General features: G+C 44.4%; 50 protein-coding genes and 1 CRISPR repeat array (2 of these 51 cut by a window edge). Of the genes, 24 read left to right on the top strand and 26 right to left on the bottom strand.

Annotation, left to right across the window (positions count from 1 at the left end; translation table 11 throughout):
* Both pgi and tal read right to left on the bottom strand, forming a co-directional pair.
* Positions 1-334, bottom strand: partial view of a glucose-6-phosphate isomerase gene (gene pgi / locus ACTD55_RS11930; RefSeq protein ID WP_438864557.1) — the 5' end (the start) only. 1298 nt of this gene lie to the left of the window's left edge; the window shows 334 of its 1632 coding nt (coding positions 1-334); its start codon is at positions 332-334; its stop codon lies beyond the left edge, outside the window.
* 142 nt (positions 335-476) lie between these two features.
* A complete protein-coding gene (gene tal, locus ACTD55_RS11925; RefSeq protein WP_438864556.1) occupies positions 477-1430 on the bottom strand; it encodes a transaldolase in 954 nt (317 codons plus the stop codon).
* Between the two features lie 145 nt (positions 1431-1575).
* Between tal and ACTD55_RS11920 the strand changes: the two genes are divergently transcribed.
* On the top strand, positions 1576-2097 hold the full coding sequence (locus tag ACTD55_RS11920; RefSeq protein WP_438864555.1) for an O-acetyl-ADP-ribose deacetylase: 522 nt from the start codon (positions 1576-1578) through the stop codon (positions 2095-2097).
* An 86-nt stretch (positions 2098-2183) separates the two neighbouring features.
* Positions 2184-2960 carry a peroxide stress protein YaaA gene (gene yaaA / locus ACTD55_RS11915; protein ID WP_438864554.1) on the top strand — a complete coding sequence of 259 codons (777 nt, stop codon included), beginning with the start codon at positions 2184-2186 and terminating at the stop codon, positions 2958-2960.
* 42 nt (positions 2961-3002) lie between these two features.
* On the opposite strand, the gene ACTD55_RS11910 is transcribed toward yaaA, so the two are convergent.
* Genes ACTD55_RS11910 through ACTD55_RS11895 form a run of 4 tightly spaced genes read right to left on the bottom strand, consistent with a single transcriptional unit; the run spans position 3003 to position 5548 of the window.
* Positions 3003-3428, bottom strand: coding sequence for a DUF4426 domain-containing protein (locus ACTD55_RS11910; protein ID WP_438864553.1), 426 nt, complete (start codon positions 3426-3428; stop codon positions 3003-3005).
* Between the two features lie 27 nt (positions 3429-3455).
* Entirely contained in the window at positions 3456-4007 is a 552-nt protein-coding gene (locus tag ACTD55_RS11905; protein ID WP_438864552.1) for a YggT family protein, read from the bottom strand.
* A 24-nt stretch (positions 4008-4031) separates the two neighbouring features.
* Positions 4032-4850 (bottom strand): pyrroline-5-carboxylate reductase, encoded by an 819-nt coding sequence (gene proC, locus ACTD55_RS11900; protein ID WP_438864551.1) that lies wholly within the window; start codon positions 4848-4850, stop codon positions 4032-4034.
* 14 nt (positions 4851-4864) lie between these two features.
* On the bottom strand, positions 4865-5548 hold the full coding sequence (locus tag ACTD55_RS11895; protein ID WP_438864550.1) for a YggS family pyridoxal phosphate-dependent enzyme: 684 nt from the start codon (positions 5546-5548) through the stop codon (positions 4865-4867).
* A gap of 50 nt (positions 5549-5598) precedes the next feature.
* Here ACTD55_RS11895 and ACTD55_RS11890 point away from each other — a divergent pair, with 50 nt between their 5' ends.
* Genes ACTD55_RS11890 through ACTD55_RS11880 form a run of 3 tightly spaced genes read left to right on the top strand, consistent with a single transcriptional unit; the run spans position 5599 to position 8087 of the window.
* Entirely contained in the window at positions 5599-6636 is a 1038-nt protein-coding gene (locus ACTD55_RS11890; protein WP_438864549.1) for a type IV pilus twitching motility protein PilT, read from the top strand.
* A gap of 11 nt (positions 6637-6647) precedes the next feature.
* Entirely contained in the window at positions 6648-7760 is a 1113-nt protein-coding gene (locus tag ACTD55_RS11885; RefSeq protein WP_438864548.1) for a PilT/PilU family type 4a pilus ATPase, read from the top strand.
* 18 nt (positions 7761-7778) lie between these two features.
* Positions 7779-8087, top strand: a complete 309-nt coding sequence (locus tag ACTD55_RS11880) for a putative signal transducing protein (protein WP_438864547.1) — start codon at positions 7779-7781, stop codon at positions 8085-8087.
* Here the strand turns inward: ACTD55_RS11880 and iadA are convergent.
* From iadA to ACTD55_RS11865, 3 genes are all read right to left on the bottom strand, one after another.
* A complete protein-coding gene (iadA, locus tag ACTD55_RS11875; RefSeq protein ID WP_438864546.1) occupies positions 8084-9256 on the bottom strand; it encodes a beta-aspartyl-peptidase in 1173 nt (390 codons plus the stop codon). The two genes, ACTD55_RS11880 and iadA, sit on opposite strands and share 4 nt — an antisense overlap.
* Positions 9256-10752 carry a putative basic amino acid antiporter YfcC gene (gene yfcC, locus ACTD55_RS11870; protein ID WP_438864545.1) on the bottom strand — a complete coding sequence of 499 codons (1497 nt, stop codon included), beginning with the start codon at positions 10750-10752 and terminating at the stop codon, positions 9256-9258. Before yfcC ends, iadA begins: the two co-directional genes overlap by 1 nt.
* A gap of 94 nt (positions 10753-10846) precedes the next feature.
* Positions 10847-13765, bottom strand: a complete 2919-nt coding sequence (locus ACTD55_RS11865) for a TonB-dependent receptor domain-containing protein (RefSeq protein ID WP_438864544.1) — start codon at positions 13763-13765, stop codon at positions 10847-10849.
* A gap of 380 nt (positions 13766-14145) precedes the next feature.
* Here ACTD55_RS11865 and ACTD55_RS11860 point away from each other — a divergent pair, with 380 nt between their 5' ends.
* Positions 14146-15924 (top strand): cyanophycinase, encoded by a 1779-nt coding sequence (locus ACTD55_RS11860; protein WP_438864543.1) that lies wholly within the window; start codon positions 14146-14148, stop codon positions 15922-15924.
* A 57-nt stretch (positions 15925-15981) separates the two neighbouring features.
* Positions 15982-16257, top strand: a complete 276-nt coding sequence (locus tag ACTD55_RS11855; protein ID WP_438864542.1) for a hypothetical protein — start codon at positions 15982-15984, stop codon at positions 16255-16257.
* Here the strand turns inward: ACTD55_RS11855 and ACTD55_RS11850 are convergent.
* Positions 16254-17117, bottom strand: a complete 864-nt coding sequence (locus ACTD55_RS11850; RefSeq protein WP_438864541.1) for a peptidylprolyl isomerase — start codon at positions 17115-17117, stop codon at positions 16254-16256. The two genes, ACTD55_RS11855 and ACTD55_RS11850, sit on opposite strands and share 4 nt — an antisense overlap.
* 79 nt (positions 17118-17196) lie before the next feature.
* Here ACTD55_RS11850 and ACTD55_RS11845 point away from each other — a divergent pair, with 79 nt between their 5' ends.
* Entirely contained in the window at positions 17197-18261 is a 1065-nt protein-coding gene (locus ACTD55_RS11845) for an energy transducer TonB (protein WP_438864540.1), read from the top strand.
* Positions 18262-18271: 10 nt separating this feature from the next.
* Here the strand turns inward: ACTD55_RS11845 and ACTD55_RS11840 are convergent, their stop codons facing one another.
* The 4 genes from ACTD55_RS11840 to srmB form a co-directional block, all read right to left on the bottom strand.
* A complete protein-coding gene (locus tag ACTD55_RS11840) occupies positions 18272-20005 on the bottom strand; it encodes a GGDEF domain-containing protein (protein WP_438864539.1) in 1734 nt (577 codons plus the stop codon).
* A 19-nt stretch (positions 20006-20024) separates the two neighbouring features.
* A complete protein-coding gene (locus tag ACTD55_RS11835) occupies positions 20025-20204 on the bottom strand; it encodes a hypothetical protein (RefSeq protein ID WP_438864538.1) in 180 nt (59 codons plus the stop codon).
* An 18-nt stretch (positions 20205-20222) separates the two neighbouring features.
* Positions 20223-21026: an SAM-dependent methyltransferase gene (locus ACTD55_RS11830; protein WP_438864537.1), complete on the bottom strand. Its 804-nt coding sequence runs from the start codon at positions 21024-21026 to the stop codon at positions 20223-20225.
* A gap of 148 nt (positions 21027-21174) precedes the next feature.
* Positions 21175-22467: an ATP-dependent RNA helicase SrmB gene (gene srmB, locus ACTD55_RS11825; RefSeq protein ID WP_438864536.1), complete on the bottom strand. Its 1293-nt coding sequence runs from the start codon at positions 22465-22467 to the stop codon at positions 21175-21177.
* Positions 22468-22643: 176 nt separating this feature from the next.
* Between srmB and ACTD55_RS11820 the strand changes: the two genes are divergently transcribed.
* From ACTD55_RS11820 to ACTD55_RS11765, 12 genes are all read left to right on the top strand, one after another.
* Complete coding sequence (locus tag ACTD55_RS11820) at positions 22644-23513, top strand: WYL domain-containing protein (RefSeq protein ID WP_438864535.1); 870 nt, start codon at positions 22644-22646, stop codon at positions 23511-23513.
* 523 nt (positions 23514-24036) lie between these two features.
* On the top strand, positions 24037-26790 hold the full coding sequence (gene cas3 / locus ACTD55_RS11815) for a CRISPR-associated helicase Cas3' (protein ID WP_438864534.1): 2754 nt from the start codon (positions 24037-24039) through the stop codon (positions 26788-26790).
* Complete coding sequence (casA, locus tag ACTD55_RS11810) at positions 26787-28427, top strand: type I-E CRISPR-associated protein Cse1/CasA (RefSeq protein WP_438864533.1); 1641 nt, start codon at positions 26787-26789, stop codon at positions 28425-28427. The genes cas3 and casA overlap by 4 nt, the downstream gene beginning before the upstream one ends.
* Positions 28427-29002 (top strand): type I-E CRISPR-associated protein Cse2/CasB, encoded by a 576-nt coding sequence (gene casB, locus ACTD55_RS11805; RefSeq protein ID WP_438864532.1) that lies wholly within the window; start codon positions 28427-28429, stop codon positions 29000-29002. Before casA ends, casB begins: the two co-directional genes overlap by 1 nt.
* A 34-nt stretch (positions 29003-29036) precedes the next feature.
* Positions 29037-30077 carry a type I-E CRISPR-associated protein Cas7/Cse4/CasC gene (gene cas7e / locus ACTD55_RS11800; protein ID WP_438864531.1) on the top strand — a complete coding sequence of 347 codons (1041 nt, stop codon included), beginning with the start codon at positions 29037-29039 and terminating at the stop codon, positions 30075-30077.
* Positions 30078-30087: 10 nt separating this feature from the next.
* Complete coding sequence (gene cas5e, locus ACTD55_RS11795) at positions 30088-30819, top strand: type I-E CRISPR-associated protein Cas5/CasD (protein ID WP_438864530.1); 732 nt, start codon at positions 30088-30090, stop codon at positions 30817-30819.
* Positions 30820-30821: 2 nt separating this feature from the next.
* A complete protein-coding gene (cas6e, locus tag ACTD55_RS11790) occupies positions 30822-31496 on the top strand; it encodes a type I-E CRISPR-associated protein Cas6/Cse3/CasE (protein WP_438864529.1) in 675 nt (224 codons plus the stop codon).
* Between the two features lie 65 nt (positions 31497-31561).
* Positions 31562-31837: a type II toxin-antitoxin system Phd/YefM family antitoxin gene (locus ACTD55_RS11785; RefSeq protein ID WP_438864528.1), complete on the top strand. Its 276-nt coding sequence runs from the start codon at positions 31562-31564 to the stop codon at positions 31835-31837.
* Positions 31834-32160 carry a type II toxin-antitoxin system RelE/ParE family toxin gene (locus tag ACTD55_RS11780; RefSeq protein WP_438864527.1) on the top strand — a complete coding sequence of 109 codons (327 nt, stop codon included), beginning with the start codon at positions 31834-31836 and terminating at the stop codon, positions 32158-32160. Before ACTD55_RS11785 ends, ACTD55_RS11780 begins: the two co-directional genes overlap by 4 nt.
* Before the next feature lie 16 nt (positions 32161-32176).
* Positions 32177-33094, top strand: a complete 918-nt coding sequence (cas1e, locus tag ACTD55_RS11775) for a type I-E CRISPR-associated endonuclease Cas1e (RefSeq protein ID WP_438864526.1) — start codon at positions 32177-32179, stop codon at positions 33092-33094.
* Entirely contained in the window at positions 33095-33388 is a 294-nt protein-coding gene (cas2e, locus tag ACTD55_RS11770; RefSeq protein WP_438864525.1) for a type I-E CRISPR-associated endoribonuclease Cas2e, read from the top strand. It begins immediately after the preceding gene.
* Positions 33389-33483: 95 nt separating this feature from the next.
* Positions 33484-37112: direct repeats of the CRISPR family, unit length 29 nt; unit sequence GTGTTCCCCGTACTCACGGGGATGAACCG.
* A 259-nt stretch (positions 37113-37371) separates the two neighbouring features.
* Positions 37372-40260, top strand: a complete 2889-nt coding sequence (locus ACTD55_RS11765) for a TonB-dependent receptor (protein ID WP_438864524.1) — start codon at positions 37372-37374, stop codon at positions 40258-40260.
* Positions 40261-40329: 69 nt separating this feature from the next.
* Here the strand turns inward: ACTD55_RS11765 and ACTD55_RS11760 are convergent, their stop codons facing one another.
* Entirely contained in the window at positions 40330-41049 is a 720-nt protein-coding gene (locus ACTD55_RS11760) for a GntR family transcriptional regulator (protein ID WP_438864523.1), read from the bottom strand.
* Positions 41050-41265: 216 nt separating this feature from the next.
* On the opposite strand from ACTD55_RS11760, the gene ACTD55_RS11755 reads away from it, so the two are divergent.
* The 3 genes from ACTD55_RS11755 to ACTD55_RS11745 are packed head-to-tail and all read left to right on the top strand — an operon-like array spanning position 41266 to position 45021.
* Positions 41266-43338 carry a right-handed parallel beta-helix repeat-containing protein gene (locus tag ACTD55_RS11755; protein WP_438864522.1) on the top strand — a complete coding sequence of 691 codons (2073 nt, stop codon included), beginning with the start codon at positions 41266-41268 and terminating at the stop codon, positions 43336-43338.
* Complete coding sequence (locus tag ACTD55_RS11750) at positions 43338-44015, top strand: sulfotransferase family 2 domain-containing protein (protein WP_438864521.1); 678 nt, start codon at positions 43338-43340, stop codon at positions 44013-44015. Before ACTD55_RS11755 ends, ACTD55_RS11750 begins: the two co-directional genes overlap by 1 nt.
* Positions 44016-44037: 22 nt before the next feature.
* A complete protein-coding gene (locus ACTD55_RS11745) occupies positions 44038-45021 on the top strand; it encodes an acyltransferase family protein (protein ID WP_438864520.1) in 984 nt (327 codons plus the stop codon).
* On the opposite strand, the gene ACTD55_RS11740 is transcribed toward ACTD55_RS11745, so the two are convergent.
* Genes ACTD55_RS11740 through ACTD55_RS11695 form a run of 10 tightly spaced genes read right to left on the bottom strand, consistent with a single transcriptional unit; the run spans position 45018 to position 56518 of the window.
* On the bottom strand, positions 45018-46166 hold the full coding sequence (locus ACTD55_RS11740) for a hypothetical protein (protein ID WP_438864519.1): 1149 nt from the start codon (positions 46164-46166) through the stop codon (positions 45018-45020). The two genes, ACTD55_RS11745 and ACTD55_RS11740, sit on opposite strands and share 4 nt — an antisense overlap.
* Positions 46163-47389 (bottom strand): glycosyltransferase, encoded by a 1227-nt coding sequence (locus ACTD55_RS11735; RefSeq protein ID WP_438864518.1) that lies wholly within the window; start codon positions 47387-47389, stop codon positions 46163-46165. Before ACTD55_RS11735 ends, ACTD55_RS11740 begins: the two co-directional genes overlap by 4 nt.
* Positions 47386-49041, bottom strand: a complete 1656-nt coding sequence (locus tag ACTD55_RS11730) for a hypothetical protein (protein WP_438864517.1) — start codon at positions 49039-49041, stop codon at positions 47386-47388. Before ACTD55_RS11730 ends, ACTD55_RS11735 begins: the two co-directional genes overlap by 4 nt.
* A complete protein-coding gene (locus tag ACTD55_RS11725) occupies positions 49034-49876 on the bottom strand; it encodes a sulfotransferase family 2 domain-containing protein (RefSeq protein ID WP_438864516.1) in 843 nt (280 codons plus the stop codon). The genes ACTD55_RS11730 and ACTD55_RS11725 overlap by 8 nt, the downstream gene beginning before the upstream one ends.
* Before the next feature lie 23 nt (positions 49877-49899).
* Positions 49900-50637: a sulfotransferase family 2 domain-containing protein gene (locus ACTD55_RS11720; RefSeq protein ID WP_438864515.1), complete on the bottom strand. Its 738-nt coding sequence runs from the start codon at positions 50635-50637 to the stop codon at positions 49900-49902.
* On the bottom strand, positions 50634-52166 hold the full coding sequence (locus ACTD55_RS11715; protein WP_438864514.1) for an oligosaccharide flippase family protein: 1533 nt from the start codon (positions 52164-52166) through the stop codon (positions 50634-50636). Before ACTD55_RS11715 ends, ACTD55_RS11720 begins: the two co-directional genes overlap by 4 nt.
* The gene (locus ACTD55_RS11710; protein WP_438864513.1) at positions 52163-53479 is read right to left on the bottom strand and encodes an O-antigen ligase family protein; all 1317 of its coding nucleotides are present in this window, start codon (positions 53477-53479) and stop codon (positions 52163-52165) included. The genes ACTD55_RS11715 and ACTD55_RS11710 overlap by 4 nt, the downstream gene beginning before the upstream one ends.
* Entirely contained in the window at positions 53479-54618 is a 1140-nt protein-coding gene (locus tag ACTD55_RS11705; protein ID WP_438864512.1) for a glycosyltransferase, read from the bottom strand. Before ACTD55_RS11705 ends, ACTD55_RS11710 begins: the two co-directional genes overlap by 1 nt.
* A gap of 2 nt (positions 54619-54620) precedes the next feature.
* On the bottom strand, positions 54621-55706 hold the full coding sequence (locus tag ACTD55_RS11700) for a glycosyltransferase (RefSeq protein ID WP_438864511.1): 1086 nt from the start codon (positions 55704-55706) through the stop codon (positions 54621-54623).
* Between the two features lie 23 nt (positions 55707-55729).
* Positions 55730-56518, bottom strand: coding sequence for a WecB/TagA/CpsF family glycosyltransferase (locus tag ACTD55_RS11695; protein ID WP_438864510.1), 789 nt, complete (start codon positions 56516-56518; stop codon positions 55730-55732).
* A gap of 443 nt (positions 56519-56961) precedes the next feature.
* On the opposite strand from ACTD55_RS11695, the gene ACTD55_RS11690 reads away from it, so the two are divergent.
* Positions 56962-57372 (top strand): 3-phosphoshikimate 1-carboxyvinyltransferase, encoded by a 411-nt coding sequence (locus tag ACTD55_RS11690; protein WP_438864509.1) that lies wholly within the window; start codon positions 56962-56964, stop codon positions 57370-57372.
* Here the strand turns inward: ACTD55_RS11690 and ACTD55_RS11685 are convergent.
* Positions 57356-57671 carry the end of a GumC family protein gene (locus tag ACTD55_RS11685; RefSeq protein WP_438864508.1) on the bottom strand. The gene runs 2042 nt beyond the window's last position, so 316 of the gene's 2358 nt are visible here — the last part of the coding sequence; its start codon lies off the right edge, out of view — the gene reads right to left on this strand; it ends in the stop codon at positions 57356-57358. The two genes, ACTD55_RS11690 and ACTD55_RS11685, sit on opposite strands and share 17 nt — an antisense overlap.

Here is a 57671-nt window from a genome sequence, read left to right as displayed (position 1 = left end):
CTTTACCATCTACTAATACAGGCTGGTCAGAAAAGTTACGTAATGCCGTATGCAGTACCGCTCGTTGTTCGGTGGCGTTGATAATCTCACCGGCAAACATGGCATCGCGCTTGGCTTCAACATTTTGTTGTTTGGCTAAATCAAACAAACCTTGTAAAACCGCATCATTAATCCGGTTTTTAGAGTAATCCAGAAAAATACCACAACTTTCAATACTGAACTTTTCTGCCCGCTTCGGATCGGCTGCGAACCAGTCACGCATATGTTGAGATTGAAGGGAATCAGCCAGCTTCTGTAAATTGTGCCAAGCTGGTGTAGCAGAAAGTAATGTCATAGTGAGTTCCTGAATTAGAAATTAAAAAGGGCAATGCTATGCCCTATATTTTATCAAATTATATCGGATTGTTGACGCTTCATTTGCATCTCTCACAAATAGAGAATCATGAAGGTGAACAATCCTTTATATTAATGGTCAATTACAGCAGGTTTTTTAACCGAGTTTCCAGTTTTACCTGATCGGCAGCGAAATTACGGATCCCTTCAGATAATTTTTCGGTCGCCATCGCGTCTTCGTTCATCTGCCAGCGGAATGCTTGCTCGGTTAATTTTGCACCAGGAGTTTTAGTGGCACCTTTGTCAACCAGTTTGGCTACCACTGGAGCGTCGCTGTTGGCCAGCTCTTCCAGTAGGCTTGGGCCGATAGTTAAACGATCACACCCGGCAAGTTCAATGATTTCCCCGGTATTACGGAAGCTTGCGCCCATGACCACCGTGTCATAGCCATGATCTTTATAATATTGATAAATTTCAGTTACTGAAATGACGCCCGGATCATCGCTGGCAGTGTAATCGGTTTTACCGGTACTGGCTTTGTACCAATCCAGAATACGGCCCACAAAAGGAGAAATCAGATAAGCACCCGCTTCAGCACAGGCAACGGCCTGAGCGAAACCGAATAACAACGTCAGGTTACAGTTAATTCCTTCTTTTTCCAGCACTTCAGCGGCTTTAATGCCTTCCCAAGTCGAGGCAATTTTAATCAGGATGCGGTCTTTACTCACACCCGCTTGTTGATATAACTCAATCAAGCGGTGGGCTTTTTTAATGGTCGCTTCGGTGTCAAAAGATAAACGGGCATCCACTTCAGTAGAAATGCGTCCTGGGACAATTTTGACTATCTCGGCACCAATTGCCACGGCCAGTTTGTCACCTGCATCAATTAATTGCTGTTCGGGATCGCTGGATTGTTCTTTTGCCCATGCTACGGCTTGGTCAATTAGCGGTTGATATTGCTCCATTTCGGAGGCTTTAAGTAAAAGAGATGGATTGGTGGTCGCATCGACGGGTTGGTATTTCTTGATTGCTTCAATATCACCGGTATCTGCTACAACAGTCGTGAGGGCTTTTAAACTCTCTAATTGGTTTGCCATTGATTTGTTCCTATTAATGTTGAAAACATTGGGGTAATTTATCGTACTTTGATAACAGTCACCATGCTGATTCATCTCTATATTATTACTAAATTCGTTCATGTAGCACAGAACTAGTTATCTATAAGACATAACAGGAAATTTTATGAGCGCCAAACTGACTTTACTACAGGGTGATATTTGTCAGCTTCAGGTGGATGCTATCGTCAATGCTGCTAATACCTCTTTATTGGGAGGCGGCGGTGTGGATGGTGCTATTCACAGCGCTGCCGGTGCGCAATTGCTAGACGAGTGCCGGCAGTTAAACGGCTGTGAAACCGGTCAGGCCAAGTTAACCAAAGGCTATTTATTACCGGCGAGTTATATTATCCATACTGTCGGGCCGGTTTATCAGGATGGACAGCATGGTGAACCGGAACTTTTGGCGAGTTGCTATCGTAATAGTATTGCACTGGCGGAACAGCATCACATCCGTTCATTAGCTTTTCCCGCTATTAGTTGTGGGGTTTATGGTTATCCGTTAGATCAGGCATGCAAGATCGCGGTTAACGCCATTACTGAAGCCTGTGCTAGCCATAGCAGCATACGTAAAGTGATATTGTGCGCTTATGACAACAACGTTCATCAGCACTGGCTAAGCGCGTTACAAGCCAGTCAGCATCATTAGTGGATTGGCCGTGTCAGTGTTAATTCAACGCGTGGATTGGTATGATCAGGCTTTAACCTAAATCTCATCTAATAAAGGTCACATACATGCTTGTTGTGGTATCACCTGCCAAAAATCTAGACTATGAATCTCCACCTACTACCGATAACTATACCCAGCCTGACATGCTGGAACAGTCACAAATACTCATTGATAAATGTAAAAAACTGTCAGTTCAAGAGATTGCCAGTATGATGAGTATCAGTGACAAGCTGGCTAGCTTAAACGCTGCCCGCTTTGGGTCATGGCAGCAACCTTTTACCCCAGATAATGCCAAACAGGCCGTATTGGCTTTTAATGGTGACGTATATGCCGGATTAGAGGCCAGTAGCTTTAGTGAAGCAGATTTTGACTTTGCCCAGCAACATCTGCGTATTTTGTCCGGTTTATATGGACTATTAAAACCACTGGATTTGATGCAACCCTATCGATTGGAAATGGGCAAAAAGCTCACGACTCGTCGCGGTAAAGATCTTTATCAGTTTTGGGGAACGAGAATCACCGAAAAACTGAATGAGGTACTCAAGCAGCAACATTCTGATGTATTGGTTAACTTGGCATCGAACGAATATTTTAAATCAGTAAAAAAAGACCAGTTACAAGGTCGAATTATCACCCCTGTGTTTAAAGATCAGAAAAACGGGCAATACAAAGTCATTAGTTTTTACGCCAAAAAAGCCCGAGGTATGATGGCGCGTTACATTATTCAGAATAAACTTACCCAGGTAAGTGAATTAAAGGAATTTGATGCGCAAGGTTATACATATAACGATCAGCAATCATCTGCCACGGAACTGGTTTTTTGTCGTAAAGAACAGGCCTGATTGATTTGCTTCCCCTGCACAGTTGTTCAGGGGAAACCTACTTTATTCTACATAAAGCTTCTGTTTAAAGGCGAGGGTCTGGCTGTCATTGCCGTGACGAATCGTAATTTCAAAACGCCACAGTTCATCGTTATCAAGGGTGAACTGCGCCAGATAGTAAATTGCTTGTTGCTCTTTGACTTCCTGAAAGTCCAGTTGGCGAACTTGCCCCAGTAAATTTTTGGCGGTACCGGTAATCACCACCGATTGAGCTTCCTTGGTTTGGCTGTCTAATACCGAAATATTAACCAGAGATTGATATTTACTGCGTTGTAAACCATAGGCTTTGGATATTTCAGGTGTAATAAAGGTACTGGGCAGCACAATATAGTGCACATCCCAGTTATCCAAGGTTTTAAACTGTTCTGCATGAACAACAGAGCAAGCCAGCAATAGCAATGTTAGAAGTGATTTAATGCCTCTTGTCATAACGGGGCTCCTGTCAGTCTGGAATCATTATAAGCGTAGTATGCTAGCAAACAGATCGCCCATGAGGATTTGGATAAATTGCAGGGCAATGATTAAAAATAATACCGATAGATCCAAACCTCCAATTGGAGGAATAATTCTTCTTATCGGAGCTAACATCGGTTCGGTAAGTTGGCTTAATAAGGCCTCGAACGGATTATAACCTTGGCTGACCCAACTCAGAATTGCACGGATAATCACAATATAAAATACCAGTTGAAAAGCTTGTTGCAGCGTAACTATTACTGCGCCAATGGCAATCCCGATAAGGTTAATCGCACCCGCACCCGCCACCAGTTCAATTAAGGTGATTTTTAATCCTGATACCACTAACGCCAGCACAATAGAGGCGGTATCGATATTGCCTAATGAGGGGAGTATTTTCCGCATTGGACCAATTAACGGATGGGTCGCCTTGACCACAAACTGGCTAAAGGGATTATAAAAATCTGCCCGTGCCAATTGTAGCCAAACGCGCAACAGCACAACCATTAAATACAAATTAAAGATGGTATCAATTAAAAAATGAGTGGCACTCATTGGTCTATTCCTAATACGAGATAATTAAAATAAATCAGACATTTGTTTAGCACGAGTCACAGCTGCTTGCATCGCTTTGCTGACCACACCAGCAAGATCACTGTTTTCAAAACTGGCAATAGCTTCAGCTGTTGTGCCGTTCTTAGACGTAACTTGGGCGCGCAACTCACTTAATTCAAGTTGAGGATTGTGACAAACCATTTCAGCGGTGCCTAACATAGCTTGTTGCACTAGCAAGCGACTGGCATCTTTATCAAATCCCATGCGCATGGCCTCTTCTTGCATGGATTGTAAAAACAAAAAGAAATACGCCGGGCTTGAACCTGCTGCCGCAATCACTCCGTCAATCATCGATTCATCTTCAACCCATAAAATTTCACCCACTTGCTTTAATAAATCACCGGCATATTGGCGATCATCAGCTTTGATGGCGCTATCAGCATATAGACCAGTCATGCCTTTAGCCAGTGAGCTGGGCGTATTAGGCATAGTGCGAACCAATTTATAGTTACCACCGAGCATTTGTTGTAAACGTTGTTGTTGGATGCCGGCAGCAATGGAAATAAATAGTTTATTGGACAAGTCGGTTTGTTGAAGATGCTCACAAACTTTCTCCATTAATTGCGGTTTAACTGCCAACACGACGACATCGGATTGCTGCACCGCTTGTAGATTATCGGTGGTGGTTTGAATTCCAAAGTCGGCGGATAACGCGTCTAATTTAGGCGTTGATGGATTGCTGGCGGTGATCATTTGGGCCGGATAGCCACTGGATACCATACCACTGATGATGCTGCGACTCATGTTACCTGCGCCAATAAAGGCAATAGTTCTGTGTTGCATAAAAATCTTGTTTCCTAATCTCTAGTTCCAAAAATAGCCGTGCCTAAGCGTATCATAGTTGCGCCAGATTTGATGGCTAGTTGCCAATCTCCGGACATGCCCATCGATAAAGTATCAACCGACGCATATTGTTGCTGGAGTTGAATGAATAAGTCGTACATTTGGCTAAATTCGGCTTGCTGCAAATGCGGGTCATCGGTTGCTGAACCAATACTCATTAGGCCCCGCAAGGTTAAATGTGGCAACGAGTCGACTGTTTTAGCCAACGCAAACAATTCATCTCGATGGATACCTGATTTATTGTCTTCATCACTGATATTAATCTGCAAACAAATATTTAACGCTGGCAGCGCTGGATCACGCTGTTCATTTAAACGTCGTGCTATTTTTTCACGATCCAGACTTTGTACCCAATCAAATGTTTCGCTAATCAGGCGTGTTTTATTCGATTGAATAGGGCCGATAAAATGCCATTCAATATCGGTCAAATCAGTTAGTTCAGCTTTTTTAGTGGCTGCTTCCTGAGCATAATTTTCCCCAAAAGCCCGTTGTCCCGCTTGGTACGCATCGCGAATAGCTTGTGCAGAATGTTTTTTACTCACCGCTAGTAAGTTTACTTTCTGTTCACTCGCGGATTGAGTGCAGTAGTTATGTATGGCTTGATATACGGATTGAAGCTGTTCTGCTATTGTTTTCATAATGTTTTTGCGGTTGTATAGAATTTGAATTGGATCTTATTGGAGTGGCTATGGATATTACCGAACTTTTGGCTTTTAGTGTCAAAAATAACGCCTCGGATTTGCACCTTTCGGCAGGACTACCGCCCATTATTCGGGTAGATGGTGAAATGCGTCGTTTGAATATCGAACCGCTGGATCATAAACAAGTACATGCGCTGGTGTACGAAATTATGAATGACCAGCAACGCAAAGAATATGAAGAAAATCTGGAAACGGATTTTTCTTTTGAAGTAAAAGATCTGTCCCGTTTTAGGGTTAATGCTTTTGTACAAAATCGTGGTGCTGCGGCAGTATTGCGGACTATCCCTAGTAAAGTACTCACGCTAGATGAGCTTGGTGCTCCACAAATATTTAAAGATATTATTAATCAACCAACCGGAATCGTATTAGTGACCGGCGCGACAGGGTCGGGTAAAAGTACCACCTTGGCGGCAATGGTTGACCATATTAATGCGCATAAACGTGAACATATTCTGACCATTGAAGACCCCATCGAATTCGTACATGAAAATAAATTAAGTCTGATTAATCAGCGGGAAGTACACCGCGATACCCATAGTTTCAATAATGCTTTGCGCAGCGCTTTACGGGAAGATCCGGATGTGATTCTGGTGGGCGAACTACGGGATTTAGAAACCATTCGATTGGCAATTTCAGCGGCTGAAACGGGCCATTTGGTGTTTGGTACCTTGCATACTAACTCTGCCCCTAAAACCATTGATCGGATCATCGATGTGTTCCCGGCAGAAGAAAAATCTATGGTGCGTTCGATGTTATCCGAATCCTTGCGGGCGGTTATTTCGCAAACCTTGCTGAAAAAAATCGGCGGAGGACGAGTTGCCGCCCATGAAATTATGATTGGCATTCCGGCTATTCGTAACTTGATCCGGGAAGATAAAGTGCCGCAAATGTATTCGGTAATCCAAACCGGTCAAGCACATGGTATGCAAACCATGGATCAGTGTTTACAGCGCTTAGTCGGCTCTGGTCAAATTAGTGCTCAGGATGCGGCGGCTAAATCGATTGATAAACAACCTAAATTTTAGGAGTTAATAAAGTGGACTTAACCCCTTTTTTGCAGCAAATGGCCGAAACCAATGCCTCAGATTTGTTTATCACGGTCGGTTTTCCGGTGAGTGCCAAAATTAATGGCCAGATGACACCGATTACCCAGCAAGTGTTGAGTGTTGAACAAGCGCAAGCCTTATGCGATAGCGCCATGAACGAAAAGCAGCAAACCGAGTTTGCCGAGACTAAAGAATGTAATTTCGCCATCGCCCGCGAGGGGATAGGTCGTTTTCGGGTCAGTGCGTTTTGGCAACGGGATCTGCCCGGTATGGTTATTCGCCGCATTGTGACGCAAATTCCCAAGGCTGACGATTTGGGATTACCGGAAATTCTAAAAGATATTATTATGGCCAAACGCGGGTTGGTGCTGTTTGTGGGGGCCACTGGCACCGGTAAATCCACCTCCTTGGCCGCGTTAATGGGGCATCGCAATCAGAATTCCCGTGGGCATATTCTGACTATCGAAGATCCTATCGAATTTGTGCATGAACATGCCAATTGTGTGGTCACTCAACGTGAAGTGGGGATCGATACCCAGTCGTTTGACGATGCACTAAAAAGTTCGCTACGTCAGGCCCCGGACGTGATCCTGATTGGTGAAATCCGCTCGATGGAAATCATGGAATATGCTATGTCTTTTGCCGACACCGGTCATTTATGTGTGGCTACTTTGCACGCTAATAATGCTAATCAGGCGATTGAACGGATTATGCATTTAGCGCCCAAAGATCAGCATGACAAATTACGTTTTGATTTAAGTTTGAATATGCGTGCCATTGTGGCACAGCAGTTGGTGCCGACCAAAGACGGTAAAGGTCGTGTAGCAGCGATAGAAGTATTGTTAAATTCACCTTTTGTACGGGACTTGATTCAGCGTAATGAAATTGGTGGCTTAAAAGAAGCCATGCAAAAAGGCAAAGAGCAAGGCATGCAAACCTTTGATATGGCGTTATACGATTTGTATAAACAAGGTGTGATAAACCTTGATGACGCATTGCACTGTGCAGACTCACCCAATGATTTACGTTTGATGATTAAGTTGGACACCGGTGAAGGCTCCAGTATGGGATCGCTCAGCGGTGTGTCAATTGATAGTGATTAACGGCTAAGGACGTTGACTATGCTCAAATTATTTAGCAGTGAAGATCGTTTTATGGTTTGGCATATCAAAGAGTTATTAGATCAAAAAGGGATTCCTTGCTGTATCAAAAATGAATTCGCTATAGGTGCCGCAGGGGATCTATCCCCGTTTGATTGCTGGCCAGAAGTATGGATCACCGATGAAGAATGGATGACACAAGCACAAAATATAGTGCAGGCAATACAGAATAAAGGCGAGGGGCAGTGTGACTGGATCTGCCCCGAGTGTAATGAGGTTAACACCGCCAGTTTTGATATTTGCTGGCGATGTCAACATCAGCGAACCTAATCAAACGTACCTTTGCACACAGGCATTCCCTGTTCAACTAACAGCTTGCCTTTACCATAAACAGATTCAATATTGAGATTACTGGCGTTCACAATTAGCAAATCAGCGTCCGTACCGGGGCATACTCGTCCTTTTTGAGTTAAGCCTAAAATGTTTGCTGGGCTAAGTGTGGCAGCGCTTAATGCATCGGATAAACTGACGTTATATTGTGTCACCGCCTGTTTTACTGCCTCATACAAACTGGCCACTTTTCCTACTTCTAATCCGGTTAAATGTCCTTCTGAATCGAATACGGGTAAGCTGGCATTGCCATCGGAACTCATGGTTAATTGTGCGATATCTACTCCGGCTTGCAACGCTTTGGCTAACGCTAATGCGGCCGGGATTTCGCCTTCAGCTAAATATTGTTCGTTGGTGGATGTGGTAAAATCAATTACACCTCCTTGTTTACACCAGCTAATCCCCGCATCTAACAATGATTGATTCCGGTTTATATGGGTGGGATAAAATTGATGGGCAGGAATATCCGTTTGTTCAATCACTTGTTGTAACATAGTTAATTGTGATTCACCTTCACCAACGTGGATACTTACAATTCCTTTTTTCCCGGATAACATGCCCGCTACTCTGGCTTGTGACGCAATACGGGCTAACTCATGGATAGTGGGTTGTGACGAGCGGTGATCGGCAATAGCGACTTCACCCACGCCAATCATTTTGTCGATAAAAATAATATCTTGCTCAACACTACCGGTTATTGTTTTAACTGGAACCTGATAAGAACCCGAGTAGCAATATACCGATAAACCTTCATTTTCCAAGCCATGGGCTTTGGCAAGCAAATCTGGCAAGGTACGAGTCACAGAATCGGTGCCTAACGCACCAATTACGGTTGTTACACCGGCAGCTGTGGCATCGGTCAGTGTCATTTGTGGCGTCCGGGTATGAAAGCCACCTTCTCCTCCGCCCCCACTGATATGCACCAGACTATCGACCAAGCCTGGAAACAATAATTTTCCGCGACCGTTAATGCGCGTCAGCATAGGTGTCTCAATACTTAGTTCTGGTTCGATGGCTGCGATTTGATTGCCGCAAATTAGAACATCTTGGGTTCCAAGGTATTCCGGAGCGTATACCTCTATTTGTTCAATTAAGATAAGTTGATTCATTAATAATTCACCATAACTGCGATAACCACTGCGGCGGAGGAAATAGCAAACAAAGCCAGCATAGGTTTATAGATAAATTTGGCCCAGATAACCCATTCGATTCTCGCCACGCCCAGACAACCAATGAGTGAGGCTGAAGTGGGAATGATGATGTTGGTCAAGCCGTCACCCAGCTGGAATGCTAATACGGCCGTTTGTCGTGATACGCCAACCAAGTCGGATAAAGGTGCCATCAGCGGCATAGTTAAGGCTGCCTGACCCGATCCAGAGGCGATAAAAAAATTAAAAATAGATTGAAATAACAACATAAAAAACGCCGACAATGCTGCTGGTAAATGGGCCATGCCGTCACCTGCATAGTGCAGTAAGGTATTGAGTACCGATGGGGTGGTGGCGTCATCACCACCTAGAATTAACACAATTCCCTTCGCCATGCCGACAATTAACGCTGCTGGCAACAAATCTTTAGCGCCTTGCTGAAAGGCTGATGACGCTTGATTCATGGTCATTCGTTTGCCGATATTGGCAATGACCGCAACCGCCACTCCCATGGCAAAAAATTGGCTGGCAATTTCCGGGATATAATACTGCTGGAACGTTACCCCCCAAACAACCCAGATAATACCGCTGACCAATGTTAGTAGAATCAGCTTATCGGTAATTGTTAAATCAGTTTTAATTTCCTGACTGTGTTGACGACGAAAATATTCATCAGCGTCATAACTGGCACTGGATTCAGGTGCTGACTTGACGACAGAGGCATAGCGTAAAGTGAAAATCATACCGAGTGTGGTAAATAGTAGCCAAAGACCGATACGATACATGCTGCCAGACATTAACGGCACATCTGCAATTCCTTGTGCGATAGCCACACTAAAAGGATTCATCCACGACGTAGCAAATCCGATTTGTGTCGCGATATAAGTGATTAGTACTGATGTTATTGCGTTATAGCCAAGGGCAATAATGAGGGGGGTTAAAACGATACAAAAGGCAATTGATTCTTCACCCATTCCAAATACTGCGCCCCCAAAGGAGAACAATAAAAACATCAGTGGAAGAATGAATTTGTCCGTGTGTTGAAACCGGCTGATAAGTGCCATGATCCCGTTATTTACTGCACCGGAATGCATAATAATGCCAAAGGATCCGCCCACTATCAGAATGAACGCGATGACGCCGACGGCAGACCCCCATTTGTCACCCGATACCAATCCTTCAAATGCATAATTTAAAAAACCATTCCCGCCTTGGTCTGCAAATAGCACCGCACCTTGTTGTTGTTTATCACTTAACTGGAAACTGTCTGGATCAATTTCCTGTCGAGGGTGAGGTTGTCCTTCAATAAGGTGTGTCACTTCATGTGTTGTAAAATAACCTGCCGGAATGACATGACTTAACAGACTGGCAAGAGCCACGACAAAAAACAGAATGACAAACGCATCGGGCATTCTGGTCGCTAATGACGTCCGTTCTTTGGCTTGCGTATTTTGCATAATTTATTAACCGTATTTTGGTACACAAGAAACCTGTACCGAGTCAGAAAGTGCAGCGCCATAGCCCTGGTTATCAGGTCTATGGCGCTTGAAGTCAGAATGTGTAGGTTACTGACAAATTATAAGTGGTGCCATACGCGTTATGATTAAGGGCATCAAAGCCACGCGCCGACCCATATGCAACGGGAGCTTGGCGATCGAACAAATTATCTATGGTTAAACGTAAGACTGCTTTGTCAAAATAGTAACCAGCGCTAGCGGTGACAGTCGTCCAGGAACTGACTTGGCGATTACCGTCCATGTCTAGTTCGCCCAGACTTTCCAGCTCATCGAGTTCCCGACCACGCAAACGTTCAATATCGTCAGCATAAGAAGATGTGTAGTAGGCACTTAATCCCAAGTACCAGTCTTTACTATCCCAATACATACTCGCACTGGCAATATCTTTCGGATAACGCCAGGTGCCTGCTAACTGTTCAATTTGATCAGAACCGGGTTTATTGCGCTCAAAGCTGATGTAATGAGTACCATCAATTTTGAAGGTTAAATCACCCGACGCAAACTCAAACATATGATCGGCTTTTAAATCTATACCACTAATGGTTTGGGTGCCGGTGTTTTGCAATTGAATAATATGGTCACGATAGAGCTCCAGTTCCTGATAGCGGGGATCGGCAAACGCGACCCATGCATCAAGAATTTCAGTCAAATTGGCGCCCTGGTCTTCCAGGGTAAGGCCTGAATTATCTGTCACTAAACACATGTCCGGGCTATAAGAAATACCGGTTTCACCTTCGGGAACCAGCCCGCAATGGCGCAGGTTTGAATCGGTGATGGCACGATCCAGCACGGCAGTCATATCGGTATCAACCAACTTTTCATGATTGAAATGCCAATAATCCAACGTGATATTAGTATGTTTGGTCGGGCTAAATCCAACGCCAAAACTAATTGATTCTGATTCTTCCGCTTCAAGCTTTGAGTTACCCAGTTCCAGCACATTGTTACTGCGCAAATCACCATATCCTTCGCAGTATAAATCAGCGACCGCTTGATTGGCTGAGCAATCAAACGATGCAGTAGTAGTGCGTAATTTTACCCCGGCCTGGGTCAGAGATGGGGCACGAAATGAAGTGGACCAAGACGCTCGCATTACCCAATTGTCAGCAGGTCGATAGGTCAAAGCGACTTTGGGATTAAAACTTGAGCCAAAATCATTGTAGTTGTCGAAACGTCCAGCCAGTTGCATATCCAGATTGTCAGCCAGTGGAACATAAAACTCGGCAAAAGCGCCCCATTGAGTGCGCTGCGCGGCAGATAAACTGGAGCCAAAACCGAATACATCCACTAAATAATCATTACTGGCCTGAGCTCTTGAGTTCAGTGAAGGCGTATCGGTTATTTCTTCACGGCGGAGTTCGGCACCAAAGGCGGCACGAACGTAGTCATCATTAAACTCGAATAATTCACCGCTAATATTGGCATCCCACGCATAAACGGTACTTTGTCCTTTGCGCGTTGGCGTTGCCTGAGTGGATGCCAATACTGCGTCATTGTCTGCGTCACCAGTTAAAAAAGGATTATATATTGGCATTAAATTCCCAGCCTGACAGCTGAGACTATCGGAATTCACATCATAGTTGGCAATCGATCCATCGGAGCATAGTTCACCACTCAGTGCAGCATGATATTGATAACGATTATAAATTCCTGCGGAGGCCACTTGGTCAGACTTTGACTTTGATAACGTCACTGCTGACTCCCATTCCCAGTCATTGAACTCGCCAGATAATCCACTAACTAGTCTAACTGCGTTGGATGTTACATCAATGGTGCGAGGAGTAGAAAAGCGTGCATCAAATTGAAATCCATATAAGCGCTGTCCTGCCTGCGTATAGAATGGGTCAATATACATATTGTCCAATAAATTGTTACGCACTGAGTCGCTGAATATGTCCAGCGCGGTTTCCGGTACCCACGGACCTTCAGAATCATCTACTTGGTTAATCGGTGCTGGAGTGGAATACGAGGTAGATTTTGTATGACTAAAAAAGGCATTGGTAAACCAGCGTATATCGGATAACTGTTTTTCAAACGTAAAGCCAGCTGAACTGCTCTCCATTGGTGTTTCCAGCCAGTCATCACCATTGCCATAGTAAGCGCAAATTTGTTCACCGAATTCAGTCGTGACGAGTTGAGTTTGACAGTTAGGGGCGCCAATCTCGTTACCATCCAGAGCCGCGTAGTAATAAATATTCGGCGTATTTTTGGGTAAGTAGGAATAACTGCTTTGCAGCGCTGGATTGCGGGTTTGAGCGCGATCAGTTGCTTTGAAAGCGTTGCGATCAAAGTAGTCAGCAAATAGCATTAAATCCCCGCCTGCAACGTTGCCACCCCAGACAAAGTTCAGATTGTACTTTCCTTCATCGCTACTGGCCGTGCTGTTGCCATACGAACCGGTTAATTCTGCCCCTTGATAATCTTTTTTCAGAATATAATTGATTACCCCAGCAACCGCATCGGCTCCATAGGTGGCTGATGCACCTGTTGCCAATACTTCAATTCGGTCAATTGCTGCCAAGGGAATGCTATTGATGTCGACAAAGTTTTGCGTACCGGCGGCAAAGGAACTGGCGGCAATCCTGCGACCGTTAATTAGAGTCAGTGTTGATGCCGGACCCATGCCTCGAAGTGAAGCTGCTGCCTGTCCCGCCGGTGTCGATGTTGATGTTGCGCCACTTTGCGAAGTAGAGAAGCTACCTTCCCCTCCACGTGTTTGGGATACTGTTCGCATCAGATCCGATAGTGAGGAAGCTCCGGATTTCTTGATGGCTTCGCTATCAATAATGATGAGGGGTTGCGAGCCTTCCATATCAACACCACGAATATGGGTACCAGTGACCTGGACTTTTTCGATGGCATTTTGTGTTTCGAGTTCTTGAGCATTGAGCTGGTTTGTAAAACCCAGACCCATAGATAAACCGATAGCAATAGAAAGTACGTTGCGTTGCATGATGTATTACCTTTGTTGTTATGCCGGAAACGTCAGCGGTAATGCCAATAAAGACAAAACCAGCTCATTCCGGTGTGTTTTTTTAATTATGTTTTAGATAAAAAAGGCGCAGCTGTGCACGAGGAGTGCTTAAACCACGATTAAGACAGGTAGCTTATTCGTCCCACCATTCGGACAAATAAAAACTTTGGTAATGATAAATGGTCAAGTTGACCGCTTTTTTCAACATAATTTAGGTAATTTAGACGCTTAATTTTTTAATTAATTATTCAAATTTCGCACTAGTTGCTGTGCAGATTTTTTGTTTGACACGCATTAATAAATACACTTAGCGTAAAAGCTTGTCAATACGAAGGCTATCAGAATTGTAAGGAAATTTCGTGGTTAAAATAGCAGTACCCCTCATTATATTGAATGTTTTTATTGGTAGTCAGGCATTGGCTAATGTCGCCGATATTGACGCTAAAATCAGAAATTACGCAGCTAATGTGGGTGCTAATTACGATTTGGCGCTTGTTGGAGGAGGGCTGAAAACCTGTTCCAGTTTCCATCCTGAACAATGCATTGATAGCTCTTATGTGAAGCAAGGTAAGAGCGAAGAAAAGTATAAAATTAGCCAGTCGGGGATTGATCTGTTTCTCGCTTCCGAACTGTTTTTGCAGCAACCTGAACCATTGCGAGACAATTTAAAACAAGTTATCGGGTATATTTATGCAGATTTTGAGGGTAGAACCTTTACTCGGGCAAACCTAAAAAAGGTTTTTTCAACCATTGATTCGCCATCTCTAAATGGCACCGAAATCTATCGTAATATGCCAAATGACTTATATCACGCATTGCTAGATTGCTTGCAAACTATACAATTAAACGAAAAAAATCAAAGGGTTACTGAAAAAGTAGATTTAGCGAACAATAAAAATCGACAAGCCAGATTTGTTTATCAGAAATTTGTTGAAATCGCTCAACATCGAGCGGGTAAGGGGAATAAACCTAAAATTGCGATTATCACTGCATCGTCACGAGATCCCTTTGAAGCCATTGATTTTTATCTGGATGTTTTTACTCAGGCGGGGGCAGAGGTGGTCTGGCTTCCATTGGATCAAACCTATCAGTCAGCAAGATTTCTCGAAGCGATGGGAGTCAACGGCTGTCAACGCTTGACTGAGTTACGTGAAAAACAGGGGAGCTTTAACCGAGAAGCTGTCTATCCAAAGTACACAGAAATGCAGCGACAATATTGTCAACAACCACAAAAAATGCTGGATCAGCTGGCCAGCTTAGACGGTGTGTTCTTCAATGGTGGAGATCAAAGCTTGACCTTAAAAGCACTCAGAAAATTCGATGGTAGTCCAACAGCTGAATTGGCGTTAATTCAAACAAGAATGTTGGCGCACCAATTAGTGGTGGGAGGCACCAGTGCAGGCACTGCAGTGCAGTCGGGAGGAGAGTTTAATCACCGGCCAATACCAATGATCAGCAATGGCAGCAGTGCTCATGCTTTTCTTCGAGGTGTGTTTGCCATTGCTCCACCGCTTGAATCGTGTGGTACCGATCAAGATTGTGGTAATGGTTTACAAGGCGCAGATGTCACCTATAACCACCAAGGAGGCACAGGATTGTTTAATTCAGGCATCGTTGATACGCATTTTTCAGAACGGGACAGAGAGGGACGACTGGCCATGTTGGCTACACAAACTCAAACACGTTATGGATTTGGTGTTGATGAAGCCACCGCCTTGTTAGTGTCGGTTAAGCCGGATACAACCGATATGGCTGTGATAGGGCATGGTGGGGTATGGATTGTTGATACTCAACATAGCATTTTTAAGCAGCAAGAAGGTAAGCGTCAATTGGTCGCGACAACTCATTACCTTAATCATGGCGATAAACTGAGTATTGATAAGGCCAGTTCGCAGATGCAAATCCAGCTATCCGGTCGTAAACTTTCTGAACCTGAAGCAATTGAACCCGCTTACCCCGAAGGACAGTGGCGTCAGCAATTGTTTCAACATTGTGGATTAGCACAACCGTTAAAATGGACTTTAGATAATATTGCGATGGTGGTTCAACCCACCAATGATAGTCATTTTACTGTCAGTGGGGGTGATAGCTTAAAACGTTGCAGTTATACAAATCTTGTTTTTGGAATGGAAAGATAAATAACGCCTGATATTTGTTATCATAGCGGTTCGTATCAACAATAAATTCGTGAGCAAATGATAACTGATAAAGACAAATTAATAAGTAAACATCAGCAACTTACCCAGTCCGATGGGGTTAAGGTTACCTCTCATGTGGAGCGTGAAATGGATGACTGGTTTGTGAATACCCTGATGATTGAAAACTGTGACGTACCATTTAAATTTAAACGTAAAAAGCAGTATAAAAGTCTAACGGGCGCACGGGTGAATTTGTCTTATTATCCCGCTACTGAACAAGTAGCGGGAATGGATTTTGAAGTAATGAATGTGGTTAGAATTAAGCGTTCCTAGTTTTGTTTAGCGGGCACGTTGTCAGAGATGAGCTCGCTGGTAACGCCTCGGTAACACACATCGATGTTGCCGGTGCCTTTATAATGAAAGAACGGGTTATCCAAACTCCGCGAGCTGGCCAGTTTGTTGGCATATTGTTCACCAAACTCATTCTGGACATGTAGCTTAAGTTGCTGGTCGGTACTTAAATCACTGCCCACATGTGCAGATAAAATCTTACTGCGCTTGTCCGGATCATCAATCACACCGCCATTATTTGGCTCGCCACGGTTTACTGCCTGGACATGCTGCATACCATAGATGACCCGACCAAAAACACTCATATTACGATCCAGATGGCGTGGAGCCTGACCAATATTAATGTAGAAATCAGTGGTGCCGCTGTTAATGTCATTACTACGTGCCATCGCTACCACACCATAGCAATGTAACAACCATTCGACTTTATCTTGCGGATCACGTCCGGCTGCAAACCCATGCAAGATCCCGGTTTGTGCGGCTAAAAACGCTGGTGACTGTACCAGGCGGAAACTGTCATCGGTGGATAGTGAACGGGTAAATTCGGCTTTTAGCGGCGCTTTGTTTTCGCTGGCCTTCTGTTCGCTGATATCACCGGCTTGAGCAACAAAACCATCGATAACCCGATAAAAGTCCAATCCGTCATAAAAGCCTTCTCGCACCAACGCTTTAAACTGTTTAACATGATTGGGTGCCATAAACGGGGCTAACTCAATCGCCACCGTACCGGTATCGAGTTGTAAATAAACCAGATTGTCCTGTTGCGGAATACGCCAGTTTGCTGTTTGAGCGTGACATATTCCACACATGAGTGCTAAGCAGATCAGAAGCCAGTTTTTCATTTTGGTTTTTCCTGTAGGGGTTAACTTTTACTGTTTTAGCATGCCATACTAATCGAGCTTAAAACAAAAGGAATTGATTATGCACTTTCATCAATTAAAAGTTATTTTCGCCAAGACTCTTGTGGTCATGGTTCAATTAGGTTTATTCGCGATACCCACCAGTTTTGCACAAGAGACCGAACAATCGGCTCAGGCCAATCAACGGGTTGCGCCCCGTTATCCGATTAATCAGGCACGCAATGGGCAGGAGGGGTGGGTGCAACTTAGTTTTGTGATTGATGAACAGGGTAACGTAATTGATCCCTTTGTGGTTGACTCCTCAGGGATTAAAGGCTTTGAAAAAGCGGCACTCAACGCGATACAGGATTGGCAATATAGCCCGGCTATGCAAGATGGCAAACCGGTACAGCAATGTGAAAATAAAGTGCAATTAGATTTTAAGTTGGAACAGGCACCCAAAGGCGGTACGCGCAAATTTGTCAAATTAATACGCCAATTTAATCATGAGCTGACCGACAATAAATTGACCGAAGCCAAGGCGGCATTGAACGAGTTGGAAGAGTTGCCACGCTGGAATTTTTACGAGTCGGTGTATTTTGATCTGGCCAAGTCCAATTATGCTCGTGCCACAGGCCTGCCTGAGCAGCAACTTTATTATCTGAGTAATGCGTTGATTAACAAAGGGGAATATTTACCCGAAAAAATTTATGCAGCCGGTTTGCAGGAAAAATTTATTCTGGAAGTCACCCAAAACAAATTAATGGATGCGCTGGATACGTTTGACGTTATGCAAAACGCCACATCGGAGTTGGTGACTGAATTAGTCGAGAAGGTAAAGCCGGTGGTCGGTCAGATCCATGACTTTATTGCCAGCGAAAATCCTATCAGTGTTAGTGCCACTATCGGAGAACGCGGGTACTGGAGGCATATTCTGAGTCGTAAAGCCTTTGCATTTGTCGATATCGAGAATGGAGTTGATGAAATGGATATTCGTTGTGATAAGCACCGCGACAAATTTAAAGTTGAGATAGACAAGATGTGGAAGATCCCGGTCAAATGGGGCGAATGTCAAGTGTTTGTCCGTGGTGAGCAAGGTACCCATTTTAAGTTGGTTGAATTAACGGACGGGCAGCACACCAGCTAATTGGCGGGTGTTAGGCAGGTAATTCGTTTCCTTCCTGATAGGTATAAATTTTATTCCGACCTGAGTCTTTACTGCTATATAACGCTTTATCGGCATAGGCAAACAGTTTGTCTAAATCGTAGCCTGCCTGAGTGTTATGACTAATGCCAAAACTGGCGGTTAGCCTGAATTGATGCCCTGACGGCTGAGTGTCTATTTGGGCGATAGCCTCGCGGCAAGACTCGGCTAATTGACAGGCTTTTTCAACGCCACAACTGGGCAGCAAAATAGCGAACTCCTCGCCCCCTAAGCGGCCAATAATATCATTGCCACGGCAAACCTGTTGAACCGCTAATACCGCCTGTTTTAGCGCCCAGTCACCGGTTTGGTGACCATATTTATCGTTAACCTGTTTAAAGTGATCCAGATCAAGCACGATAAAACTGACTTGCTGGTGGACTTTCTGGCAATAGCGCAAGCTGGCTTCGGCCTGGCTGGTAAAATAATGGCGATTACAGATACCGGTTAATTCATCGGTTTGGGCAATCTTACGTAACATTTTATGAGTAATACGGCTTTTGATCAGCCAAATAATGGCCAGTCCAAGTAATAACACCGCACCGGTCAACAATAATTGGGTATTTTGGCTTCTCTGTGCTACCAACTCGGCTTGTGTCATTAGCAGATTGTTTTCTTTATTGAGTAGTTTTAACTGATTGTCACGGTCAATTTTGGCTTTTTGGATAGCTAGTTTTTGCGCCATTTTTTTATCAAATTCTTTTTTTTCAATATCTATATATTTTTTATAGAAAGTAAAAGCATCCTTATAATTCGCATTTTCTTCATTAAGCAGACTGAGTGCTTGAAAAGCAAATTTGTAAGGAAAAGAATAATCTGTCTCAGAGTAGTTATTAATTAACTGATTGGCATATCCTGAAGCCTGTTCGATGTTGTTTTCTAACAAGCTAGCTTCTATTAGTTGTCTTAAAAAGTATGCCTCCATAGTCTTGTAGCCTGTAGACTTTACTTCTGCCAAGTTCTGTAATAACAGTCGCTTTGCTCTTGTGGGGCTATTATTTTTAATATAATAATCCGCTAAAGTGGAGGTAATACTTTGTTTGTAAACTGTCTCACCAATAGACTGACATAGATCAGCGGCAGTTTTAAACTCCTCCTCTACTATTTTACTATCAGCAATGTAAAGCTCTGCATAGAGTAATCTGCTCAACGCTTTGCATTTTGTGATTTCAGAGGATGTAGTTGCTATTAATTCTTCAGATAGTTGTTTCGCAGAAGAGTACTCCTCGATGTTATTAAAAAAAGATGTAATAACGAGCATGCTGTCTTCTTTGGCGGCATTACCGATGTCTTGCTGTTTTAAGGTGTGTTCTAAAGCGTTGAGCATGCTGAAAGCTTTATCTAGTTCATACATACCAGAATAGTTATTTAAAAGAGATGATTGAGCTCTCATCTTTATTTCGTTGTATCGAGTTGTATTAGCCAGCACTTCTAACTTTCTTAAGCCAATTTGTAATTCGCCTTTCATCAAAAACGAAAAAGCCACCAAATAGCTGTATTGATCTTTTTGCCTAGTATTGAGTTTTTGTCCTGAAACTTGAGTCAGAATTTGAGCTGACTCTTCGGGGAGGGATGTTCTATATTCGTCTGCTAAATCTAATAATTCATCAACTGTTTTTTCAGCGCTAGCGACAAAAGAAATAAAGAAGAGGCATGTTATAATGCCTTTAATGCTAGATTTCCACATATTCTAAATATCAAGAATACTAGTTGTTTGGATCTTCATCTTCGTCTTCATCATCCGGACAGACTTGAGTCAGAGGCGGTTCAAATTCATCGTCATTGTCACTTAAATGAATCAAATCGTTTAACTGTTCAGGCGATAATTGAGCTTTATTAAACTGACTATCCGCCCCTAACATTTCTAATAGCTGTATTGCGCTCATAGTGTTTTCCTTTTTTGATTAAAGTTGTTGGCTTTGTAAATCCAATTCAGCCAATCTATCCAATATTTGCTGATTTTTCACCATTTTTTCACTAGGCGGCACAACTAAAGTGGTAATCGGTGATATATCGGCCCGCGGTAGGTCTTTTAATGCCAGCCAGTCTATGCGCACATCATCAAGCGCAGTAAAGGGACACTCATATAATGCTACCTGATGATCCGGTGGATAATATTCGCTAAGAATATCCACCAGGATTTGGCGGTATGCTTCACCGGTACTAAAGCGTTTAATGGTAGTATCGCCAGCGAGACCCACCTGCCATAAAATGAGATAGGCGCTGGGATCGATGCGGCGTTGATACATCATTAACTGGCTGGTTTCAAAATGCTGGCAGCCCACACGACCGGGATCAATATTCAAATCTGCATACAGGCAGTCTTCGGCGGATACGCCTGCTTCCATATGCGCGGAATAGCCTTCGGCACTGGCTTCTTTGATGACCCGGTGTGGTGCCCAGGCAAATACGCCGGCATGACCATAAAATGCACCCACCACTTTTTTACCTTCACGTACCGCAGCCAACATGGTATCGACCATTTCCCGATAAGTAATTTGACGATGCTTACCTTCGGCGTACAAACCTTGCAAAGAGTGGTAGTTGGGATTGATTTCGCTAATCCATTGCTCTACCAGGGCGGGATTACTGCCAAAAATAATATCAGCATGTTCAAGATAACTGCGGCAGCGGGGGGTGAGATGTGCGCCTAAGGTCATCCCGGTGCTGACAACAACGATACTGCCGAGAGAGTTTGGTGTGAGCATTTCCTGAGGTTACCTCTATTTCCATTGAGGCCGAGATACTACCGAGTCTATGGGAATTTTGCCAGACAGAAACAAGGCTAGGATTATTTCAGTACCGCTACTGACACTTTCGAGCAATATCGGTACTGAAAATGTTTCCATACAGACGTTAGTCGCTGCTGCGCTTGCCTTTATTTTTGCTATCCCGATGGCGTACTTTCGGCTCTTTATTCGGGGTAGCCGGGCGGGCGCCTTTTTTCTTTAGCTTGGCTTTTTTCGCTTTGGCGGTTTTGGGCTTCTTTTTAATTTTGGGTGGGCGCGGCTCTTTGTTCTGCGGACGTAATTCTTCAATAATACGACGCTTCAGTTTTTGTTCGGTATAACGTTCAATTTTACGCAGTAATTCAATGTCATGGGCCTCAACTAACGAGATCGCCGTACCTTTTTTACCGGCACGACCGGTGCGACCAATGCGATGTACGTAAACATCGGCTTTATACGGCATATCAAAGTTAATCACGTGGCTAACATTCGGTACATCTATGCCACGCGCAGCGACATCGGTAGCGATTAATACTTTGACCTCACCGGCTTTAAAGCGCGCCAGTGCCAAGTTGCGTTTATCCTGAGGCATTTCACCCTGCAAATAGCAGTTTTCAATGCCGTTACTTTGCAGATTATCCTTAAGTGCCATTAAGCTTTCGCGGGTTTTTACAAACACAATGGCAGTGTCAGCCTGATTTTGTAAAATGCTAACCAACAACTTGTATTTATGTTTCCAGTTATCGGCCAGATGTGCCCATTGATGGATTTTGGCATGCTCTTTACGGCTGGGTTCGGCTTCCAACGTGACCGGATCATTGAGTATTTCTTTAGCGAACCGCGCGACGCCACCGCCTTCCAATGTGGCAGAAAACAACATACTCTGCTTGCGCCAGCGCGCCTCGGCAGAAATTTGGTTCACTACAATAGAAAAACCCATATCCAGCATGCGGTCCGCTTCATCCAGAATAAAGACTTCAATATCCCGGCAATCAAAGCTTTCGGTTTCGATATGTTCAAACAACCGTCCTGGTGTGGCTACCAGAATATCCAGATTACTTTCCAGTAAATCACGGTCGGTACCGTAGTTGATGCCCCCCGTGATCACGCCACATTTAAGCTGAGTGTGTTTAGCAATGGCCACGGCTTGCTCGTAAACCTGCAAAGCCAACTCGCGGGTAGGCTCTAAAATAAGTACCCGTGTAGAGCCGGGATCGCGACGGGGAAAGTCCAGCAAAAACTGACAGGCAGGCAACAAAAATGCTGCGGTTTTGCCGGTGCCGGTCGGTGCCGAAGCCAAAATATCTTTGGTTTCCATGGCCGCGGGAATAACCAACTGCTGAATACTGGTGGGGGCAGTAAAGCCCATTTCAGCCACTGCCTGGCATAAATCTTCATCTAATTCTAATTCGGAAAACATGGAATACCGTTGATAAACACAAAATTGCCGACATTATAACCCCAAACGTCTCACCTACCCAGTGATTATCTGCTACTGGATACTACGCAGCTTTGGACTCTAATTAGTCTCTGGTTGACAAATAGAATCAGGCAGTTAGATTAAATTATTGAAATGGATGACGTAGCCGTAACGTGATGGAAACTAGTATTAAGGATGAACATTTTTGGTTAATTGAACTCATTAGTTATTGGGAAGGTGGAGTTAACTCATCGCATCTCAGTCAGCAGTTTGGTGTGAGCCGAGCCCAATCAAAAAAATATTTAAGTCAATACCAACAACTACAACCCAATAATCTTATCTATGATGCGAGTCTCAAGGTTTTTGTACCTGATTCGACATTTCAAATTACTCATATCAATGGTGATGTAAGCGAATATCTTGAATGGTTAGAACAACACAATACCCATTTGGTAACTAATCAATCGAATTATTTAACCAACGCATCACTAAATTTACCCAAGCGTGCGGTTAACCCAATAATTATGCGTGCGTTAGTTAGCGCCATGAAAAGGCAGCGAGGGGTGGATATTGATTATATGTCAATGGCTAACCCCCAAGGTGTCGGACGAATTATTTACCCGCATACCTTCGTGAAAACCGGTTTACGCTGGCATTTGCGAGCCTATTGTGAAAGACGCGGCGACTATGCTGATTTTGTTCTTAGCCGATTTTGTGGAGAGCCTTGCATTGAAGACGCACGTAGTCAACATACAGTGGAAAATGACCTGAACTGGCATGCCATTATCAACATACAACTTTGTGCCAATCCCGCGTTAAATAAAGCCCAACAACAAGTCATCGAGATCGACTATCAAATGCAAGAAGGTCGATTACACATCCCTTGCCGCGCGGCACTGGTTAATTACCTGCTGCAAGAAATGCAAATTGATGTGAAAGCGCAAATTGCAAAAACGGATAAACAGCATCCACAAGCACACCCCTTACATTTGCTGAATATAGATCACATTACTCCCTATTTATTTGACCGTGAGGAAAGCAAATAGCTGCAATGGGGTAACAAAGTTGACTGGTTATATAGGCAGGATTGTTACCGAGAATAAAAAGGTTAAATTATAGCCACATCCAAACAAGTTGAGTAATTAACGGCAGTGAACATCGATGTGGGACATTTTACTTTCAAAATTTGGAATGCAGGTATTGGGATTTATCGTCCTGCTTTATTTCAGTCGTACCTTTCGCGGAATCATTTTGCTACTGATTGGTTATGAACTGTTTTTTGGTGGGGATGATGAATAGTGTACATAAATGAACGAGGGTTGCATGTATACAAACACAAACCTAGACGTTGTAAAGGATGTGGTTGTATCTCCCTTTCTCTTTGGGTTTTCGATATGCCTGGCAGAGAGGTGATAGAAGACCAACGACAACCCAAATTGCAACAGAAGTACAAAGTTGGTGGCTGCAGTATTGATCAAATGTATAACGGAAATTTAATAAAGAGCTGGCATTGCAACCAATGCGAAACGGATTTTTATAGTGAGATGGAACTACCAAATGGTGAAAAGCATGAACTCTGAAAACATTGCGCCATATTTTAAATATTGGGGTAAGGCCAAAAAAGACCCCGGCAAAGAAGGTGCGGATTATCATTTGTTGGTTTATCACTGCTTGGATGTGGCGGCTGTGGGTAAATGCTTACTTGATGTTGATAAAGCGATTACCAAAGATTTATCCAAATTTTTAGAGGTTTCACCTAAACAAGTACAAGATTTGATCGTATTTTTTTTAGTGTTCCACGATCTCGGGAAATTTGCTTCCGCTTTTCAGCAGCTATACTCAGTACCAAACAATCAATTAATCACTGTTGAATCTTGTTATCAATATAATGGCAAAGAATATCGTCATGATAGAATGGGACTTTATTTCTGGCAGAAACTTCGTGAGGATATTTTTGCACAGTTATTTAATATTGATGAATTTAACCAACAAAATCCGTTACACGTCAATGCATTAAAAAGTTTGATGGTGATAATGGATTGTATGTTAGGGCACCATGGTCAGCCCATTAACAAAAATGATCCACAATCCATTGCTTATTATACCGAAGAGCAAAATTTAAGGGCGGTAAAGGCATTTTTAGTTGACGTTATTGACCTGCTGGCTTTTGATTTTCCACTCGAAAAGATCGTAACTAAACAATGGCGTAAAAAATTGGAATTGGTGAGTTGGCAAATAGCCGGTGTTACGGTATTGGCTGACTGGATTGGTTCTGATCAGTTTTACTTTAAGTATCAATCCACACCTAAGTCATTAAGCGATTATTGGCAATCTATACAAAAAGTTGCTCTGCAAGCCATTGGCTTAACAGATTTAGATCAAGTCCCACCGGTAAAACCCTTTGAATCAATTCAGGCGCATTTTGGTTATAGCCCAACACCTTTACAACGTTGGGCGGAAACCATTGATATCGACGACATGCCGCAACTTTTTATCTTGGAAGATGTTACTGGTGCCGGTAAAACAGAAGCGGCTTTAGCTTTGACTCATCGCTTAATGCAAGCAGGGGCTGCTGATGGTTTTTATTTTGGCTTACCCACCATGGCAACGTCTAATGCTATGTTTTCACGGGTAGCTAAGAATTATCAGCAGATGTTAAGTGGAAGCAAAAATAAACAGCCAAGTATAGTGCTTGCTCATGGCGCTAGAGAAATGAATGATTTATTCCGTGATGTAGTTTTGGCTTCCGGGGTTACCGATCAAAACTATGAGAAAAACGATAATACAGCCACTGCCCAATGTAATGAATGGTTAGCGGATTCACGCAAAAAAGCACTATTGGCACCGGTTGGAGTGGGTACCATTGATCAGGCCTTGCTAGCTGTTTTGCCTCGCCGTCACCAATCACTGCGTTTACTTGGTCTCAATCGTAAAGTACTGATCTTCGATGAAGTCCACGCCGCCGATGAATTTATGTTTGAATTGCTGGAAAGTCTACTCGCGTTGCACTTGCATCAAGGCGGGTCGGTTATTTTATTAACAGCAACGTTATCTTTAAAGCAGAGACAGCGACTTACAGATATCTGGTTAAAAGAAGTAAATATAGGGTCGGTAAAATTACGTGAGCAGGCCTTTCCATTGGCAACAAGAGTTAAGTTAGATAACCATCAACCGATCCTTGAACAACCACTCGCCAGCAGGGCGGATGTTAGTCGTAGTGTAGCCGTGGAGCAGTTAACCAATATTGAACAGTGTATACAGACTATTATCGAGGCTGTTACTAAAGGGCAATGTGTTGTGTGGGTAAGAAACGCGGTGAATGATGCTTTAGAGGCCTATCAACTATTGCAAAAGCACCTAAAAGATCCTGAACAATGTTTATTGTTTCATAGTCGTTTTGTTTTATCTGATCGTAAAGTGATTGAAAACCGCGTGCTTGATATTTTTGGTAAAGCTGGAAACCGCGATAGCCGTGCTGGGAAAGTGTTGATTGCTACTCAAGTATTTCAAGAAAGTTTGGATGCCGATGCCGACTTGATGATCTCAGATATTTGCCCTATAGATGACCTAATCCAACGTGCTGGGCGTTTACATCGGCATACCAGAAATGCTCAAGGAGAATATCAAGCTGGAATTACTGACTGTCGGAGCGAACCAATACTCTACTTGCACGCACCAACTTACACCGATGATCCTCAAGGGGATTGGTTAAGCACAGACTTTCGCAATACCCAATATGTTTATCGCTCTGCCGGGCGCTTGTGGCTGGGTTTAAAAAAATTGCTTGAATTAGGCGCGATACGCATGCCTGAACAAGCTAGGCAATTGATAGAGGCCGTTTATAGTGACGAGGCGTTGGCGCAAATACCGCAAAGTTTAATCAATCAAGAACATGAACTGTTTGCAGATGAGCTGGCTAAAGCCAATAAAGCTAAATCGAATTTATTGCAATGGCAAAGCTATGGTTATTGTGACCAAAGCGCCAAGGCATGGCATGAAGACAGTAGTGATATAAGTACGCGTTATAGCGATATTGAAATGATTGAGGTGTTGTTGCTTAAACAAAACGCTAGTGGTGCATTGGTACCATGGATTGAAGATGAAAAATTTGCGGTGCAGCTCAGCACCGTCAAATTATCTAAAAACAAATATGCCGATAAACTTTTGCCTATTCCAGAGCAGTTATCGTCCGCTGTAGAGGTGTTGAAACAGCAATATAAATATATAGATTACCTGCAACTGTGGTTGCCAGAATGTGACCCTAATTTTGCGTATCACCCGACAACGGGATTTTGTGAAATACAAAAGGAAGATTTGTTATGAATTTGATTAACGATAAATGGTTACCTTTTAAACTTAAAGATGGTAGCGAGCAAGCGCTACCAATATCAGCGATCTGCCGTCCAGATGTAATAGATTTCGCCTTGCCGAGAGCGGATTTTCAAGGATCCGCTTATCAGTTTGCCATCGGATTATTACAAACCGTTTTTGCGCCAGAAGATGAGCTGGAATGGCATAAATATTTTGATCAAGCACCTACAGAAGAAGCTTTAAACAACGCATTTAACGTAGTCGTACATGCCTTTAACGCGGATGGCGACGGCCCTTTGTTTATGCAGGATTTTGATGCACTTGAGGAGGCTAGTGAAAAAAACATTTCACAATTATTAATTGAAACGCCAGGAGAGAATGGGGTTAAAGATAATAAAGATCATTTTATTAAACGTGAACATTGTAAAGTGATGTCACTGGAAATGGCAGTATTAGCTTTATTTACTCTTCAATTAAATGCTCCACCAAATAAGGCCTGCAAGCCCGGAAGAGTAAGTATCCGTGGAGGAGGGCCTCTAACAACCTTAGTTATGCCCTCCCAATTAGATTCCAGCCTGTGGACAAAGTTATGGCTTAATGTAATTAATCGTGAAATGTGGCGATATCCCGAAGTTGATTTTACTGACGGTCGTATTTTTCCTTGGTTAGTGGCTACAAAAAGTAGTGAAATATATTTTCATGATGTGCATCCATTACATATGTTTTGGGCTATGCCAAGTCGGATTAGGCTGCATGTGCAAAAGGGAGAGCGAAACTGTGGAATAACTGGACGAAGAACAACATTGTTTGTTGATGTTTTCAAAATATTAGGGAATGGAAACAATTATGATGGGGAGTGGAGTCACCCATTAACACCTTATCGTTACAATAAAAAAAGTGATATTTTTCTTTCAGTGAAAGGGAGCGCAGACTCTAGCAACTACAAGTATTGGAGTGACTTTTTATTTGTTGATAATGCCAGCAATACAAAATGTGCTGCTGTTGTTAGCCATTTCTACGCTGTACTTCCATTTTTTTTAGAAAAGCAAAATCAACTCCCTAGTTTATGGGTATTTTCATATGATCTTGAGAAGGCTAGGTTAGATGGTTGGTATTCAAACCATCTACCGATATTTAGTTTGAGTGAGGAAGTTTCAGATAAGTTATCAAGAGAAATAAAGCAATTAGCGACCTTGAGTGATGAAATATCAAAGCAAATATTGAGACATATAAAGTTAGCAAACTACGGAAGGTTTGAGCGTGAAACCTATAGACTTGAATTTGGCAAAAAAAATCCAGCTGAAAAGAATGACAATACGATTAGTGGAAACATTCAATGTGATTTCTGGCAACGTACAGAGTCAATATTTTATAAGGCTGTAAGTCAACTAGTTGAAAATACCCAAGAGCAAAATTATTTACTCACTCCTGAACAAGCGAAAACATGGCTAACAGATATTCGCACTCTCAGTTTGAATCTGTTTGATGAATACGCTTTGTCAGAGTTAGGTAATCAAAGGTCTATGGCAAAACGGATTAAATCTCGTCAATTGTTAAGTGGGTGGCTTGGTCATAGGGAGTTGGGCGGTAAGGATATTAAGGCCTTTATTGCCAATCACAATATTGAATTTACAAAGGAGGTGGCTTAATGGATAACATAATTGAAACGGTAGTTTTACGCTGGTGGCAAAGCATGTTCTTGCCTACCGAACAGTTAAAGGATAAGAGAATAACACCCGCACCAAGTGCGCATAAAGCTCAACTGAAAAGGGCGGAAAGCTTAGATGCGGTGATGTTAACCGCAGGGTTTAGAGCTTTATGGCTAAGTTTGCCAGAAGAGCTGATTGCCGATAAATCAGAGGAAAAGCAAATAGAGTTAATGGAGTGTTTTGCAGCGATTGCGGCGGCGTTAGTTCAAGTTAAAAGCAATGTGACTGACAAGCTCGCTACCGTGGCTGGAAGAAAAACCGATAGTGACAAATCCACGATCAGCGAACTACGTTTTTTTCAACTGCAAAATACCAAAACGCCTGATGATTTTATTCGGAAATTACGGCGAATACTACAACAAGTCAAAGGTGAGGTCTCAGTAGAGGGGTTGGCTGTAGATATTCAAAAATGGTTTTCTGAATACCGTGGTTCACGCCCTAATCAAGCCAGTAAACGCATTGGCGTTGAGTGGGCAATGGATTATTACCGTGCCGCTTCAAGTAAAGCTAAATAAAACTATTACATTGAAATTATATTAAGGAAAAATCATGAGCCAATTTATTCAACTGCACTTATTAACTTCTTATGCTCCATCTAATTTAAACCGGGATGATTTAGGTCGGCCCAAGACAGCTAAAATGGGTGGTTTTGATCGACTCAGGGTTAGCTCGCAAAGTCTGAAACGTAACTGGCGGGTATCCGATTTGTTTGAGCAAGCAATGAGTGGCCATACTGGAATAAGAACTCGGGAATTGGGTACTGAAGCTTTTAATAAAATGGTTGATTCAGGGATTAAAGAAAAGGAAGCAAAAGTATGGGCATCAAAAGTTGCAAACGTTTTTAGGAAAGATCAGAAAAAAGATATTCCAGAAATGGATGCCTTAGCATTTATAAGTTATGACGAATATCAAGCAATTCTCAAAATAATTGATGGAATTTGTGAGTCGAAAATGGAGCCAAGTGATGACGTGTTTCAGGTTCTAGCCGAGAAAACATCATCTGTAGATGTTGCTATGTTTGGACGTATGTTAACAGGGAAGAATACTGACAAAAGTATTGAAGCTGCTTGTCAGGTTGCTCATGCATTAAGCGTACACAGCGTAGTTGTTGAAGATGACTACTTCACTGCGGTAGATGACTTAAACGATGGCAAAGAAGACTCTGGTTCAGCACATATAGGCGAATCAGGTTTTGCTGCGGCCTTGTTTTACAGTTACATCTGCATCAATAAAACGTTGTTGATTGAAAATCTCGATGGCAATGAAGCACTTGCCAATAAAGCGATTCAGGCGCTTACCGAAGCTGCAGTAAAAGTCTCACCGAAAGGTAAACAAAACAGTTTTGCTTCCAGAGCCTATGCCAGTTATGTGCTGGCTGAAAAAGGTGAGCAACAACCGCGCTCTTTGTCCGTTGCTTTCTTAAAGCCGGTTAACTCAGGCGATCAAGCCGCTGACGCCGTTAAGGCCTTAACTGAGCAAGTAGAGAATATGGATAAAGTGTACGGAGCCTGTGCTGAGCAGCGTTATCACATTAATGCTTTGACCGGAGAAGGTACATTTGCAGAACTGAGCGACTTTGTTAGTCACTAAGGAGGACAGTATGCAAGAGTATCTGGTTTTTCGATTATACGGACCAATGGCCAGTTGGGGGCAAGCCGCTGTTGGCGGTGATAGACCGACAGGAATTCAGCCGACACGTTCTGCCATATTGGGATTGCTAGGTGCGGCACTGGGTATTCGGCGTGATAAAGAAGCTGACTTACAAGCCCTGCAACAAAGCGTGCGAGTTGCTGTAAAACAAGTAACGCCTACTTCTCTTCTGCGTGATTACCACACAACACAGGTGCCATCGCACAGTAATAAAGTGACCCATCGGAGTCGTAAAAGTGAGTTGAGTGAAAATAAGCTCAATACCATTTTATCCAGCCGGGATTACCGCTGCGATGGATTATGGGTGGTTGCGATTTCGCTTAACGACCATACAAAGTATGAGTTGGAGCAATTTAAGCAAGCGCTGATAAAGCCAGAATTTTCCTTGAGTCTGGGGAGAAAATCTTGTCCCCCTTCCTTGCCTTTGATGCCAAAGGTTATTTCAAGCGAAACGTTAAAGCAGGCGCTCGACACTGAATTTCCTTGCTTAACACGTTCCACCAAAGAGGATGCTTTGTGGTTAGGTGGCAATAAACGGGTTACTTATTTTTGGGAAGGAAATAAAGCTGAAATAGATAGCATGGGGATATTATCTACTCAACTCTGGGATGAACCTGTATGCCGCGGTCGTTGGCAGTTTAAGCAACGGATGATGCACCAAGTATCGATGGAAGAGGGGTAATCATGTATTTATCAAAAATAACACTCTGGCCTTCAGAGCAAAGCGCCAGAACATTACTGAATATTAAAAGTTCAGGCGCGTATGCTTCCCATCAATTGATATGGCAATTGTTTACTGAACAAGCAAAGCGAGACTTTCTGTTTCGTGAAGAGATTGGCATAAATGGATTGCCGGAATTTTTTGTATTGTCGGCAGTGGAACCTCAAGCTAATGGTGGTGTTTTTAACGTTCAAAGCAAACCATTTTCACCGGTATTACAAACGGGCAAGCGGTTAGCGTTTAAGTTGCGGGTTAATCCTACTATTTACAGTAAAGACTCTTCCGGAAAAGGCAAACGGCATGATGTGTTAATGCATGCCAAATATCAGTTTAAAGGCAACAAGTCGGTGGATAAAGCACAACTGAATGATGTAATGAATCAAGCCGCTATTGACTGGATTACAGATAATAAGCGTCTTGATAATTGGGGTTTTCAATTGGATGCAATACCAGAGGTAGAGCGTTATGATCAGCGCAAGTCGTCTAAGGCCTCAGGCCATCAGGTGCAATTCTCATCGGTTGATTTTCAAGGGTTACTAACTGTCGTTGACCCTCAAAAGTTTATCGACCAAATGTGCGCAGGGTTTGGGCGGGCAAAAAGTATGGGCTGCGGTCTAATGTTAATCCGTCTTATATAAATGCATTAGCATCAAGACCAAATACGGTTTATATTTGGTCTTATGATTAACCATTGGAATTGACGATGAGCTTATTAACCCATACCAAACCTATTAGTTATCTTAAGGCGAATGCGGCCAAAATAGCATCGGAGCTGAAAGAAGACGGCGAGCATTATGTGATCACCCAAAATGGCGAGCCTGCAATGGTGGTGCAATCGGTGCGTGAATATGAACAAACTCAGGAAACCTTGGCTATGTTAAAAATGATTGCACAAAGTGAGAAGGCTATAACTGAGGGAAAAACAATGTCAGCTGATGAGGCCTTTGACATGCTGCGCCAACGTAGCGGGCTGAAATGAGTTTTAACATCCGTTTTTCACAGCCTGCCAGCGCTGATTTAATACAGATTTATGATTATTATCTAGTACAGGTGTCCAGCAGTTTTGCTGATACTTTCATTAATAAACTACAAATGGCAGTTAATTCATTAGCAGATAACCCCGAACGAGGTAGTTTTCCTAAAGAACTACTGAGTACTCAGGCGTCGTCTTATCGTCAACTTGTGGTTCAGCCCTTTCGTATTATTTATCAAATTAAAGATAAGATAATTTATATTCATGCGGTGTTAGACCAGCGGCGCAATGTGCGAGCTATATTGCAAAGAAGGTTGTTAAACCAGTAGTCAAAGGAGACATGGAATGTCATTTATCCCACTTAAACCTATACCGATTAAAGACCGCAACTCAATGATTTTTATCGGTATGGGGAAGATTGATGTCAAAGATGGTGCCTTTGTTGTTATCGATAAAAATGGCGAACGTATGCATATTCCAGTCGGCTCGGTAACCTGTTTAATGCTTGAGCCCGGAACTCGTATATCCCATGCCGCGATTAAACTGGCATCTCAGGTGGGGACTCTCATTACTTGGGTAGGTGAGGGCGGTGTACGATTTTATGCAGCAGGTCAACCCGGTGGTGCCCGATCGGATAAGCTCTTGTATCAAGCTAAATTGGCCTTGGATGAAAACCTTCGCCTTAAAGTCGTGCGTAAAATGTTTGAGCTACGTTTTGGCGAAGAAGCTCCACAGCGGCGAAGTGTTGATCAATTAAGAGGTATAGAAGGGGCGCGGGTACGTAAAACTTATCAACTATTAGCTAAGCAATACAATATTGATTGGAAAGGGCGGCGTTATGATCCCAAAGACTGGGATAAGGGAGATATAGCCAACAAATGCATCAGTGCTGCAACCTCCTGTTTATATGGTGTTACTGAGGCCGCTATTTTAGCTGCAGGATACGCCCCAGCCATTGGTTATCTGCACACGGGTAAGCCACTAAGCTTTGTTTACGATATTGCCGATATTATTAAGTTTGACACTGTCATCCCAGCGGCGTTTCGCATCGCGTCTAAGCGGCCACTACAACCCGATAGAGAGGTAAGGTTGGCTTGCCGTGAATTATTTAGAACTGATAAAACCTTGAAAAGACTTATTCCTTTAATAGAAGAAATCCTGGCTGCAGGTGAAATTAAACCACCAGAAGCTTATCCCGATGCGCAACCACCCGCCATTCCTGAACCTGAATCCATTGGTGAACAAGGTCATCGGAGTAAATAAATGAGTATGTGCATGATTGTCACTGAAACGGTTCCGCCAAGATTACGAGGCCGTCTGGCAGTATGGTTATTGGAAATCAGGGCTGGAGTGTATGTTGGTGACGTGAGTCGTAAAATTCGTGAGATGATTTGGCAACAAATAACTGAAATGGCCGAACAGGGCAATGTTGTAATGGCATGGGCAACCAATACCGAGTCTGGCTTTGACTTTATTACTCTAGGTGAAAATCGGCGAATGCCAATTGATTTTGATGGACTGCGATTAGTACGTTTTTTACCGATAGAAAAAAGTTAAGAAATAGATCTTTAATAATTTGGAAGTTATCAATAAAAGTTGGTAGGTTTATAAGTCTAAAATTTAGTCTTATAAATCAGTACTATACTTTTAGAGTGTTCCCCGTACTCACGGGGATGAACCGTCGGTTTGGTTTTGCTGCACGGCTTTGGCTAAGTGTTCCCCGTACTCACGGGGATGAACCGCCAAAGAAATACGCGCAGCCAGGGCAGACGGCGTGTTCCCCGTACTCACGGGGATGAACCGTTCATAGCGAGGTATTCCAGTGATTTTTTCCAGTGTTCCCCGTACTCACGGGGATGAACCGATGGTTTCGAAGGTGAATTTCAGTTTATTGAAGTGTTCCCCGTACTCACGGGGATGAACCGCCGATAGAAATTGATCAGCCTATCGATCAGCCGTGTTCCCCGTACTCACGGGGATGAACCGGTCATGGGCTGCACCACAGGCGTCGCGCGCAAGTGTTCCCCGTACTCACGGGGATGAACCGTCAAATAACCGGAGCCATCACCATGAGCCTACGTGTTCCCCGTACTCACGGGGATGAACCGGCGCAATGCATACCATCAGCCGCGCGGTGGTTGTGTTCCCCGTACTCACGGGGATGAACCTGAACAAGTCCGGCAAGAAAGCATTGCTCCGAAGTGTTCCCCGTACTCACGGGGATGAACCGATAGTAGAAAAACTTGTTGATTTTCTGTTTAGGTGTTCCCCGTACTCACGGGGATGAACCGTGATGGCATATACGCTTTACTGTAGCGAGGATGTGTTCCCCGTACTCACGGGGATGAACCGGCAATTTCGCAGGAACTTTTTCACGCTGTTCCGTGTTCCCCGTACTCACGGGGATGAACCGTGCAATATGGGAGTGTCAACGATGGAAACTAAGTGTTCCCCGTACTCACGGGGATGAACCGCCAAGTATTGCCACTAGATAATGATTTATAACGTGTTCCCCGTACTCACGGGGATGAACCGAATGAATATAAAAACAGGAGTTTCTGTTGGGAGTGTTCCCCGTACTCACGGGGATGAACCGCTGAATATGGCGATGGCTCCATTGACTACTTGGTGTTCCCCGTACTCACGGGGATGAACCGAAATAGAGCGGATTGTTAAAACATCTGCCCGAGTGTTCCCCGTACTCACGGGGATGAACCGGCAGTTTGCAATTGGGTGGGTAATTTCTTGCCGTGTTCCCCGTACTCACGGGGATGAACCGAAGCAGGACTTTAACGTAATGCATAATAACCGGTGTTCCCCGTACTCACGGGGATGAACCGTTCTTTTCATCATCCCTACGCAAGCGCAACGGGTGTTCCCCGTACTCACGGGGATGAACCGCGGAAATTGAAAACATGAAAATACAACAAAAAGTGTTCCCCGTACTCACGGGGATGAACCGCTTTGCCAATTTGTCAAAACCGCATAACGCCTGTGTTCCCCGTACTCACGGGGATGAACCGTTCCCGCATCAGTTTCAAATATATAGTCAAATGTGTTCCCCGTACTCACGGGGATGAACCGATCACGTCGTTAGTGATTTCACTTAGCTAAAAGTGTTCCCCGTACTCACGGGGATGAACCGCGGGGTTTTTCTGCCCGAAATGAGGAACGACACGTGTTCCCCGTACTCACGGGGATGAACCGTAGACTCGACAAGACCACGCGGGAACGCTGCAGTGTTCCCCGTACTCACGGGGATGAACCGCAACGGGGATTATGACGATACAGTGACAATCTGTGTTCCCCGTACTCACGGGGATGAACCGCACAGCAAACAACCAGAGTACAACTAATTTAGGTGTTCCCCGTACTCACGGGGATGAACCGTAGCCGCATAACATAAGGGGCAATCTATGTGGGTGTTCCCCGTACTCACGGGGATGAACCGTTAGTTAATTTTGCACGTCAATGCATGGCTTGGTGTTCCCCGTACTCACGGGGATGAACCGGTCTAATGACATCTTTGCTGAGGGTAACAACGGTGTTCCCCGTACTCACGGGGATGAACCGTCAGATCCGCTGAGACTGGAAAATATGTTGAAGTGTTCCCCGTACTCACGGGGATGAACCGAATACTCGGTGAATTTCGCGTGGGAGTTAATCGTGTTCCCCGTACTCACGGGGATGAACCGGTTATAAAAGTACGAAATCCGTACTAGAGTAGGTGTTCCCCGTACTCACGGGGATGAACCGTAGTCCAGTGATGCGGTTTTCAACCAAAGAGCGTGTTCCCCGTACTCACGGGGATGAACCGAAGGTTGCCGGTTATTTTAATAACGATATAAAGTGTTCCCCGTACTCACGGGGATGAACCGGCCATTGTATTAACCTGGTAATGTATGTGCAGGTGTTCCCCGTACTCACGGGGATGAACCGCTGTTTACCGGTACATCTTCACCGGCCAGCAAGTGTTCCCCGTACTCACGGGGATGAACCGCACTTTCAAACTGGTGGCTCGCGCTCGGTTGTGTGTTCCCCGTACTCACGGGGATGAACCGTCCGCGCGGGACTCTCAACTCGCAAAGATAAAGTGTTCCCCGTACTCACGGGGATGAACCGAACAGGTTATGTGCATTACGCGGCTGCGGCTAGTGTTCCCCGTACTCACGGGGATGAACCGGATGATTTTGATTATACAAAAATGGAGCCGGAGTGTTCCCCGTACTCACGGGGATGAACCGCGGGGATTTAACGCTGATTGATGGCCTCGTCAGTGTTCCCCGTACTCACGGGGATGAACCGAAATCCAGCCAGACGACCGCCACATCCCATTCGTGTTCCCCGTACTCACGGGGATGAACCGCCATTAGGCATCCCATTCCGTTTAAATACTTTGTGTTCCCCGTACTCACGGGGATGAACCGACAATATTTTCTTTTCTGCGGGGATTGCGATTGTGTTCCCCGTACTCACGGGGATGAACCGATGTATCAGGAGTTGACTAACGCAAGTAACCGGTGTTCCCCGTACTCACGGGGATGAACCGGTTTTTCTGCATGGAGGAAACGATTGGTATGCGTGTTCCCCGTACTCACGGGGATGAACCGCGCCCAGTTTTGTGCTGTCCAGTTTTAATCTGGTGTTCCCCGTACTCACGGGGATGAACCGCGCAATTTAATGTCGTGCGTATTGTTAACGGTGTGTTCCCCGTACTCACGGGGATGAACCGTAAAAACCACCCAAACACACAACATAGTTGCCGTGTTCCCCGTACTCACGGGGATGAACCGCCACAACACAAAAAACACATCTGCGCCATGTTGTGTTCCCCGTACTCACGGGGATGAACCGCGCCTTCGTCACCAACACTAGAACGATTATTTGTGTTCCCCGTACTCACGGGGATGAACCGGTCATTTGGATCGAAACAATGTGGTGTATTTCGTGTTCCCCGTACTCACGGGGATGAACCGCACTTTGACGACAGGATCGGCGCTGGTTTCAAGTGTTCCCCGTACTCACGGGGATGAACCGAGTAATAATTATAGCATTTTGGTACTATTAATGTGTTCCCCGTACTCACGGGGATGAACCGCGTGGCATGTGGTAGTAATTTTAACGTTATTAGTGTTCCCCGTACTCACGGGGATGAACCGCAATGAGTCATCCGGCATTCCGTCTGGAAGCTGTGTTCCCCGTACTCACGGGGATGAACCGTCAGCCTCACAACCACCAAAAAACCAAAAAGAGTGTTCCCCGTACTCACGGGGATAATTTATTTCGCATTCCAAAATGCTTCATTAACGGTGCTAATGACAACGTTTTGTTAGTTGTGTTGGTGAATTGTTAATTAACGTAAGGGCAAAAGAAACAATCGGATTACATTCTCGTAGATATTTCTAATTTGATCAGATACCTTTCCGGAATACTTGTATACAAGTTAGTTGATGGCAATTAATTAACGCTTTTTTCCGATTTATCGTTGATACAAGTGGCAACTCCTCACAATCATATTATTGAGAACGAATAGGTGAATGATGAAAAAGACAATCCCTTTTAAGTTGAGTAAAAAAGGCCTTCTTCTTTTAAGTATTGCGGCAGCCAGTGCTGTGGCGCAAGAAACTCCGCAAACTAATAGCAATGGTGATCCTGAAGAGGTAATCGAGGTTAAGGGCTATCGTGGCAGTTTGTTAAACTCAACTAACGCCAAGCGTGATTCCAATGGCTTCAGTGATGAAGTGTTTGCCGATGATATCGGTAAGATGCCGAGTTTGAACTTGGCCGAATCGCTAGCACGAATTCCGGGGGTTAAAATTAACCGTGAAGTTAGTGGTGAAGGTCAGCAAATTTCGGTACGGGGATTAGGCCCGGGCTTTACTAAGATCGTATTAAACGGTAATTCCATGTCAGTTGCGTCTACCGGCAGTTTGGATGCGGGTAACAGTGATCGTCAAGTGGATTTGGATCTGTTTCCGACCGAGTTGTTTAGCAGCTTGTCCGTAGCCAAAACCGCTACCGCTAACCAGATTGAAGGTGGGGTGTCAGGTTACGTTAATATGCGTACTGCGCGTGCTTCTGAAATGGGCGAAGGACAGCATGTTCGTTTCTCGTTAGATGGCGCTTATAAAGAAACTCAGGGTGATGTGAGCCCCAAAGCGGCCTTTACTTACAGTTATTCCAATGACAAATTTGGTGCCTTGTTTACTATTGTGGGTAAGCAGGCTAAAACCCGTGTTGATGGCTTTGAACAAGATGCCAACTTCCAGAATGGCTGCGTGGCAGAATGGACAGAAGGCACCGCAGGTTGTGTTGCCGGGAGTACCGGCTGGAACAACTTCCAGTATACCAATATCGCCACGGCCGATTACGCCGCTTCGCATTCCGGGGTAAATGCCGGTGATATGCTGGATATTAATCAGGTGTCGGGATTGTCAGACGCACAACTGGATAATATGGGCATGCCGCGTATTGCTCGCATGATGACCATGGGCGGTACCAAAGACTCGGTATCAGCCTTGTTGTCTTTCGAATACAAGCCAAACGAAGATATGGATTTGGCGTTGGATGTGATTAAAGCCGATTCCGACTATAAAGCAGAGCGTACCGAAGCAATGCTGATCTATCGTAACAATTATCTGCAATATGATTTGGCCTGGTTGCCGGAAAATATTCAGACTGTTGATCGCGGTGACGGTGAGCGTATTGTGAGCGGTACTTTTTATGGTGCACGCCCTTGGGTGGGCACACGTCAATATGACGAAGAATTGTCATTTTTAAGCATTATGCCCAGCTTTAGCTGGTATGTGTCAGATGATTTTAAAGTGGACATTTCTGCCAGTCGCACTGAATCCGATTTTGATCGTAACGAACCTTATGTTCTGTATTTTGGCCCGCAGGGTACGGTTAATTTTGCCTACGATAATGGCAGCATTGTACCTACTATGGATTTCAGTGGTGATCTGAGCACAGCGTCAAACGACTGGAGTCTGGTTGCCGGTCCGGGTGCGGAAGGCGATGTGCAGTCTATGGATTTACGCTTTGCTCGTGGCTCACGTCAGAATAAGACCACCGGTTTGCATGCTGATTTCGCCTGGGGTGCTGATCCAACCCGCAACGGTATTCTGTTTGGTTTTGCGTCAGACAAAATGGAGTCTAACTCACAAGGTTATAGCGGTACCGGATATGGCGACTATATTCTGGCTAACCAACCCAATATCGCGAGCAACTTTGGTCAGTATTTAGTCGATGCCAAAGTAACTGATTTGGGTAAGAATATCGATGGTTATCAAGGCTTAAATGGCATAGTGGGACTGGACTGGGACAAGTTCAAAAACGATATTAACTATGATGGATTCGAGCCAGAGCCGAGCACCGGTAACCAGTTTGGTGGCAGTGTCGGTAATATTGTTGAAAAAGTCACGGCGGTATACTTTGAAATAAATACCGAAACCGAAATTGTCGGTCGTACATTACGCACCAATAGTGGTTTACGTTATGTGGATACCCAGCAGGACATTTCTACGTTAAATGGTTCAGCCAGTACCGATTATAGCCGGTTATTACCCTCATTCAGTGCCGTTTATGATGTGACTGATGATGTAAAACTTCGAGCCAGTGCCTCGCGCAGCTTAACCCGTGCTAATCCATCCAAAATGTATCCCAATACTAACTGGACTTCGGCCGGTATTGAAACCATTGATACCGGTAACCCAGCATTGGCGCCATTCGAAGCAACTAACTTTGATTTTGGTGGAGAATATTACTTCAGTGACTTGGGTTATGTGGGCTTAAACTTCTATCAAAAAGATATTGTTGGCTTTACCCGCACTGAAAGTACGTTAGTACAATTTGCCGATTTGGTTGATTGGGGCGTGGATATTACTGATTTGAGCTCCATTCAGGAAGAACAGTTAGCCAACTGCGGTGGGGTTAATTCTGACCAGTGTATTACTAACGTGAGTGCGGCGGTTAATATCAAAGGAATGGTTAAACTGACTGGTATCGAAGCGATTTGGGTGCAGCCACTTGATTTTATTGTGCCTGGTTTAGGTTTTAATGCCAGTGCTAATAAAATCAGTCAGGATGCAGATGAAGGCACGCAAATTACCGGTATTTCCGATTCTCACAACTTGACGGTTTATTATGAAAATGATGCCTTCCAGACGCGCATCACATACTACCATCAGGATGGTGCAGATAGTGGTGATATTTGGGGAACGCCTTTGTTCTCTCGCGATCGCAGCCAGGTAGATATATCAGCGAGCTATGTCTTGCCGGTAGCAACCGATTACGACTTAACCGTTAGTTTTGATGCATACAATCTAACTAATGAGCCAATTTCGACCTATTTGGAAAATGATAGCCAAACGTTCCGCGCCTATTTCCCAGGAGCAACTTATAACGTTGGGATCAGTGGCAAGTTCTAATCGCTAGTTCCTGGTAGTAACAAGCCCCAGCTGTTAACAGACTGGGGCTTTTTTTATCTGTGCATAACCTTAGATTATTTGTGGGGTGATGTCTCTGTCGGCACTATGCTCTTCAAAATAGTCGGGGTGCATGTTTTGTACTGTGCTAAGAATGGCCAAAATTTCACGGGTATGGGTACGCATGGCTTCACGGCTTTTTTCGGGATCGGCGGATTTTATGGCGTTTAAAATAGCGTTATGCTGCGCGAGCACCCTTTGGTATTGGCCGCCCAGCTCTTGCAAACTTAAATTCCGAACTCTGTCCATGTGGGCTTTTTCAGACTGAATCAAGTTGGCAGCACGTTCAAAGTGGGTGAAGTCACTTAAGGTTTGATGGAAAGCATCATCCAGATACTGAAATTTTAACGCATCGTGCTCGTTGGCCGCCAACTGCTGTTGATCAATAATATTCTGACACTGTTCAATCAGTTCATCGGTGCGATGCTCCGCCACATGACTCACCACGGCAATTTCCAAAGCTTCGCGAATAAAGCGAGCTTCCATAATTTGCGTTAAGCTGAGCTTGGACACAAACGTTCCCCGTTGTGGGCGTACTTCTACAAATCCCCAATTCACTAGCTTGGCAATAACTTCACGTACCGGAGTGCGACTCACACTAAAGCGATCGGCCAGCGTATTTTCAGATATTTTAGTGCCGGGCAATAATTTCATCGCCACAATTTCATCGCGTAAAAAATTAAATATTTGCGGTGAGGTTGGACGGTTAAAATCAATTGCTACGGACTTCACTGCCTTGCTGCTTGTATTCATTATTAATCTATAAGTGATTGTTTTATTTGTAATGTAAAGGTTTTCATCTGTTATCCAGTATACGTTACTCAGGCCAATTGTGAATACCCTGTTAACAAGCTTAACCCTCAATAAATAGCCTGTTGTTATATCTGGCTCAAGGCTTGCTTATAGTTACGTTATTGAGTTGGATAACACTTGGCAGCAAGGGTGCAAATGGGATTGCAAAACACCATATTAGTGATTTTTCTGGTTTTTATCAGTCGCGTTTCATTCGCGGAAGTAACTGATAATACTGATATTTCTGCCAATATTGGAATGTCATCTGGTTTATCCGGGTTACAACCCGGTGATCGATTGCTAGCGGTTATTAAGACGCAACCTGTCACTCAGTCATTGGATATAGTGACGTTAATCAACGACACCCAAGCCAAAGGACTCTTGCCACCACAAAGTGCGGTGGATTTATTGCAATATCCTGAACAGGTCAGTTACTTGCTTAGCGGGTTAGCGCAACATACTCCACTTATTCAGCTGTTAAGTGCTAATCCGAATTCAGATCAGGATCGCCAGAAAACTATTCTGGCAGCGTTATTGCTCTATCCCATCGAAAGTTATCAGTTGCTCCACATGCTCGAAAACGACGAGCACTTTTCGCCATCCTTGGTCATGGCCGTCGCCAAGCGCGCAGGTCTTGATCAGGGGTGGCGCTTTTTAAACAGTATTAAACGTAATGAAGCGATTAAGATACAGCCATTATTTCATTCCGCTAGCATTACGTTATTTGAGCAACAGCGTGATGAGCGCGCTGAGATTCGTTTTCGTCAGACCGGCTCTGACACCTGGCAAAAGGCATTGCAATTGCAATGGGATCCGGTACGCAGTGCCTTATCGGGTAGCATTGTGCATCTACAGCCAGACACCCAATACGATGTAGAAATTACTCGTTATAACGCCCATAAATTGCTTGATACACATCTTGAATCATTTGTTACCCGAGCTAATTCACCACCGGTTGACCCGGATAAAGTGTATCAATTATCCGACATTTATCACGGTGGTCGGCTGGATATTGAAGCGCTGAATATTCATGGTTCGGCGAAAGGATGGGCGAAAATTGTCGGAGATGCCCAAACTCCGGTTATTGCCAGTGATGACGATAATTCAGCGATTAAGATTGGCAATAACAGCTATATCCTGTTTGAAAATATCACTGTGGTTGGGGGCCGCAAAAATGCCATTAATAGCTATAAGGCTCACCATTTATGGTTTAACGGTTGCGATATTTCTGGTTGGGGCAGGGCGCCTGCTATTGAAAAAAATGGACACTATTTTGAACTGGAAACCGATCAAGAACCGATTAACTACGATTCTGCCTTTGCCTTAATGCGCACCGGTGTGGTGGTGGTAGAACACTGTACTGTGCATTCGCCCCGTGCTAAAGCCAGTCATTGGGGGAATGGTCACCCTAAAGGTCCCAATGCCTATTTGGCGTGGGCTAATCACCCTAACCCCGATTTTAAAGGTCAAATAGTGATACGCCATAATCGGTTTTTTGGTACTGCCGAACATCGATTTAATGATGTGATTGAAGGGGATGCTAATGCGCGAATGTGGGGTGGTTTCGTGCGTGACTCGGCGATTTATGACAACTATCTGGCCTATGCCAATGACGATGTGGTGGAACTGGATGGTGGTCAATCTAATGTGCTGTTTTATAACAACGAAGTCGAGCAGGGCTATTGCGGCGTTAGCGCCATCCCCAATCAGTTAGGCCCAAGTTATATCTTTAATAATTATATTCATAATCTGGGCGATGAGCGCGGCCGGGCCTGGACAGGCATTAAACTCGGAGGCGTGTTTGCGGCACCTGCCGGTAAAACCCTGATCTTCGAGAATCTGATGGTGAATAACAGTGCTAACGGTATTGCCGGGGCCGGGTTTGAAGACGACAACAGTTATTGGGCACTGGCGCAAAATAACATCCTGATTAATCAGCAATCCTGGGATAACAAAGGCTATGGCGTCATTGATCGCAGTGGATTTGGCGTATTTCGCAACAATTTTATTTATAACACCGAGTTAGCCGCCGCCAAGCTAAATGCGATTATTGATTTGCCTTATCAGTACGCCCAACAACTCGATAAAACGTTCTTGCCAGCCCTGTTAGCCAATCCGCAGTCTTCTGTTTTATTACCTGTTGGTAATGAGCCGATTATGAATTTTTCACAGCTTTCAGCCTTGGGGATCACGCAAGTTGGTATTATCAAGCAAGGAGCACATCAGTAATGATCTCGCATCAACATCAGTGCATTTTTATTCACATTCCTAAATGTGCCGGAACCAGTATTGAAGATGTTTTTGGCCATTTTGACCGTCATCAGGGGCGAGGTGGGCAAGATCATCGCAGTATCCGCATGATCCAGTCGCCAGCGATGTCGGCCAGTACATTTTCGAGCATCGAAAACCTTAAGGATTATGCAAGACGTCTGCGTCACCGCTATCGCGTTGCCGCTAATCCTAATAATGAACTTGGCGTTAATCCATTGCAGTATCAGCGCTATTTTAAATTTACAGTGGTGCGTAATCCCTGGTTAAGAGCCCATTCATGGTACAAAAATGCCATGCGTGATCCGATCCATCAGCGTAATTATGGGATTGATCCCACGCTGAGTTTTAACCAGTTTATGCAACGCTTTATTGGTAAAGGATTTCTGCGTCCACAAACCTATTGGTTAAAAGATTTTCAGGGCAATATCGCCATGGATTATATTGCCCGATTTGAAAACCTACAGGAGCATTTTGAGCGTATCTGTCGCCATGTTGGGCTGCAGGATAAGGCTTTGCCCCATAAAATTGCCGGTGAAAAAAACGATCCTCGTCTCGAATTTGATAATGCAACCATCGATTTAATCGCTCGGTTTTACCAAGAAGAAATCGCCTTGTTTAATTATCGTTTTGAATAACCTCACACAGCAGGTATGAACCATGACCAATAGTACACAGCGAGTCGCTTGGCTGGATTTTGCCAAAGGTGTCGGTATTTGTCTGGTGGTGGTTTATCACACCAGTGAAGGCACGTTGAACAGCTTTGCCGATGTCTCGGGTAATATTACCTTGGTGGCTAACTATTTTAGAGCTTGGTTGATGCCGATGTTTTTTATGGTGTCGGGGATGCTCGTACGCCGTTCTATTCTGCAAGACGACAATGCCAAATTAGGTAATAAATTACTCGATTGGATATATCTTTATCTGGTCTGGAGCGTGATTATTTATTTGACCCGTTTATTGTCGAACAGTTTTACCAATACCCATATGCAGGCCAATGAAATACTGCATATTCTTTGGGATCCGGTACCGACTATCTGGTTTATCTATGCGCTGTTATTGTCTTTTGCCATTACGATTTGGGTACGACATCAGTCTGCCCCTTGGGTGGTGGGTATTGCATTGGCAGTTAATATGCTTAATAGCCTGTATTACGGATGGTTTGATGACTCTATTTTTCAGCGTTTAGCGTGGATCTACGTATTTTATGCGGTAGGTTTTTTCTATGCCGACTCGATTCGGGAGTTGTTGTTTGCTTCAAAAGAAAGCCGCTTATGGATCCTGATATTTATTTTAATGAGCCCCATTGTGGCTTTTGTTAAGCCTTATATCCCCGTCTATTTACTGGTATTTTTGTCGATGGTCACGGTACTGGCATTTCTTAAATTTTGTATCAGCATTACCGCACTGTTGCCGCGCTGGAAAATGACCCGGCTGATGGTGTATCTGGGTGGGATCAGTGTGTTTATTTATCTCACTCATTTCCCTTTCCCCGCTGCGACCAGAATGTTATTGCTTAAATTGGACATCTATTCACATGGATTAACCATGCTATGCGCAGTGCTATTTGCCGTAATTACCGGGCATGTGGCGAGCAAGTTAGCCCAGTACCGCCCGGTCAAATTTCTGTTTAAGCGCCCCTAGTCGCCAAGGCTTTGTTTGGTGGTTAAACAAAGCTGCGGCTTAACCCCGTTGTTAACTAAAACATGCTTCCAGGCTTGCTGTTGTGCAGTCTGACCGTAATGTTTAAGGGCTTGCGCCATCACCTCGCGGCGTGGAATGTAGTTAACTCGCGACAACTGCTGGGGCAGACCGGTTTTATCCACGATATGCACAAAGTGATGCTGCTGCGCTTTGTGTCGGGCAAATTTCGAATTGAAACAGATAAAGTTAGTGCCATAACTGGCGGCGTGATAAAACGTCCCCGACGAAATCATACTGTCATCCTCATGTGGCATGACGACATAGCGACAGTGTGCCAGTGTTTGATTTAATTCCTGCTCATCGACATATTCATTTGTCCAGTTAACCCACAAACCGCGACGTTGAATAATGCACTTTAACTGAGTGACATGCTCAGGTTCGGAGCAATAGCCCATAATGGTTAATGGGACTCCAAGCGGCCAATGCTCCAGTAATTCATCGAGGCGTTTATAGGGCTTAATCGTACCGAAAAACACATATTCCAATGGTGGCTGCTCGGCTTGAAACGGTATCGCTGTGCTAATGGCATCCTGTAATTGATGATCGCTGCGATATAGTGGATGAGGAACGATAGCCGTCGCAAAATCAGTTGGTTCCATACACACCACTTCACTGGCAAGGTGATGTAATAAAAAACAGTTGATACGGTGTGAAAGAGGGCGCGGAGTCTGCCTTTTCTGCATCGTATGCTGGCGCTGTATCGAGATTTTAGGCAATTGGGGTAGTTTGTTGACTAACGGCTTTTTTTCATCCGGGTTTTGTTCAGATGAGCTCGCCAGATTATGTGGTAGGTAATTATGCCTAACCCAGATCACACGCCGGCAAAACAGTCGCATTAACACAATACCTAACGTAGTACGGAGTAATTCGAGGCGTTGTTGTTTACTGGAAAAACTTTTGCGATAAGGTCGATCTTCAAACCAGTTCAGCACGACCGTGTTCTCCTGCCGTTTCAGCAGGTTGTTAAATCGATACAAGTGACGATAACTGAGTACCTCGTAACCAATATCCGTGAGTGTTTGTTTGGTTAAGTCAACGTATCGATTTACATGGTTGAAAGGAAAATAGTAAATACGTTCACTCATACTGAATCTCTCACCGTACCTTGTGCCTTGTCATTAATCATTTGTAGCATGAGTTCGGCATATTGTTCGGCTACATTGATCCAACTAAATTTTATCGCTTGTTTCTTCGCCTCAGTTTGCCAACCGAGTTGGGTTTTGAGTTTGAGCCCATGCTGGATCTTGTGCGCGTATATATCGATATCGGTAACATCACACAGTAAACCAGCCTGCCCGATGATACTGCGCCGCATCGCATCATCAGTAGCCACCACTGGCAAGCCACATGCCATGGCTTCAAGATAAACCCGTCCAAATGGTTCGTTGTTTGAGGCTAAGGTAAACAAGTCGCAACTACGGTATACCGCTGGCATTTGTTCAAACCCGAATGCGGCAAAACGAATTCGTTCTGAGGCTAAATAGCGATACGCCATTTGCTGGAAGTAGTGCCTGTCTGGCCCATCACCACAGATCAGTAAACTGTATTCTGGTAACTTGGCCATGGCCTGAATGGTTAGCTCAATCCGTTTGTGGTTAGATTTATCTAATGAACCAACACATACCACAATAGGCCCGGGTAAGCCGAGGTTGATTTTGTCCCCTTGCGGGCTAAAACGGGATAAATCCACGCCATTCGGAATGATACTGGCCGATTGATTGGGGCGTGATTGATGGACAATATCCAGCGTATCTTGATCAAAGACCACCATATGATCGGGTTGATAACCCAGATCCCGCTGCAAAATTTTACCGTCTGCCAGCCTGCCGGCTCGCTCTGTGTAAAGCACTGGGGTGCCGGTTAACGCCCGTACACGATTGGCCAGAACTAATCCGGCATAGCCATTGTTGGGGTATAACAAATCTACCGGATGGCGCATTAAATACCAAAAATAGGGTAAGAAACTGCTGAGTAACTCGATTAATATCTCTGGATTTTTAGCCAATGGTCTTAGCATGGGACCAATAATTGGGTGATGTAACCAAGGTTTTACCCGTCCCCGTGGTAATGCCGGGAGAATTTTAACAAAGTCGTTGGCATCGTTACCCATTGGCAAGGTTGATTTCGCACTGCATAACAGGGTGACCTGAAAATAGGGTTGTAAATGGCGTGCCAGTTCAAGGGCACTCAGTTGTGAGCCGCCATTGGAAGATACTCCAGCCTCTGGATGGATCAACGCCACCCGTGGACGTTGATCCCGTTGGGGCGATGATTTGGGTAAAATACTGGCCAGTAACGATGAAATCACGACTTGGCTCCCGTAAAGCGCACGTAGGAATAACGTTGCTGCTTGGCGGTCACACTCAGTTTTCCCTGTTCACGGCTCAGGCTCATGTCCGGTTGCCAATTCAGTAAAATGGGTCCGTCATAGGATAACGGGGGCTTTTTTAGATGGTTGATTGAGCGATCTTTCAGAGCTTCCAAGTCGCCAAGTAAGCGCTGGATAATCTTGTTTACTTTGTTAATTATCCGATGGGTGGATTGTTGTTTTTGTGTGCGAGCGGTTTTGACATACTCGCACAAATGGCTTTCCAGCAATGGATTTACCAGATAGTCATGGGACAATATTGCCCCGGTGATGTTTTTGCCTGCTGGTACGTGTAAGCGGGTTAAATCAACCGGTACCCAAGGATCTTCACCTAATAAGTAGCATTGTTTATTCTGGCCGTGCACTTTTAACAATATTTCCAATAAAAACATGCTGCTCGCCGGTGTATTTTCCTGCGGCAAACTGACGGCGGGTTCCATTAGCTGTACATCCGGAAAAAGACTGGTGTCAAAACCACTAAAACGAGCGGAACTATCCACTACCAGGAAAAAGCATTCCACCCCTAATTGGCAATGATGGTCATGCCATGCACTAAAGGTGCTGTGATCCATTTTAGTGTGATCAATCCAGCCAAATAACAAGGTATTGGCCTCTTGGGGATTATTGCCATGACTGCGGTTAGACAGGGGATTGAGAAACCATTTTTCTAGTCGTTGTGGTTCAATTTGTTGCAACATATTTTGCTGGCAGTTCATCAACTCCTGTTCATAGCGATAGATCAGGTCGGGTCTGTCCGAGTTTTTAATCAGCGACAAATGATTGTTGTAAATTGAGGCCAATCGCAAATGAATATCCTGACCCACATAGTTGGAATCATGCTGCCCCACTGCGGCAGCACTTGTGTCCTGTTGGGTAAATAATCCGGGATCGGCAATTTCCTGTTGTTTAAATTCGCGATTATGTTCTTTTAAATAACGACGAATTGGATAACTACGCTGGATAATGTTTTTACCTTGGCCCACATAACAAAGGTAAGTGACTTCGGGATGATTGACCAAGGTGGTTAGAATCGCATCCAGTTCATCCCACTGACGGGGTAAAAAATGCTCGTCATAACCCCATTGCATGTAATGTTCGCGTTTTAATGCGATACGTCCACAAGTACCATCGCCATAGTCGCCCTGAAACTGGTGCAAAATACATTGGTAATGGTGTTGACGGAACACATCAATAATATGGCGACCTGCGTGCTTACCGGTAAAATTATCACCGTCCAGGCTGGCGTATATTTTACCTTTTATATAGGGTTTGAAGGCATTCTTGGCTTTGCCAAAATGCCAGTCGGCTAATCCATCTAAGTGGTAAAACCGCAAGTAACCACTGGCTAACTCATCGGCGAAATTCAGTTCAATCCATTGGCGTACATTGGGTCTTAATGGATGTTCGTTTTGTTCATCAATAGCGGGATAATAAAAGTCGTCAAAGCAGATTAAGATAAATTCAATCTGTGCTTCATCCGCGCGGTTGTCATCCAAATTCTGGCGCAGTGTTGCTTGTATATCGTCGAAACGATTCTTAATAGGAATGCAAAATGATAATTCGGGGCGTCTGTCACTACAGGTATTATTCATCTGCTACCACTCCTTTATTAGTGTGATTAAAAATAGACTGCATACCGCTGTTATCGAAGGTATAGCCGAGTAACGCGATGTCGCGAGAGTAAACTTGAGCAACGATGTTGCGGGTTTCATCGTCGTAATAGGCTTGATAATCTCCGTGCCGACTTTTATTGCTGTCCGGTAACCTGACCTGTTTGCCTAAACGTTTGGCAATATAGTCAAAGTCGTTTTGCAGGTTTTCAAAGTGGCCGATAAAATCCAGACTAACTTTGCCGGAACTATCCAGTAAAAAATCCGATTGTGGCTTAAAGTGATACCATTTCTGGATGTTCTGGGCGTTTAACCAGCCATGGACAAAGCTTTTAAAGTGCGGGTAATCAGCCAAATTGTGCTGGAAAAAGTCGCGATCTTGCTGATTAGCTCCGCCTTTTTGTAAAAAGTGATAGGCTGATACCAATCGGTCCCACGGGTTACGCACTATGCTGAACTTGAAATAGGACAATACTAATTTGGGTTCAAAAATGCGTAGATATTGATCCAGGGTTTTATGCCCGCCCGCCAGATTACCGTACAGGGCGTGGTTCACTGAAATGCCAGCACATTTAGGAATATGGACAAAAATCGATTGGGTTTTGTCAAAAGGATGCAGAGAATTCGCATCAGCATCGCAATTGGTTCGCTGACGTAAATATTGAGATTGCGTGTGATTACCTTGGCGTAATAAGCGGTTAGCATTCCAGCGTAACTCTAAAAAAAGTCGGCGCGGCAGAAACGAAAATAACCGATATTTTAGCTGGGTCACGCCTTGGCTATTTCGCACACTGGAATTAGGGATATTAACTGTCATTGTGTCCTCATCTTGTCAGTTGTTTAGCAACTAATTGCGGATTCATATAATTCAAAATCCTGACTAAATAACGCTTCAATTTTGATTCGTTGCGCGGCGGATGGTTGATATTGACCTTTGTTACTGGTCTGGTTACTGCGCTGGGAATGCTGCAACCTTTTCGGTAATCCACAATCTTCGAATACTTGATTAATCGCCGGTAACAGGCTTTCCAGCCGATAAATACGGGTCAGTAAAACAGTGCCATCGTAGTCAGTAACATCCCGCCACATGGAATTGGTGTGGGTGGAAAAATGGCTTCCCAGTGGGGAATAAATCGAATCGGCATACTGGGCTTTGGCCACATAATCCAAAAAGTGATCGAAGGCCCCGGCAGTGCTGTAATGTAGTTTGCGAGTCTTAAGGGTTTTCTGTGCTGCGCTTTTAATTAAGGATTTCAGACTGCCGCTGTGCCAGTACAAGTAGTAAAACATGCTGATACAGCGGGAGACCGGCTCACGGGCAAACGCGAAGGACAACATATTGTCCCATTCCCTTTTATAAAGCACTTCTTTGGCAAACAGACTGCGTTTGAATTGATATTCGCCGAGCAACATTCGGTAGTTGTTTAGAATGTCATTATGCTGGTCAGCGGGTGACTGAATAAAATTAGCCGGCCAATGGGTGCGGTCCACTTCAGGATAGTAAGGTTGCAATAAATGACGGGTTGAAATGCCTGCTGACTTCTTAATATGTAGCCAGAAAAAAGAGTCATAGCTCATGGTAATACCTGCTTTTCTTGATTGTCAGAGACTCCTGATGAAAGACGATTTTCGTGTGGTGGATGACTTACACTATTGTTTAACAAGCCTTTAATTAACGAAAAACTGTGAGGATAGAGCAGCCCTAGCAATGCCAAATAGGTTGTGATTCCGATCAACAGGGTGATCGAAAATGCCACAATGGGATGGAAAATCTGGGCTCTGTGCAGTATTTGCCAGCATTGGTCCGCGGAGAACATCATCCCGGCAGAGCATAAAACAATACGCAGTTGACCCAAGCCAATGGCAATAAAGTTAATTGTCAGCAATCGGGATAATGAATAGGACTTGATTAGCGCATCGAAACAGGCATGCACGCAAAGGGCCAGCACCGCTGCATAGGCGCCATATTTCGCACCGGCAAGGGATATAATAGTGAAAAACACACACAGATTGATGAACTCTTTGCCTAAACCCAACTTGGCTTTACCGTAAGCTGAAAGGGTTTTTGAGACATACAACATGCAGAATTTAAGCCCGAAAATAAGGCTAAGGCATTGAAAAATAACGATGGAATCATGCCATTTAGCCCCGAATATCATGGGGATAAAAACCGGCGCTAAAGCGCTACCGAGCAAGAATATCGGACTAAAGATGGCCGATGTTGCTAAGGTGATCTGCATAAAAAATGTGGCAACATCTTGTTGATTATTGACTTTGTTAGCCAGGACCGGCAACGCATAGCTGTTAAGGCTATTAGTTGTGGCCGTTAACGGTAAGCGCACCAACCGGTTGGCAAAGCCAAAGTAGCCTAATACAGTGGCATTACTGACCAACCCCAAAACGATGATGGTACCGCGGGTTAGCATGCTCCAAAAACTGGCTTTCAGTCCGATGGGGATCCCTTCTCGTACTATGCGATTAAAGGCTTTAAGGCTGATTGGTGCAGTTAAATAACCGTGACTGACACTAAGCAGTAGCAGTAAGGAAAACGCCTCGATAAACACCGCCTGACTGATTAACGCCCACTCTCCTCCCCCTTGGATGGCCACGATAATCCCCACAGTTGTGCCCATTAAGCGGGCGACCAATGTGCGAATCGACAGCAACTTGAACTGGCGTAATTTACGGCACATCGCTACCATCGGGCGACATAACATTGAGAAAATTAACTTGATAAAACAGAAACCCATTAGCAGGATGAAGGGGTAATTGAGTAAATATGCAATTGATAATGCAGTGACGCTGGTGATTAAGCTGATTAAGCCGCCAATCCAGAACGTTGAACTGATATCGGTATGGCGTAAATTAGGGCGACGCACTAGCGGATCTTCAATGGTACTGCCATAGATGATGCCAAAGGATTCCACCACCGCAATACAGAAAATACCGATACCAAATTGTTCTGGGGTTAAAAAATAGGCATAGGTCAGAAAGGAAAAAACTGAGAACAGAACATTCCCGTAATTACCGGAAAAAATCCATATCAGATTGATTAACTTATGATTATGCCGTTTTAATCCTAAAGCGGGTTGGCCACTATTGGTCATGAGCGGCCTCCTTGCACTTGATCAAACTGAGCATGGTGAACATTGTCAATTTGGATGCTATTGGCTGACAAGTTTGCTGAAACAGCACTCTGATGACAGGCGATAAAAGAGATCAGCGCAAAAATAAACATGTCGTAACTGTTGTGGTTAATAATGATAAAAGCCACATAATTGACCACCACTTGTAACAGAATAATTGGGATTAGAACGGCGTAGAAATCGCCTAATGGATCACGGATATATTTGTTGGCTAAATCCACCAGGGTTTTCGCAAAAATCAGAAACACCAGGGTCAGGCAGATAATGCCGCCATTGAGCAACGCTTCGTAATAGCCGCTATGGGCGTTACCAATATAGCCCCAGCTATCCACAAAACCGTCTACCGCATCGCTAGCCCAAAAAGCGCCAAAACCGTATCCCCACCATTTCTCTTGTTCAACATAGGTGTCCATTAATTGCCAGATAATCACCCGGTTGGTCAGAGTGGGATCTCGGCCTAATAATTCCAGCAGGTATTCGTACAAGTAGTTAACCGCGACGGCACCGACCACCAACATCATACACACCAGTAATATCCGGTTCAGGTTGCGGCGGGCGTGATGACTGCGAATAAAACGTAAAATGCTGATAAGGCCAATGCCACCAACAGTCATGACCAAGGCGGTGGCAGATTGAGATAATAAAACACACATCGATAGTGCGAATAACGCCAATTTATCCAGATGGCGACGATATAGGCCCAATCCAAACAAGATTAAAATGGCGTAGGAATATAAGCGTGCGCCAGTATTTTTATCCGCCATAATGCCCAGGAAAGCATTGCCGCGGATGTCGCTATCATTGATTGAGGCAGCAGCAGGATCGATTAAATAATACAGCAGTCCCAACCCGGCAGCGATGCTGATGGCACGAGCGATAAGGCTGAGCAGTGATACAGGCTCAAAAAACTCAACTAAACAGTACGCCACCACCAGTAATGTACTAAAGGCGATAACACGACGAAAACTAATTGCCGGTGCATAAGACCAAGACACCGAAATCAAGAAATACAGTACCAGCACCACCCAGAACATATTACGCTTAAGCCCGCTCATTAAGCGCTGTGGTGATTGACGAGAGAGCAAATACAAGCCGCTTAAAAGTAACAGAATACCCACTGCTTGTTTAATACTGCTGCCAGCGGCGTTGTAAGCAAACGCATGTCCTTGTTTGCCTCCGGTTACTAACTGGTTGATAAAGTTAATAAAACCCAGGTAATACAGTACGGCTAACAGCAAATAAAGTCGTTTGGTACGCTCAATGGTTAATTGCATCAACCGGCTCCTTGTACACAATGGCTCAGCAATTTTTGCCGATAAATACGTGATGCCAATGGGGTATGAAAACCTTGCACTGATGCAATAATGTCCTGCCTGATTTGCGCTGAGCAGGATTGGTTTAACTGGGAGTGGATGGCGTGGCTTAATGCCGCAACATCCAAATAGGCCACCAAGCAGCCAGCAAAACAGTTTGATTGATGTGGCTTAAGTATTTCCCGCGGGCCGTGAGGACAATCAAACGCCACTACTGGGGTACCCACTGACATGGCCTCGACTAAACCGTTCGGGCTACCTTCAAAACGAGAAGATAAAACAAATAAATCGGCTTGTTTGATCTCGGCCAGCGGGTTATCGATATAGCCGGCTAAATCGACCCTGCTGGTTAAATTCATGGCGCGGATCTGCGTTTCAAGAGCACTTCGTAGTTCGCCTTCACCAAAAATGACCAAGCGGCAATTAGCTTGATGCGGCATATCTGCAAAAGCTTGTAGTAGTAAATCAAAGCCTTTTTGATGATTCAGTCTGCCGACGGCCACCACCACTTTACCGTTTTTATTCTGTAGCCAAGGATGTTGTGCCGGTTGGCAGGATGCGTGCAGACTTTGTTCGCTAATGACCGGATTTGGTGCGGTGATCACATCCTGTTCGCGTACCACGCTACAGGCAATTAAATCATCAGCCACACCTCGGGATACCGCAATGACCGGATTGGTTAAACAGCGGTAGATCCACGGTGCGAGCCAATAGACGCTGCGCATGACCACACTGGTATTCATTTTTCGATCTTGCGAAAACGTATTGCGTTCGCTAACGGTTAATCGATTGCTTATCCCTAAACTCCAACAAACCAATGCAGTAATGACATTAATATGGGTGAGTACCGCGAGAATCGCGTCAGGACGGTTCTGAGATAAATATTTGCGCAATGGTGTAAATGCCTGCAAAGTGCGCTGGCAACCCAGTTCGACCAGTTTTACCTCGGCACTGACCAAGGCTTTATTAATGCCACCGGCACCAATGAGTACCAGCTCAACCTCATCCTGTTCGACAGCCAATTGATTGGCCAGTCGCACCATCATTTTTTCAGCTCCACCACCGCGCAGGTCATGTAAGATGATCGCTATTCTTGCCATGGTTAGAATTGACTCATATACGCCAGCGCCACATTCTGGTATTGAAAATCTTTGACGCTGTGGGAGATGGATTTACCGCAAATGGATTGATAGTTAACAATCGCGTTAGCCATCGCTTCCACATCCATATAGGGCACCAATAAACCATTCTCACCATGTTGAATTAATTCGGCTGGGCCAGTGGGACAATCAAAGGCAATAACCGGTGTGTTCAGATACATGGCTTCAATTAACGCCGTGGGCATACCTTCATGGCGAGAGGATAAAATAAAGGCGACTGCGCCATTAATAATGTAATAAGGATTGTCGGTAAAACCGGTAAAGATTACCGATTCGGCCACCCCCTGTTGGGCGGCCAGGGCTTTTAACTGAGCTAAATCCTCACCTATGCCAACAATCACTAAACCGGGCAAATTAGGCTGTTCACGCAACGCCAGTGCGTAGGCACGGATTAACAGATCAAAGCCTTTTTGTTCAACTAAGCGGCCCACTGCACAAAAGTAGCGGCTTAGTTGAAAATTATCGGTATTGTGTGCGGCCAGTTGCTGGACTTTATCGCTCACTACCGCATTGGGAATAAACTGTACTGAGCTTTTTCCCATGCGAATGACACTATTTAACTCACCCTGCAAATGCCGAGATACGGCGACAATGGATTGATTACTCAGGCTATACAAATTGTATAAGGCTTTTATCATCCAGGGAGCCAGCTTCTGGTTGCTAACATTAAGCGCACAGTGCCGTGTATAGATGACCTTAAGTTGGGGAAATTTTAATGAACAACATAATGCCAGCATGTTGGCTGTTTCGGTGGCGGCTATTAACACGTTGATTTTGCTATGTTGAATATGACCAAACAGGTTTTTTAGCCGCATTCTAAAGTTGGAGCCGGGGGGAGGGCAGACGGCATCAAATTCGCTACACAGTTTTTTGTATCCTGCGTACTTGTCACCGGAAACATTGCAGACGTAAAACGATGAACGTACACCTTGTTCGGCCAGTGCGGTCGCTAGATTCTTATGGACTCGCTCGACTCCACCAGAAAGTGAAAACCATTTATGTAAAAATAGTACGTTGTACGGTTCCATACTGTTGTTCTCCATAGGTTGTATCAACGTAATTGATGGCGATAGCGGTGTTTAAGCACACAAAATACGGCGTGAGGATTCGTGGTCAGGTAACGCCACAGTAATTTTCTCGGTTCGGTAATGGCACGATGCAGCCATTCAAGTCCCCATTGCTGTAACAGCTGCGGGGCACGTTTGTAATCACCGGTAACAAAGTTAAAACAGCCACCACAGGTGATGATCACCGGTACCTGCAAGTGCGCCTTTTGACGCAAGGCAAATAGTTGTTCCTTGGGCTTGCCTAACCCCACCCACAGGACATCCGGCCGAGTTTCATTAATTTGCTTAACCAGTTGTTGTTCTTCCTGTTCAGAGAAATAACCATGATGGGCCCCGGCAACTGAAAAATTGGCGTATTGGCGCTGTAAAATGGTGGCGCATTTATCGACGGTTTGCTGATTACCGCCAAGTAAATAATGGCGTAGCGGTGTTCGACTTAATTGCGGAATATCATGGATCATATCAGTGGTGGCACTGCGCTCTGGAATGGGATGCTGGCTGAAATATTTGGATAGCGTGACCACACTTTGTCCGTCGGCATGCAGCAAGTCAGCCTGATTTAACATTTTGCCCATGGCTTTATTGCTATTAGCGATAGAAATGCTGTGACCATTGGTTGAAAAAATCAGTAACGGTTCTACCCGTTTGCTTTCGACTTTGGCAAATCGCGCATTGGATGCTTGCTCCGCTATCAGACGCACAAGTTGTACTCGTGTCACACAGGCTGTGCGCAATCCGCCAACGTGAGTAAAGACAACATCTGCTAATTTCATTGTAATGCTTACTCCTGAATGGCTCATGTGTTCCGATAGGAACAACTCCTGTAATCAGTGCTAACGCAACTTCTGTGCCGCGTTGCAGAGCTGCGTTGAAAATAGCCAGAGGTAATGCATGTTATTATCGGGGTATTGGCAATGATGATCCGATTTAACCCCATTGTTGACGCGGTGTGTAACGGTTTGAGCTATTGATTCAAGGTTGACAGGAATAAGTTCTCCACCCAAAGTAATAGCCTTCACAGCATGTCTGTTGGCTGGAAATTTACCGCTAAAACTGTCTGTGTATCGCAACAGTGTTATTGCATTTTTTGGTAAGCGACTGGGGTGAATCAAAATTCGCCGGATAGGAATGCCAACTGTATGCGGAAATTGAGTAATGATAGGCAATTAAACCTGTTTGACAGGGTGTAATCGAATAGCAACAGTGAGGAACAGGTGTGAGAACCATACTCAAAGCACGGATTGAAGATGACCCTGAAATTCAGAATTTGTTAGCTCGTATGCCTAAGGATATGCGCGGCTCATTTAGTGACAAACAGTTAAGCTGTCTTAAAGCTGCGTTAGCATCCCGCCAATGGGGGAAGCATAAAATTGATGTAAGAGGAACGCTTAGCTGGTTCAGCAGCCGTTATTATTTTGTGTTGCTGGCGGGTAAAAATCGTCGTGAGTTAAGCCAGCGGGAACAAGGGGTGTCGCGTTTTATCAAAGCCACTTTTATCAGCGCTTTTATTCTGTTTAGCTGGTTATTCGGTTTACTCAGTTTATATTTATTAAAGTCTGCCTTGGGGATCAACTTAATCGATGACTTTTCCTTTGGGATTTGGGATTGGTTTAAGACATTGTTCTAACCTGTGGTTTAAGCACGGGCTCTTGTTTTTCCGCAGGTGGAGCGGGCGGGCACTGGTAGCCGTATTGGTCATAAAAGCCAGAAAATGTTCCGGTTTTATTGGCTTTTTTCAGATCTACCTGATTCAGTACAATACCGTCGATTCGATGTCCTAATTGCTGGAAGCGGCTTAAGCCGGTTTTAATGACTTTATCGCGGGTACTATCGGCTTTAACCACATACACCAGAGAATCACACACCTTGGATACCACCATTGCATCGCTGACAGCCTGAGTCGGAGCGGTATCCAGAATAATATGG

This window comes from Neptunicella sp., assembly GCF_048268085.1.
In the GTDB taxonomy this organism is placed as follows: Bacteria; Pseudomonadota; Gammaproteobacteria; order Enterobacterales; family Alteromonadaceae; genus Neptunicella.
The sequence above is the reverse complement of the archived record's forward strand: the minus strand, read 5'-3'. Positions and strand labels throughout refer to the sequence as shown.

Coding starts and splice junctions, on each gene's coding strand:
- iadA (WP_438864546.1), bottom strand. CDS start 9,256: ATGAATCAACTTATCTTAATTGAACAAATAGAGGTATACGCTCCGGAA.
- ACTD55_RS11750 (WP_438864521.1), top strand. CDS start 43,338: ATGATCTCGCATCAACATCAGTGCATTTTTATTCACATTCCTAAATGT.
- ACTD55_RS11895 (WP_438864550.1), bottom strand. CDS start 5,548: ATGAAAACAATAGCAGAACAGCTTCAATCCGTATATCAAGCCATACAT.
- casB (WP_438864532.1), top strand. CDS start 28,427: ATGGATAACATAATTGAAACGGTAGTTTTACGCTGGTGGCAAAGCATG.
- ACTD55_RS11840 (WP_438864539.1), bottom strand. CDS start 20,005: ATGTGGAAATCTAGCATTAAAGGCATTATAACATGCCTCTTCTTTATT.
- yaaA (WP_438864554.1), top strand. CDS start 2,184: ATGCTTGTTGTGGTATCACCTGCCAAAAATCTAGACTATGAATCTCCA.
- ACTD55_RS11780 (WP_438864527.1), top strand. CDS start 31,834: ATGAGTTTTAACATCCGTTTTTCACAGCCTGCCAGCGCTGATTTAATA.
- srmB (WP_438864536.1), bottom strand. CDS start 22,467: ATGTTTTCCGAATTAGAATTAGATGAAGATTTATGCCAGGCAGTGGCT.
- ACTD55_RS11700 (WP_438864511.1), bottom strand. CDS start 55,706: ATGGAACCGTACAACGTACTATTTTTACATAAATGGTTTTCACTTTCT.
- tal (WP_438864556.1), bottom strand. CDS start 1,430: ATGGCAAACCAATTAGAGAGTTTAAAAGCCCTCACGACTGTTGTAGCA.
- ACTD55_RS11890 (WP_438864549.1), top strand. CDS start 5,599: ATGGATATTACCGAACTTTTGGCTTTTAGTGTCAAAAATAACGCCTCG.
- ACTD55_RS11850 (WP_438864541.1), bottom strand. CDS start 17,117: ATGAAAAACTGGCTTCTGATCTGCTTAGCACTCATGTGTGGAATATGT.
- cas6e (WP_438864529.1), top strand. CDS start 30,822: ATGTATTTATCAAAAATAACACTCTGGCCTTCAGAGCAAAGCGCCAGA.
- cas3 (WP_438864534.1), top strand. CDS start 24,037: ATGAACTCTGAAAACATTGCGCCATATTTTAAATATTGGGGTAAGGCC.
- ACTD55_RS11745 (WP_438864520.1), top strand. CDS start 44,038: ATGACCAATAGTACACAGCGAGTCGCTTGGCTGGATTTTGCCAAAGGT.
- proC (WP_438864551.1), bottom strand. CDS start 4,850: ATGCAACACAGAACTATTGCCTTTATTGGCGCAGGTAACATGAGTCGC.
- ACTD55_RS11725 (WP_438864516.1), bottom strand. CDS start 49,876: ATGACAGTTAATATCCCTAATTCCAGTGTGCGAAATAGCCAAGGCGTG.
- yfcC (WP_438864545.1), bottom strand. CDS start 10,752: ATGCAAAATACGCAAGCCAAAGAACGGACGTCATTAGCGACCAGAATG.
- cas1e (WP_438864526.1), top strand. CDS start 32,177: ATGTCATTTATCCCACTTAAACCTATACCGATTAAAGACCGCAACTCA.
- ACTD55_RS11910 (WP_438864553.1), bottom strand. CDS start 3,428: ATGACAAGAGGCATTAAATCACTTCTAACATTGCTATTGCTGGCTTGC.
- ACTD55_RS11820 (WP_438864535.1), top strand. CDS start 22,644: ATGGAAACTAGTATTAAGGATGAACATTTTTGGTTAATTGAACTCATT.
- ACTD55_RS11835 (WP_438864538.1), bottom strand. CDS start 20,204: ATGAGCGCAATACAGCTATTAGAAATGTTAGGGGCGGATAGTCAGTTT.
- ACTD55_RS11845 (WP_438864540.1), top strand. CDS start 17,197: ATGCACTTTCATCAATTAAAAGTTATTTTCGCCAAGACTCTTGTGGTC.
- ACTD55_RS11765 (WP_438864524.1), top strand. CDS start 37,372: ATGAAAAAGACAATCCCTTTTAAGTTGAGTAAAAAAGGCCTTCTTCTT.
- ACTD55_RS11730 (WP_438864517.1), bottom strand. CDS start 49,041: ATGAATAATACCTGTAGTGACAGACGCCCCGAATTATCATTTTGCATT.
- ACTD55_RS11905 (WP_438864552.1), bottom strand. CDS start 4,007: ATGAGTGCCACTCATTTTTTAATTGATACCATCTTTAATTTGTATTTA.
- ACTD55_RS11705 (WP_438864512.1), bottom strand. CDS start 54,618: ATGGCAAGAATAGCGATCATCTTACATGACCTGCGCGGTGGTGGAGCT.
- ACTD55_RS11715 (WP_438864514.1), bottom strand. CDS start 52,166: ATGACCAATAGTGGCCAACCCGCTTTAGGATTAAAACGGCATAATCAT.
- cas5e (WP_438864530.1), top strand. CDS start 30,088: ATGCAAGAGTATCTGGTTTTTCGATTATACGGACCAATGGCCAGTTGG.
- ACTD55_RS11740 (WP_438864519.1), bottom strand. CDS start 46,166: ATGAGTGAACGTATTTACTATTTTCCTTTCAACCATGTAAATCGATAC.
- ACTD55_RS11695 (WP_438864510.1), bottom strand. CDS start 56,518: ATGAAATTAGCAGATGTTGTCTTTACTCACGTTGGCGGATTGCGCACA.
- cas7e (WP_438864531.1), top strand. CDS start 29,037: ATGAGCCAATTTATTCAACTGCACTTATTAACTTCTTATGCTCCATCT.
- casA (WP_438864533.1), top strand. CDS start 26,787: ATGAATTTGATTAACGATAAATGGTTACCTTTTAAACTTAAAGATGGT.
- ACTD55_RS11830 (WP_438864537.1), bottom strand. CDS start 21,026: ATGCTCACACCAAACTCTCTCGGCAGTATCGTTGTTGTCAGCACCGGG.
- ACTD55_RS11720 (WP_438864515.1), bottom strand. CDS start 50,637: ATGAGCTATGACTCTTTTTTCTGGCTACATATTAAGAAGTCAGCAGGC.
- ACTD55_RS11865 (WP_438864544.1), bottom strand. CDS start 13,765: ATGCAACGCAACGTACTTTCTATTGCTATCGGTTTATCTATGGGTCTG.
- ACTD55_RS11880 (WP_438864547.1), top strand. CDS start 7,779: ATGCTCAAATTATTTAGCAGTGAAGATCGTTTTATGGTTTGGCATATC.
- cas2e (WP_438864525.1), top strand. CDS start 33,095: ATGAGTATGTGCATGATTGTCACTGAAACGGTTCCGCCAAGATTACGA.
- ACTD55_RS11710 (WP_438864513.1), bottom strand. CDS start 53,479: ATGCAATTAACCATTGAGCGTACCAAACGACTTTATTTGCTGTTAGCC.
- ACTD55_RS11855 (WP_438864542.1), top strand. CDS start 15,982: ATGATAACTGATAAAGACAAATTAATAAGTAAACATCAGCAACTTACC.
- ACTD55_RS11920 (WP_438864555.1), top strand. CDS start 1,576: ATGAGCGCCAAACTGACTTTACTACAGGGTGATATTTGTCAGCTTCAG.
- ACTD55_RS11755 (WP_438864522.1), top strand. CDS start 41,266: ATGGGATTGCAAAACACCATATTAGTGATTTTTCTGGTTTTTATCAGT.
- ACTD55_RS11785 (WP_438864528.1), top strand. CDS start 31,562: ATGAGCTTATTAACCCATACCAAACCTATTAGTTATCTTAAGGCGAAT.